The organism is Enterococcus sp. DIV1316a (genome assembly GCF_050536915.1).
Classification (GTDB): domain Bacteria; phylum Bacillota; class Bacilli; order Lactobacillales; family Enterococcaceae; genus Enterococcus; species Enterococcus faecalis.
In genome coordinates this window covers 2,130,657-2,188,327 of sequence record NZ_CP172913.1, presented here as the reverse complement: position 1 = coordinate 2,188,327, position 57,671 = coordinate 2,130,657, and the positions used below count along the sequence as shown (strand labels likewise).

The 57,671-nt window shown below is 37.1% G+C and carries 54 protein-coding genes (2 of these 54 cut by a window edge); 37 read left to right on the top strand and 17 right to left on the bottom strand.

All coding sequences use genetic code 11. The features are described 5' to 3' along the window. Both ebgA and IGL56_RS10395 read left to right on the top strand, forming a co-directional pair. Positions 1–1,300, top strand: the final stretch of a protein-coding gene (gene ebgA, locus IGL56_RS10400; protein ID WP_029655788.1) for a beta-galactosidase subunit alpha. It extends 1,823 nt beyond the left edge of the window; 1,300 of the gene's 3,123 nt are visible here — the last part of the coding sequence; its start codon lies off the left edge, out of view; it ends in the stop codon at positions 1,298–1,300. Between the two features lie 180 nt (positions 1,301–1,480). Then, the gene (locus IGL56_RS10395; RefSeq protein WP_002356434.1) at positions 1,481–1,729 is read left to right on the top strand and encodes a GlsB/YeaQ/YmgE family stress response membrane protein; all 249 of its coding nucleotides are present in this window, start codon (positions 1,481–1,483) and stop codon (positions 1,727–1,729) included. A 421-nt stretch (positions 1,730–2,150) separates the two neighbouring features. Here IGL56_RS10395 and rlmD read toward each other — a convergent pair whose 3' ends face one another. Then, positions 2,151–3,521 (bottom strand): 23S rRNA (uracil(1939)-C(5))-methyltransferase RlmD, encoded by a 1,371-nt coding sequence (gene rlmD, locus IGL56_RS10390; protein WP_002356436.1) that lies wholly within the window; start codon positions 3,519–3,521, stop codon positions 2,151–2,153. A gap of 131 nt (positions 3,522–3,652) precedes the next feature. Here rlmD and recX point away from each other — a divergent pair, with 131 nt between their 5' ends. The 4 genes from recX to IGL56_RS10370 all read left to right on the top strand — a co-directional run bounded on the left by recX (position 3,653) and on the right by IGL56_RS10370 (position 7,555). After that, positions 3,653–4,453 carry a recombination regulator RecX gene (gene recX, locus IGL56_RS10385; RefSeq protein ID WP_002356439.1) on the top strand — a complete coding sequence of 267 codons (801 nt, stop codon included), beginning with the start codon at positions 3,653–3,655 and terminating at the stop codon, positions 4,451–4,453. Next, complete coding sequence (gene mutY / locus IGL56_RS10380) at positions 4,443–5,627, top strand: A/G-specific adenine glycosylase (RefSeq protein ID WP_002356442.1); 1,185 nt, start codon at positions 4,443–4,445, stop codon at positions 5,625–5,627. Before recX ends, mutY begins: the two co-directional genes overlap by 11 nt. 180 nt (positions 5,628–5,807) lie before the next feature. Next, on the top strand, positions 5,808–6,932 hold the full coding sequence (locus IGL56_RS10375; RefSeq protein ID WP_002356443.1) for an LCP family protein: 1,125 nt from the start codon (positions 5,808–5,810) through the stop codon (positions 6,930–6,932). A 137-nt stretch (positions 6,933–7,069) separates the two neighbouring features. Beyond that, a complete protein-coding gene (locus IGL56_RS10370) occupies positions 7,070–7,555 on the top strand; it encodes a hypothetical protein (protein WP_002356444.1) in 486 nt (161 codons plus the stop codon). 44 nt (positions 7,556–7,599) lie between these two features. Here the strand turns inward: IGL56_RS10370 and IGL56_RS10365 are convergent, their stop codons facing one another. From IGL56_RS10365 to IGL56_RS10350, 4 genes are all read right to left on the bottom strand, one after another. Further along, complete coding sequence (locus IGL56_RS10365; RefSeq protein ID WP_002356445.1) at positions 7,600–8,124, bottom strand: GNAT family N-acetyltransferase; 525 nt, start codon at positions 8,122–8,124, stop codon at positions 7,600–7,602. 16 nt (positions 8,125–8,140) lie between these two features. Further along, a complete protein-coding gene (locus IGL56_RS10360) occupies positions 8,141–8,980 on the bottom strand; it encodes an NUDIX domain-containing protein (protein WP_002384084.1) in 840 nt (279 codons plus the stop codon). 144 nt (positions 8,981–9,124) lie between these two features. Then, a complete protein-coding gene (locus IGL56_RS10355; RefSeq protein WP_002356447.1) occupies positions 9,125–10,312 on the bottom strand; it encodes a toxic anion resistance protein in 1,188 nt (395 codons plus the stop codon). A 19-nt stretch (positions 10,313–10,331) separates the two neighbouring features. Further along, complete coding sequence (locus IGL56_RS10350; RefSeq protein WP_002356448.1) at positions 10,332–11,012, bottom strand: 5-bromo-4-chloroindolyl phosphate hydrolysis family protein; 681 nt, start codon at positions 11,010–11,012, stop codon at positions 10,332–10,334. Between the two features lie 402 nt (positions 11,013–11,414). Here IGL56_RS10350 and IGL56_RS10345 point away from each other — a divergent pair, with 402 nt between their 5' ends. Genes IGL56_RS10345 through IGL56_RS10335 form a run of 3 tightly spaced genes read left to right on the top strand, consistent with a single transcriptional unit; the run spans position 11,415 to position 13,003 of the window. Continuing rightward, positions 11,415–11,999: an NUDIX hydrolase gene (locus IGL56_RS10345; RefSeq protein WP_002356449.1), complete on the top strand. Its 585-nt coding sequence runs from the start codon at positions 11,415–11,417 to the stop codon at positions 11,997–11,999. Further along, positions 11,996–12,292, top strand: coding sequence for a cell wall synthase accessory phosphoprotein MacP (gene macP / locus IGL56_RS10340; RefSeq protein ID WP_002356451.1), 297 nt, complete (start codon positions 11,996–11,998; stop codon positions 12,290–12,292). The genes IGL56_RS10345 and macP overlap by 4 nt, the downstream gene beginning before the upstream one ends. Positions 12,293–12,307: 15 nt before the next feature. Beyond that, on the top strand, positions 12,308–13,003 hold the full coding sequence (locus tag IGL56_RS10335) for a 5'-methylthioadenosine/adenosylhomocysteine nucleosidase (protein WP_002356454.1): 696 nt from the start codon (positions 12,308–12,310) through the stop codon (positions 13,001–13,003). 66 nt (positions 13,004–13,069) lie between these two features. On the opposite strand, the gene IGL56_RS10330 is transcribed toward IGL56_RS10335, so the two are convergent. Both IGL56_RS10330 and IGL56_RS10325 read right to left on the bottom strand, forming a co-directional pair. Beyond that, a complete protein-coding gene (locus IGL56_RS10330; RefSeq protein ID WP_002356455.1) occupies positions 13,070–13,336 on the bottom strand; it encodes a GIY-YIG nuclease family protein in 267 nt (88 codons plus the stop codon). Beyond that, entirely contained in the window at positions 13,326–14,060 is a 735-nt protein-coding gene (locus tag IGL56_RS10325) for a tRNA1(Val) (adenine(37)-N6)-methyltransferase (RefSeq protein WP_002356457.1), read from the bottom strand. The genes IGL56_RS10330 and IGL56_RS10325 overlap by 11 nt, the downstream gene beginning before the upstream one ends. 188 nt (positions 14,061–14,248) lie before the next feature. On the opposite strand from IGL56_RS10325, the gene IGL56_RS10320 reads away from it, so the two are divergent. The 10 genes from IGL56_RS10320 to elrE all read left to right on the top strand — a co-directional run bounded on the left by IGL56_RS10320 (position 14,249) and on the right by elrE (position 28,960). Continuing rightward, positions 14,249–14,875 carry a lysophospholipid acyltransferase family protein gene (locus tag IGL56_RS10320; RefSeq protein ID WP_002356461.1) on the top strand — a complete coding sequence of 209 codons (627 nt, stop codon included), beginning with the start codon at positions 14,249–14,251 and terminating at the stop codon, positions 14,873–14,875. Between the two features lie 51 nt (positions 14,876–14,926). Further along, positions 14,927–16,195 carry an exonuclease SbcCD subunit D gene (locus IGL56_RS10315; protein ID WP_430599761.1) on the top strand — a complete coding sequence of 423 codons (1,269 nt, stop codon included), beginning with the start codon at positions 14,927–14,929 and terminating at the stop codon, positions 16,193–16,195. 4 nt (positions 16,196–16,199) lie between these two features. Continuing rightward, positions 16,200–19,337 (top strand): SbcC/MukB-like Walker B domain-containing protein, encoded by a 3,138-nt coding sequence (locus IGL56_RS10310; protein ID WP_263306685.1) that lies wholly within the window; start codon positions 16,200–16,202, stop codon positions 19,335–19,337. A gap of 19 nt (positions 19,338–19,356) precedes the next feature. After that, positions 19,357–22,554: a DEAD/DEAH box helicase gene (locus tag IGL56_RS10305; RefSeq protein WP_002356465.1), complete on the top strand. Its 3,198-nt coding sequence runs from the start codon at positions 19,357–19,359 to the stop codon at positions 22,552–22,554. 67 nt (positions 22,555–22,621) lie between these two features. Beyond that, positions 22,622–23,527 carry an Rgg family transcriptional regulator ElrR gene (elrR, locus tag IGL56_RS10300; RefSeq protein ID WP_065813805.1) on the top strand — a complete coding sequence of 302 codons (906 nt, stop codon included), beginning with the start codon at positions 22,622–22,624 and terminating at the stop codon, positions 23,525–23,527. Positions 23,528–23,716: 189 nt separating this feature from the next. Then, positions 23,717–25,888, top strand: coding sequence for an enterococcal leucine-rich protein ElrA (gene elrA / locus IGL56_RS10295; protein ID WP_226094773.1), 2,172 nt, complete (start codon positions 23,717–23,719; stop codon positions 25,886–25,888). A gap of 3 nt (positions 25,889–25,891) precedes the next feature. Next, on the top strand, positions 25,892–26,260 hold the full coding sequence (elrB, locus tag IGL56_RS10290; protein ID WP_002356469.1) for an LPXTG anchor domain-containing protein ElrB: 369 nt from the start codon (positions 25,892–25,894) through the stop codon (positions 26,258–26,260). Between the two features lies 1 nt (position 26,261). Next, positions 26,262–27,044 (top strand): WxL domain-containing protein ElrC, encoded by a 783-nt coding sequence (gene elrC / locus IGL56_RS10285; protein WP_002385709.1) that lies wholly within the window; start codon positions 26,262–26,264, stop codon positions 27,042–27,044. A 39-nt stretch (positions 27,045–27,083) separates the two neighbouring features. Next, positions 27,084–27,860, top strand: a complete 777-nt coding sequence (elrD, locus tag IGL56_RS10280) for a WxL domain-containing protein ElrD (RefSeq protein ID WP_002362542.1) — start codon at positions 27,084–27,086, stop codon at positions 27,858–27,860. A gap of 74 nt (positions 27,861–27,934) precedes the next feature. Further along, entirely contained in the window at positions 27,935–28,960 is a 1,026-nt protein-coding gene (elrE, locus tag IGL56_RS10275) for a transmembrane protein ElrE (RefSeq protein ID WP_002362291.1), read from the top strand. A 36-nt stretch (positions 28,961–28,996) separates the two neighbouring features. Here the strand turns inward: elrE and IGL56_RS10270 are convergent, their stop codons facing one another. Next, positions 28,997–29,710 carry an HAD family hydrolase gene (locus IGL56_RS10270; protein ID WP_002356474.1) on the bottom strand — a complete coding sequence of 238 codons (714 nt, stop codon included), beginning with the start codon at positions 29,708–29,710 and terminating at the stop codon, positions 28,997–28,999. 327 nt (positions 29,711–30,037) lie between these two features. On the opposite strand from IGL56_RS10270, the gene IGL56_RS10265 reads away from it, so the two are divergent. Further along, complete coding sequence (locus IGL56_RS10265; RefSeq protein WP_174117492.1) at positions 30,038–31,753, top strand: ABC transporter ATP-binding protein; 1,716 nt, start codon at positions 30,038–30,040, stop codon at positions 31,751–31,753. 43 nt (positions 31,754–31,796) lie between these two features. Here the strand turns inward: IGL56_RS10265 and trpS are convergent, their stop codons facing one another. After that, on the bottom strand, positions 31,797–32,807 hold the full coding sequence (trpS, locus tag IGL56_RS10260) for a tryptophan--tRNA ligase (protein ID WP_002356476.1): 1,011 nt from the start codon (positions 32,805–32,807) through the stop codon (positions 31,797–31,799). Positions 32,808–33,166: 359 nt separating this feature from the next. On the opposite strand from trpS, the gene spxA reads away from it, so the two are divergent. The 5 genes from spxA (at position 33,167) to IGL56_RS10235 (ending at position 38,606) form a co-directional block, all read left to right on the top strand. After that, on the top strand, positions 33,167–33,565 hold the full coding sequence (gene spxA / locus IGL56_RS10255) for a transcriptional regulator SpxA (protein WP_002356477.1): 399 nt from the start codon (positions 33,167–33,169) through the stop codon (positions 33,563–33,565). A 342-nt stretch (positions 33,566–33,907) separates the two neighbouring features. Continuing rightward, positions 33,908–34,570 carry an adaptor protein MecA gene (locus tag IGL56_RS10250; protein ID WP_002356478.1) on the top strand — a complete coding sequence of 221 codons (663 nt, stop codon included), beginning with the start codon at positions 33,908–33,910 and terminating at the stop codon, positions 34,568–34,570. Between the two features lie 88 nt (positions 34,571–34,658). Beyond that, the gene (locus IGL56_RS10245) at positions 34,659–35,837 is read left to right on the top strand and encodes a competence protein CoiA (protein WP_002356479.1); all 1,179 of its coding nucleotides are present in this window, start codon (positions 34,659–34,661) and stop codon (positions 35,835–35,837) included. Between the two features lie 47 nt (positions 35,838–35,884). Then, positions 35,885–37,696 carry an oligoendopeptidase F gene (gene pepF, locus IGL56_RS10240; RefSeq protein ID WP_002356480.1) on the top strand — a complete coding sequence of 604 codons (1,812 nt, stop codon included), beginning with the start codon at positions 35,885–35,887 and terminating at the stop codon, positions 37,694–37,696. 190 nt (positions 37,697–37,886) lie between these two features. Next, on the top strand, positions 37,887–38,606 hold the full coding sequence (locus tag IGL56_RS10235) for a helix-turn-helix transcriptional regulator (protein WP_002356481.1): 720 nt from the start codon (positions 37,887–37,889) through the stop codon (positions 38,604–38,606). A 282-nt stretch (positions 38,607–38,888) separates the two neighbouring features. On the opposite strand, the gene IGL56_RS10230 is transcribed toward IGL56_RS10235, so the two are convergent. Together IGL56_RS10230 and IGL56_RS10225 are read right to left on the bottom strand one after the other, a co-directional pair. Next, the gene (locus IGL56_RS10230; RefSeq protein ID WP_002356482.1) at positions 38,889–39,548 is read right to left on the bottom strand and encodes a ClpXP adapter SpxH family protein; all 660 of its coding nucleotides are present in this window, start codon (positions 39,546–39,548) and stop codon (positions 38,889–38,891) included. 63 nt (positions 39,549–39,611) lie between these two features. After that, positions 39,612–40,190, bottom strand: coding sequence for a CYTH domain-containing protein (locus IGL56_RS10225; protein ID WP_430599759.1), 579 nt, complete (start codon positions 40,188–40,190; stop codon positions 39,612–39,614). 196 nt (positions 40,191–40,386) lie between these two features. Between IGL56_RS10225 and IGL56_RS10220 the strand changes: the two genes are divergently transcribed. Genes IGL56_RS10220 through mgtE form a run of 4 tightly spaced genes read left to right on the top strand, consistent with a single transcriptional unit; the run spans position 40,387 to position 44,164 of the window. Further along, on the top strand, positions 40,387–41,061 hold the full coding sequence (locus tag IGL56_RS10220; protein ID WP_002356484.1) for a GTP pyrophosphokinase: 675 nt from the start codon (positions 40,387–40,389) through the stop codon (positions 41,059–41,061). Positions 41,062–41,073: 12 nt separating this feature from the next. After that, on the top strand, positions 41,074–41,871 hold the full coding sequence (locus IGL56_RS10215) for an NAD kinase (protein ID WP_002356486.1): 798 nt from the start codon (positions 41,074–41,076) through the stop codon (positions 41,869–41,871). A 7-nt stretch (positions 41,872–41,878) separates the two neighbouring features. Continuing rightward, entirely contained in the window at positions 41,879–42,772 is an 894-nt protein-coding gene (locus IGL56_RS10210) for an RluA family pseudouridine synthase (protein ID WP_002356487.1), read from the top strand. A gap of 30 nt (positions 42,773–42,802) precedes the next feature. Then, entirely contained in the window at positions 42,803–44,164 is a 1,362-nt protein-coding gene (gene mgtE, locus IGL56_RS10205; RefSeq protein WP_002362548.1) for a magnesium transporter, read from the top strand. 117 nt (positions 44,165–44,281) lie between these two features. Here mgtE and cutC read toward each other — a convergent pair whose 3' ends face one another. Next, the gene (cutC, locus tag IGL56_RS10200) at positions 44,282–44,911 is read right to left on the bottom strand and encodes a copper homeostasis protein CutC (protein WP_002356490.1); all 630 of its coding nucleotides are present in this window, start codon (positions 44,909–44,911) and stop codon (positions 44,282–44,284) included. 129 nt (positions 44,912–45,040) lie between these two features. On the opposite strand from cutC, the gene IGL56_RS10195 reads away from it, so the two are divergent. From IGL56_RS10195 to recD2, 4 genes are all read left to right on the top strand, one after another. Beyond that, positions 45,041–45,886: a methyltransferase domain-containing protein gene (locus IGL56_RS10195; RefSeq protein ID WP_002356491.1), complete on the top strand. Its 846-nt coding sequence runs from the start codon at positions 45,041–45,043 to the stop codon at positions 45,884–45,886. A 312-nt stretch (positions 45,887–46,198) separates the two neighbouring features. Beyond that, complete coding sequence (trmL, locus tag IGL56_RS10190; protein WP_002356493.1) at positions 46,199–46,705, top strand: tRNA (uridine(34)/cytosine(34)/5-carboxymethylaminomethyluridine(34)-2'-O)-methyltransferase TrmL; 507 nt, start codon at positions 46,199–46,201, stop codon at positions 46,703–46,705. A 216-nt stretch (positions 46,706–46,921) separates the two neighbouring features. Further along, a complete protein-coding gene (locus IGL56_RS10185; RefSeq protein ID WP_002356494.1) occupies positions 46,922–47,566 on the top strand; it encodes a histidine phosphatase family protein in 645 nt (214 codons plus the stop codon). A gap of 26 nt (positions 47,567–47,592) precedes the next feature. Further along, positions 47,593–50,202 carry an SF1B family DNA helicase RecD2 gene (gene recD2, locus IGL56_RS10180; RefSeq protein WP_002372267.1) on the top strand — a complete coding sequence of 870 codons (2,610 nt, stop codon included), beginning with the start codon at positions 47,593–47,595 and terminating at the stop codon, positions 50,200–50,202. Between the two features lie 66 nt (positions 50,203–50,268). Here the strand turns inward: recD2 and IGL56_RS10175 are convergent, their stop codons facing one another. Next, the gene (locus tag IGL56_RS10175) at positions 50,269–51,228 is read right to left on the bottom strand and encodes a diacylglycerol/lipid kinase family protein (RefSeq protein ID WP_002356498.1); all 960 of its coding nucleotides are present in this window, start codon (positions 51,226–51,228) and stop codon (positions 50,269–50,271) included. A gap of 262 nt (positions 51,229–51,490) precedes the next feature. Here IGL56_RS10175 and IGL56_RS10170 point away from each other — a divergent pair, with 262 nt between their 5' ends. Together IGL56_RS10170 and IGL56_RS10165 are read left to right on the top strand one after the other, a co-directional pair. Then, the gene (locus IGL56_RS10170) at positions 51,491–51,997 is read left to right on the top strand and encodes a QueT transporter family protein (RefSeq protein WP_002356499.1); all 507 of its coding nucleotides are present in this window, start codon (positions 51,491–51,493) and stop codon (positions 51,995–51,997) included. Positions 51,998–52,234: 237 nt separating this feature from the next. Then, positions 52,235–53,440 carry an aminoacyltransferase gene (locus IGL56_RS10165; RefSeq protein ID WP_002385715.1) on the top strand — a complete coding sequence of 402 codons (1,206 nt, stop codon included), beginning with the start codon at positions 52,235–52,237 and terminating at the stop codon, positions 53,438–53,440. A 55-nt stretch (positions 53,441–53,495) separates the two neighbouring features. Here IGL56_RS10165 and IGL56_RS10160 read toward each other — a convergent pair whose 3' ends face one another. From IGL56_RS10160 to IGL56_RS10145, 4 genes are read right to left on the bottom strand one after another with little or no spacing between them, the layout of a single operon-like run. Beyond that, on the bottom strand, positions 53,496–54,131 hold the full coding sequence (locus IGL56_RS10160; RefSeq protein ID WP_002356501.1) for an ECF transporter S component: 636 nt from the start codon (positions 54,129–54,131) through the stop codon (positions 53,496–53,498). A 3-nt stretch (positions 54,132–54,134) separates the two neighbouring features. Beyond that, positions 54,135–54,689, bottom strand: a complete 555-nt coding sequence (gene coaC / locus IGL56_RS10155; protein WP_002385716.1) for a phosphopantothenoylcysteine decarboxylase — start codon at positions 54,687–54,689, stop codon at positions 54,135–54,137. Next, positions 54,686–55,459 carry a phosphopantothenate--cysteine ligase gene (coaB, locus tag IGL56_RS10150; protein WP_002356505.1) on the bottom strand — a complete coding sequence of 258 codons (774 nt, stop codon included), beginning with the start codon at positions 55,457–55,459 and terminating at the stop codon, positions 54,686–54,688. Before coaB ends, coaC begins: the two co-directional genes overlap by 4 nt. Positions 55,460–55,474: 15 nt before the next feature. Continuing rightward, complete coding sequence (locus IGL56_RS10145) at positions 55,475–56,467, bottom strand: YhdH/YhfP family quinone oxidoreductase (protein ID WP_002356506.1); 993 nt, start codon at positions 56,465–56,467, stop codon at positions 55,475–55,477. Positions 56,468–56,730: 263 nt separating this feature from the next. On the opposite strand from IGL56_RS10145, the gene IGL56_RS10140 reads away from it, so the two are divergent. Further along, a complete protein-coding gene (locus tag IGL56_RS10140; protein WP_002356507.1) occupies positions 56,731–57,273 on the top strand; it encodes a helix-turn-helix domain-containing protein in 543 nt (180 codons plus the stop codon). Between the two features lie 25 nt (positions 57,274–57,298). Beyond that, a protein-coding gene (locus IGL56_RS10135; RefSeq protein ID WP_002356508.1) for an ABC transporter ATP-binding protein crosses the window boundary here: on the top strand, positions 57,299–57,671 show its 5' portion. The gene runs 713 nt beyond the window's last position; 373 of the gene's 1,086 nt are visible here — the first part of the coding sequence; its start codon is at positions 57,299–57,301; its stop codon lies beyond the right edge, outside the window.

The window sequence follows — 57,671 nt, the reverse complement described above, 5'->3', positions numbered from 1 at the left end:
TGAATACAAAAAAGTCATTGAACCCATTACAACTAGCGCTATTGACGTTCTGTCAGGTGAATTCTCATTATTGAGTCGGTTTGACTTTGAAAACTTGGCTATCTTTAATCTGGTTTATACAATTACTGAAGATCAAACAGTGATTCAATCAGGGACAGTATCAGTGCCAGCAATTGCTGCTAGAGAAGAAGGAAGACTGCACTTACCTTATCATTTAGATTTTCCTAAAAAGGCAGGAGCCGCCTATTATTTAACTCTTTCATATCAATTGAAAGAAACGACCGCCTATGCATCTGCTGGTCATGAATTAGCTACCGCACAGTTTGAATTGCCAATTACAACACCAGGGATTGAGATCACACCAGTTGGCTTGCTAATGGCAAAGGAAATTGGCCCTCATTTATACATTGAAGGACCAAACTTTTCAATTAATTTTGATAAAGTGAAGGGTGCCTTAACGAATGTGACACGAGATGGTAAAAAATTATTGCATAAAGGGCCGAAATTTACATTTTGGCGGGCACCGATCAGTAATGATATGGAAATTATTGATGAAATGAAGAAGAAATATTTCTTACATTTAGAGCATGAAATTGTCCGTTCTTTTGAGTGGAAAAAAGTTGATGATTTTATCCAAGTCATCGTAAAAACAATTAACGGAACGACTAACAGTGCTTGGCATTATCAATGTACCTATCAGTATTTAATTGCACCAAATGGCGAAATTTTCTTCGACTTAAAAGGTAGTCCTGCTGGTAAAATTGAAAATGCGCCAGATATGTTACCACGTTTGGGTGTGACTCTCCATTTAGACAAGTCTCTATCAGAAGTAAAATATTTCGGTAAAGGGCCGAGAGAAAACTATGTAGATTCACAAGAAGCTGGTTTACTTGGCGTTTATGAGGCTACAGTGGCGGAAATGTTCACTAATTATGTTGTTCCACAAGCCAATGGTAACCACATGGCGACTAAATGGTCCGCATTCACGGATGATCGCGGCCAAGGGGTAGTAGCAACAGCGGCTGATTCATATAATTTTAGTGTTTCTTATTTTGAAGAACAAACGCTAGATGTTGCTAAGCATACCAATGAATTACAAGAAAGTGAGTATGTTGTTTTAAATATCGATTACAAACAAAACGCCCTAGGTAGCTACTCTTGTGGCCAGTGGCAATTAGAAAAATACCGGACTACGTTTGAAGAATTCCAATTGGCATTCCGCTTAACACCTTTTAATAATAAAGAGATTCAAGCAGCGGATGTCGCACATGAACGAGTAAAACGACCAACAATTTCTTAAATAAAAGCTCAGAACAGTGCACTTCTTTCTCCTGTTCTGAGCTTTTTTAATGAAATTATCAGAAATTATTGCTTTTTTTTCATGGAAACAAGCAAACTATTTTGTTATCTAATAAAAGTAGTCCATAATAGTAACATAGCGAATTATTCGCTAGATAAAGCATTTAGGAGGAATTATTTTATGCATACTTTATGGGTTTTAATCGTTGGTGCTGTTATCGGTGCTATCGCTGGCGCGCTTACAAGCAAAGGTCAATCAATGGGTTGGATTGCGAATATCGTTGCCGGTTTAGTTGGTTCATTTATCGGAGAAAAAATCTTAGGTAGCTGGGGTCCTCACGTAGCAGGTATGGCAATTGTGCCATCAATTATTGGGGCAGTAATTTTAGTTGCTGTGGTTTCATTCTTCTTCGGACGAAAAAATAGCTAATTAAGTAAATAATTGTTTAATTAGTTAAAGGAGGTCGGGACAGAACCGTTTAGCTCCGAGAACCAAGTAGGTACTGTTTAACATCTATTTGCTTTGCAAATAGTGTTTCTCAGCAATAAGAAGAAATTTCCGAAAATTATCATAAAACACAACGAGGAACGAGTTGATGTTGCATGATACCTACCCGGTGCTTTTTAATTTTTGGAGACCAAGTAGGTATTGTTCATCATCGAATCACTACGTTCTTCGTGATTCTCAACAATTTCGGCTTATTTCCGAAGGACCTTCAACTCTTAGAGCTTTAGCTCTTAGAAGTTGTTGAGATCGGAGCAACGCGTAGTGTTGGTTCTGTTCCCGCCGTTTATCAGTTTTTGAGCGTGGAGCAAAAATCCAAAGTGATTTTTGTCCCACGCTCCTTTTTTTATTTTCTCGTTAATTTTACGACAACTTCACAACGAGCGGTTTGTGGAAACATATCAACAGATTGTAAATAGTCTACTTGATATACTTTGGCTAATTGAACTAAATCACGTGCTAACGTGGATACATTACAAGAAATATACACCATTTTCTTAGGTGGTTGTTTCAAAAGGGCCGTTAATAATTTACGATCCAAACCAGTCCGTGGGGGATCAACTACAATGGCATCAGGTTTAAAGCCTTCTTTGAACCATTTAGGTAATAAGTCTTCAGCTGTTCCAACAGCATAATGTGTGTTCGTAACACCAAGTCGTTTTGCATTGAATCTAGCATCGTCAATTGCGGCGGGAATGGTATCCATACCACGAACTTGATGCGCTTGTTTCGCTAAACTTAAGCCAATGGTCCCGACGCCACAATAAGCATCAACAACAGTTTCGTTTGGTTGTAAATCTAAGGCCTTGATTCCTTCATTATATAAAACTTCCGTTTGTTCTGGATTCAATTGGAAAAATGCTCGCGGCGATAAATCAAAGACAACGTCGTTAATGTGTTCTTCAATGCTTTCTTTGCCCCATAAGTGAAGGGTATCATCACCCATTACTAGAGAGGTTTTTTTATTTTGGACATTTTGCATAATAGAAACAACTTCTGGTAATTGTTCATTAATTGCGCGAACCATTTTTTCTTTTTGTGGAAATTTCTGCGATTGTGTAATGAACACTACTTGGACTTCGCCAGTTTGGATGCCCACTCGAACCATTAATGTTCGAAAGATACCACTATTTTTACGTTCATCATAAATTGGCAATTGAAAGTTATTCAATAAATCAACTAATGTATTCATCACCTTGGTTGTCGCAGGCTGTTGGACCAAACAGTTATCAATCGGTACTAATTGATGTGAATCAGCTTGATAGAGACCAGCTTCTACTTGACCATCGATTTGGCGTAATTGGAATTGGGCTTTATTTCGATAATTCCAAGGATTCTCCATCCCAATTGTTTTTCGTAGTTCATAGTTTTGATAATTGGCTGGTTTAAATTTGTTAAGCGCCTGCTTTAATAAATCTTTTTTAAAGTCTAATTGTGCTTTGTAGGCTAAATGTTGTAGTTGGCAGCCGCCACATGTTTCATAGACAGGACAAGGAGGGACCACGCGATCTTTAGCAGCTTTTTTGACAGATTGAAGGGTTCCTTCAGCAAATTTGGGTGTAACATTTGTGATCGTGGCAGTCACTTCTTCTTTCGGTAGCGCCCCAGGAACGAAAATAATTAATTTTTTATAATAGCCGATACCTTCGCCATTAATTCCTAATCGTTTAATTTTTAAAGAAATTTGTTGGCCTTTTTTTACTAGTTGTTGGGTCATATTCTTTCATCCTTTAGTCATCTCACATTTTTCACTTCCTCCCATTTTAGCACATTTTTATTTATTTGGCTTCCAAGGATTCTATGGTATAGTAGAATATATGTTCTGATTTAGAGGGGCAGGAGAATAAGATGACAACAATCACACGAATTAGTAAAGATAAAGGTGAATTTTACCTACTTTGGCTATCTTCAGGCGAAAAACTGCGTGTCTCGGAAGATATTTTAGTACGGCAGCGTCTGCTAAAAGGTCAAGAGTTATCAGATACTTTAATAGAAGAAATAAAAAAAGCCAGTTCTTATGATGTCGGGTTACAAATGGCGATGAATTACTTAAGCTATCAATTACGTTCAAAGAAAGAGATTTTTACTTATTTAAAAGAGAAAGAAATTGTACCTGAAGATCGAGTAAAAATCGTTCAACGCTTAGAAGAGCTGCGGTTGTTGGATGATGCAATTTTTAGTGAAAGTTACGTACGGACAGCTATGCGAACCAGTGATAAAGGACCACGAAATGTGGCACAACAATTAAAGCAAAAAGGCATTAGTGAAGAAGATATTCAGCATGGTTTGACCTTTTATACGTTAGATGAACAACTTAATGTTGCCACAGCAACTGCAGAAAAAGCCATGAAACGCTATCGAACTAAAAGTTTTAAAGATGCACTTCAGAAAACGCGTCTGCATCTGATGCAAAAGGGCTTTACAAATGAAATCATTGATCTAGCTTTGGAATCTTTAGCTTTTGAAAAGGACGAAGAACAAGAACAACAAGCGTTAAACAAGGAAGGCGAACGTTTATGGCGTGCTAATCAGCGATTTGATTTTTCTAAAAAAGTCCAAAAAGTCAAACAAAGCTTATTCCAAAAAGGGTTTGACTATGATTTGATTCAGCAATTTATTAGCGAAAAGGAAGTAGAACATGACGAATAAAGAGCCTTGGGAGGCGTGGAGTCCCGCAAAAGTTAGTTCATTCCAGGAAGATTTTTTAGCTTGGTATGAACGAGAAAAACGCAATTTACCTTGGCGAGCGAATACAGATGCATATCGTATTTGGATTTCTGAAATTATGCTACAACAAACTCGCGTAGATACAGTCATTGATTATTTTTATCGATTTATGGAATGGTTTCCGACGATTCAAGATTTAGCGGAAGCGCCAGATGATAAGTTGTTGAAAGCTTGGGAAGGGTTAGGTTACTATTCACGAGCGCGTAATTTAAAAGTGGCAGCGCAACAGATTGTTTCAGAATTTGGTGGGAAAATGCCTGACACAATCGAAGATATTCGGAGTTTAAAAGGAATCGGCCCCTATACGGCTGGTGCGATTGGCAGTATTGCCTTTAATCTCCCCGAACCAGCAATTGACGGTAACGTCATGCGGGTAGTGAGCCGTTTATTTGAAATTGATGCAGATATTGCAAAAGCGAGTAGTCGTAAAGTATTTGAAGCGGCGATGCTTAAAATCATCGATCGTGAGCGTCCAGGGGATTTTAATCAAGCTTTAATGGATCTAGGCTCAGCCGTCTGCACCCCAACTTCCCCTAAGTGTGAAAGTTGTCCGCTTCAGCAATATTGTGCGGCCTATCAGGCAGATAAAATGACCGCTTATCCAGTCAAATCAAAAAAAGTTAAGCCGAAAGATGTGTATTATGTCGGCACTATTATTGAAAATAAAAAGCAAGAATTTTTATTAGAACAACGACCTGAAACCGGTTTGTTAGCTAATATGTGGCTGTTTCCGATTGAAGAAATTAGCAAAAAACAATTTCAACAATTGCAAAAACTGGCGCAACCAGTAGAAACGGAAAAACAATTAACTTTAGAGTTAGAGCCTGTAACAGAGCCTTTGGTCGCTGAAGAACCTGTCAACTTTTTTACGGACTATGAAACAGTTGTCTGGCAAAAACGTGCCTTAGGCGAAGTCGTTCATATTTTCAGTCATTTAAAATGGCATATCTTAGTCTTTTATGGCCGAAATACAGGCGAATTAGCCACACTAGAGTCGCAGCGATGGGTGGCAGCACAACAATTTTCAGACTATGTTTTTCCAAAACCACAGCAAAAAATGGTGGAATTGTTCAAAAAAGAACACGAAAAAAAATAACAAAAAAGAGAGGCTTTTTAACAAACAAGCCCCTCTTTTTTGTTTCCTCTAGGTTATACCCCTATATAAATTCTGCTATGTTTAGTTTTGAAAGGGACTGGTAAGATAGACTTGTCTCTTGTCTGCTTAGAGGAGTAGTAATGATGGTGGAGACTTTTTAAGAGAGAGGAAGTACAGCCAATGAGTAGGAAGCGAAAAATCAGCTTAATTAGTTTAGTCATCATTTTGGTTTTTGTCACAGTCGGCTCAGCATACTTTGCTGTAGCGGGTAGCTATTTAAAGAAAACAATTGATAAAGGCTATGTTCCCATAAAAAATGATTATAATGAAGCGCAAAATAAAGATAGTCAATCGTTTTTGATTATGGGGCTAGACAATACAATTGAACGGAAATTAGGCACAACTAGGACTGATGCTATGATGGTGATTACCGTGAATAACAAGACGAAGAAAATAACCTATTTAAGTTTGCCACGGGATAGTTTTGTGCAAATTGATGCGAAAAATTACCAAGGGATGCAGCGAATTGAAGCCGCCTATACCTACGATGGACCAACAGCTTCTGTTAACACAGTTGAGAAATTATTGAATATTCCAATCAATCATTACGTTGTGTTTAACTTTTTATCTTTTATTAAGTTAATTGATGCAGTTGGCGGCATAGATGTCAATGTCAAGCAGGCGTTTGATGGTGTCACCAAAGACGGGCCAGGATCCATTCATTTTGATGCAGGGAAACAGCATTTAGATGGTACGAAAGCTTTATCTTATGCCCGTGAAAGACATAGCGATAACGATATTATGCGTGGATTCCGACAACAAGAAATTATTCAAGCAGTTGAAGACAAGTTGAAATCTGGTCAATCAATCATGAAAATAATGGACATTATTGATTCGTTAAATGGAAACATTCAAACTGATGTGGATTCCAATGAATTGACTCATTTAGTCAAAGAAGGTTTGACTTGGACCAATTATGATAAACAACAGCTTTCTTTTGACTGGCGCACTTTTAGTAATGAAGGGCGCAGTATGGTTGAACTATATCCAGATAGTATTGAAAATGTCCGTCATCAATTACGTGTGTCTTTAAATTTAGAAAAGCCAGATGAACGAGATCAAGACGGCTATGTCTTCCATACGAACGGTGAATTTTTATATCAAAGTGATTATACCGTTCAAGATGAAGCAGCTGAGGAAAACGAAATGACTTCCATCAACGGCAATACGTATATTGGTGTTCCTGGCAATACACAGACCGGCCCGTTGCCATCAGTTAAAACGGAAAATGGCTTTATAAAATAATTTATTTTCCAAGTGTAGAAAATCCGAACATAACAGATTAAGTAATCCGCTTACTTATTATTCTTCTAAGGAAAAAACGAAGGATTTTAGCAAGGAAACAGCGTATCATTTGATATAAACCCAACATTCCCTTTATAATGAAAGTAACAAGCAAATTTTTGTTACTTAGAAGGGGAAGGGAGCAAGGAGTTATGTTTAGTTATACAGATACCATTTTGTCAATTATGCAAAGAATTGAAGTATACAACGAAATTTTCAAAGCCATCTCTAAAGAAGTTCAAGAATACGGTTGTAATCAGGCTGCACATCGGAGAGGCCGTGACACTTATATGTTTTGCCGAAATAATGTGAATCGTTTTTTTACAGAAGAAATGATGTTTCGTAAAAATTTAGAGCCGTATTATGATAAAGAAGCAACGAAAATCTTGCTAGAAGGATTAGATACGTATAAAGAAGGAGTATTTTTCTGGTTAGAGGCATTAAGTGAATCTTGCCAAGTGACAGATGAATTGAAATATCAATTAGGAATCCGCCAAAAAGAATCCTCTTATTTATTAATTAATCAAGCTTGTAAAGAAGCCTGTGAGGGCATTCAAAGCGCTCATAGTGTTCATAAGATGTAAAAAGTTAGGGATAGCTGTCAATCTGGCAGTTATCCCTAACTTTTTTATTTCAATATCATCTGATAAGCATAACGTTCGCCATCGTTAACATCTAAAATCACGTCACCTTGATAAACAAAGCCAGCTTTTTTAATCAGGTGCTGCATAGCGAGATTTTGTGGATGTGTATCGATTCGAATATCAGTAGCACCTTGCAAACGAGCGGCTGTAACCAGTGAGCGCAAAAGCACCAAAGCCAGTCCTTGACCTTGAAAGGAACTTTTTAAAGCAACACGATGAATTGCTGTATACGTAGTTTGAGAATGAGGTTGCCAAGAACCATTAAAAATCGCTTCATAAGCAGGATCAATCTCCGAACATAAAACACCAACGCCTGCCAAGGTATCCTCAACCATTAAAATATAGCAAGTTTGCTGGTCGATATCTTTTGCTAAAATTTCTTGATTCGGGCCATCACCGTTTTGCCATTGGGGAATGCCACTTTTTTGTAAGGTTCGGCGTCCATCTTCAATGATAGCAAGGATGTCAGGCAAATCAGAAGGTTCTGCTTTTCTTAAGTAAACAGTCAAAAAATATTCCCTCCTCTTAGAAACCTGTTGTTGTTTTCAATTGGTAAATTTTTGAAGGGCGGCCAATGCCAACGGGACGTTCACCTAACTCTTCAAAATATTGTGTCATGGCTTTTTTAAAATTTGAATGGTCAATGCTACGATAATCAACGCCGAGGAACTTCGCAAAAACTTTACGGGCTTCCGTAATGGTGAAATCTTTTCCTAAGACTTGAAGCACTTGCGGTTCATGTTCCATTTTATCAACAACACGATTAAACGCCTTAATTATAATTTCACTATGGTCGAAGGCTAATGTATCTTTACCAAGAGAGGCCGCTGTTTTCAAGTCTAAAGTAATTTCCACATCTTCATGAGATAACGTGATATGTTGACCATGCCGTTCAAGATTGAACCAGTGGACTTCTTTGGCATCGTCGCCAGCAATTAAAGGTTCTTCACCAATAAAAGCTAAATAGCTGACTGTCACGACCCAGCCACGAGGATCACGATCTGGGCGACTAAAGCTGTGTAATTGTTCAATATTTTCTTGAGAAATCACCACACCAGTTTCCTCTTTTGTTTCTCTTAAAACACTATCTTCAGTAGATTCGTTACGATTAACAAAACCGCCAGGAAGCGCCCATGAGTTTCTAAAGGGGTGACCTTTACGTTGAATCAGTAAGACTTTCAATTGATCGGCTTCCTTGTTGTAACAAAGAAGAACCATATCAACGGTTAAAGAGGGTTTTTCATATTCAGGTAATTCTTGTTGATGATACCAAGTTAAAAACTCTGCTAAGCTAGCTTGGCGTTCATAATAATTTTTTTCTTCGGCTTTAGAAGCAAATTGTGGCACAATTGCTCCTCCTTTCAAAAAGAAACATGGTTTTCTTTTATTGTATCATTAAGTGGCTGAAATACAATATTCAAGCGTAAAAAGAAAAGCAAGCCTGGGACAAAAATCACTTTTGATTTTTGTCCCAGGCTTGTACTATAAGAAGTTTGTTCTAAACGTTGTTTATTGTGTTAATTCTAATAATTTATTTTTCAAATCTTCTTCCATATGGCCAAGTTCGATTTCGGCAGCTTGGCGTTTTTCTTTTCCTTCTTGTTGAATACGTAATGTTTCTTGGATAGTTTCAATTAAATCATTTTGTGTTTTTTGTAATGTTTCAATATCGACTAGGCCACGTTCGTTTTCTTTTGCTGTTTCAATTGCAGAAATTTTTAGCATTTCTGAATTTTTCTTCAGTAAGTCATTGGTGGTTTCAGAGACTTGACGTTGAGCAGTCACAGCATCTTTTTGACGGAGTAAGGTCAAGGCGATGACTACTTGGTTTTTCCATAACGGAATCGCTGTATTCACCGATGATTGAATTTTCTCAGCCAAAGCTTGGTTAGTATTTTGGATTAAACGAATTTGTGGGGCTTGTTGAATCGTAATTTGACGAGCCAAGCGTAAATCATGGGTTCTTTTTTCTAAACGGTCTAGGAATTGGTTATAATCATTAACAATTTGGACATCCATTTGATCCCCAGATTCTTCCGCTTTTTTCATGGCTTCAGGAATAATTTGCGTCCGTAGTTCTTCTGCTTTTAATTCCCCAGCGGCAATATAGATGTTTAAGGCATCAAAATAATCTTTATTTTTTTGATACAATTGATCTAACATGGCATTATCTTTTAAAAGACCATCTTTTTCATGGGTTAATTTGACAGCAATTTTGTCAATTTGCGCACCAATTTTTTGATATTTGGCGGTAATTTCGTAAACGGATTGTTTGACTTTACCTAACATTTTTTGAATAAAGTTGCCTTCGCCAGCACGTAATTCATTGGGATTGGCTTCATTTAAACGAAACATTAGATCGGTCAGTGAATCACCAACAGGACCAATGTCTTGTGCTTGAACGTGGTTTAACATCGCTTGCGAAAATTCGCCAAGTTTGATTTGGGCATTTGAACCATAGGTAATTACTGCTTGTGAATCTTGAACGTCAATTTTTGAAGCTAACTCTTTTGCTTGGGCTTGACGTTCTTGTGGTAATTTATCAATTAAACGAGGAGCTGCTTGCTGTTCTTTTAACTCAGATAGTTCATTTTGTTGCGTTGGTGTTAGTTCATCCATTGATGAAAATGGATTACTTAATAAATCGTCCAATGTATTGGTTACAGATGTTGTTTCTTTGGGTTGTTGCTCAGTCATTTTTTTTCCTCCCTAATGATTATTGCTGGTCTTCGTTTACTTGAGGTGATTCCTCAGTTGCAGCTTTTTGCGACAAGCTGCTTTTAGCGATCGACATTTCGACATCTAAATCGTCTAAGTCATCGGAAACGATTTCCTCATAATCATTTTTAACTAATTTTGACAATTGGTCAATGATTTGTGCGCTTTCTTCTAATTTTTCATACGTTTGTTTGTTTTTTACTTCATGTTGTTCGATTTCTAAATGTTTACTTGTTAAGTCAACGATATTTGGTAAATGTGTGTAGAGAAAGTGATTGGCTAAGTGTAACTTTTTAGGTTCTTTCACTAACTCTTTAAACAGAGCTTTAGAAACCTTCGTTGTATCATTACGTAAGTCAATCGCCCGTAATTTAGTTGAACGATTCATGTTTTCTTGTAATTGTATGATTTGTTTTTTGGCTGTGCTCATTGTACTTCTGAAAAAATCAATTTCTTGTGGAGATAACCCCAACTCACGATAATGGGCTTCTTTATCTTTCGTTAAGTAAGGCATTTGATCGCTCTTGTCGGCGGCATTTTTCTTTTTTCGATAGAGAACGAATACTAAAAAGCCTACCAGAATCACAAAAGCGAAGAAGCCATATTCTCTAGCGACAGCAATGATTAAGGCTCCTAAAAGAATATAGCCAATCAGTAATTTTGTATTTAATTTGTTCATTTATATAGTTCCTCCTATCTATCTAATCCTCGAAAGAGTCAGCTCTCGTTACAATAGTTATTTTAGCATACTCTGTGAGAGAAAAGACATACAGCGGAAGATGTATTTTATGATTTAGTGAAATCCTAAGAAAAAAAGTATAAAACGCAAAAAAAGACCCGTCCTAATTGGGGGTAGGACGGGAAAGGAGTTAAAAATGAAAAAGTGTTTTGTTAGGGTTGTTTGTTGGTATGCTTAAATAATACAAGGAAGTTGTGAATTTTTTATGTCTATTTTTTTTCGAAAATGTAATTTTTTTCTAAAGCAATAAATTTTTTTCTTTGAAAAGGGTTTAACTAGAGAAGAAGGGGTGCGATTTTTATCATTTTAGGGTATGATAAACAAGAAAGGTTGGTGAAAGATATGTTAAATTATGAGGACTTCGAAGAAAAAACACTTCAACGTCGAGAAATTTTTAAAGGAAAGATTATTGATGTTTTTTTGGATGACGTGGCTTTACCGACAGGCGGCACAGCTAAACGCGAATTGGTTTTTCATTCAGGCGCAGTAGCTATGATTCCGTTAACCGCAGAAGGAAAAATAGTCTTAGTTAAACAATTTAGAAAACCCTTGGAACAAGTGATTTTAGAAATTCCAGCGGGAAAAATTGATCCTGGAGAAGAAAATCAACTGGAAACGACGGCTATGCGGGAATTGGAAGAAGAAACTGGGTATCGTGCAGGTCAGCTTACCTACATAAATTCAATGTATCTGTCACCAGGATTTGCTAATGAAAAATTGGCTCTCTATTTGGCAACGGATTTGCAGAAAGTCGAAAATCCGCGTCCTCAAGATGAAGATGAAATCTTGGAACTTTACGAGCTAACAATAGCTGAAGCCAAAGCAGAGGTGGCAAAAGGCACGATTTGTGATGCCAAAACACTTTTTGCTATACAATACTGGGAATTGTATTTACTGCAGAGACAGTTTAAGGAGGACACGCAATGAGCAAAGGTCCGTTAGTCACTCGGACAGAGCTTCGCAAACGCAGAGAAGCAGAAGAAAAAGAAGCGGAACGTCGTCAGCAAGAAGAGCAGAAGCTGGCGGAAAAAGCGTATAAGCGAAAAGAAAAAGAAATTTCGACGTTTTATCGTAAAGAAAAGAAAAAACAAAAACCGATCAACAAGTCACGAGTAGGAGAATACTCGAAGCGTCGAGAACGGAGTACTTGGTTAAACAAGGCAATTATTATTGTAGCGATTTTATTAGCCGTTGTGGCATATATCGTTTTGAATTTATAGAAAAGAGGAATCACTATGAAAATTGGAATTATTGGAGCAATGGATCAAGAGGTCAAAATTCTAAAAGAAAAATTGACAGACACGATGTCATGGGAACGAGCAGGCGCTTTATTTGTTTCTGGTTCGTTAGGAAGACATGAGGTGATTGTGGTTCGTTCAGGAATTGGTAAAGTGGCCTCAGCTGTGACCACGACTTTATTGATTCATCAATATGGCGTAAATATGGTGATTAATACCGGTTCTGCTGGTGGTATCGGTGAAGGACTAAAAGTCGGCGATTTAGTCATTGCAGACAAATTAGCTTACTTTGATGTTGATGTCACTGGTTTTGGTTATGCCTATGGACAATTGCCTGGTGGTGTACCTTTGTATTTTGAAACAAGTGAATACTTGCGGATGGAAATTGCGAAAGCTGCTGAAAAAACTGGTTTAGCTATTCGTAAAGGATTGATTGTTACTGGAGATACTTTTGTGGATAGCGCTGAGAAAATCGCCAAAATTAAGAAAGAGTTTCCTGAAGCCTTAGCTTGCGAAATGGAAGGCGCAGCAATTGGCCAAGCGGCTTCACAGTTCAATATTCCATTCTTAGTTGTACGGGCAATGAGTGATACAGCAGATGGCGAAGCAACTCAAAGCTTTGACGAATTCATCGATGAAGCTGGGAAAAAATCAGCCGAAATGGTTATTCATTTTGTCGAGAACTTAGTTTAAAAAGAGAAAGAAACAGCCATCATTTCATCAATGAAATGATGGCTGTTTCTTTTTGCTTGTTGTCATTTAATGAAAGGTTTTTAAATACTGCTCTTTTTGTTTGCGCGTTAATTTTTTAAAGGCGGCTTCGGCTTTAGTGGCTGCGCTACGTGTTTCAAATTTCTCTGTATGAATCATTTTGACTGGCCGTCGTTTGGCTAACCGTGTATATTTTGCACCAGTTCCGCTATTATGTTCGGTTAATCGACGTTCTGGCTCAGTTGTATAGCCACCGTAAAAGGAACCATCTTGGCAAAGTAAAACATAAAAATAATGGGATTTCTTATTCTCCATACAGCATAGCCTTCATTTCTGCTTCGTATTCGTTCTTCTCATTGTATGTAAAAAGAGGTGGTAACACACGAAAACCGTCTTTTTTGCCTTGCTTAATGCCTTCAATTAGTAAAACATTGGCTTCTTTGCCTGGCTTCGGATAAACAAACCGAGCTTTTTTCGGCGCAATATTGGCGTTTTCCATGGCATGTAAAATATCCAGGAAACGATCAGGACGATGAACCATTGCGAGGCGACCATTTGTTTTTAATAAATCCGCCGACACAGTGACCACTTCTTGAAGAGACGTGTGAATTTCATGACGGGCAATCGCTAAATGCGGGTTTGGATTTTTTTGGCTAGTTGGTCGTTCTTTAAAGTATGGGGGATTACATAGTACTAAATCAACAGAATCTTTTTTGATGACCTCTGTCGCTTGTTTTAAATCACGTTCATACATCGTTACTTGTTTTTCCAATTTATTTAATAGAATACTTCGTTGACCCATATCTGCCAAACGAGGTTGTAATTCGATTTGGTCGATCTTTGCAGCTGTTTTCCGACTAACGAAGAGGCCGACCGCGCCATTGCCAGCACACAAATCGACAATCTTGCCTTTTTTTGGTAGTTGCGGAAAATTAGCCAATAAGACTGCATCAATGGAAAAAGAAAAGACTTCTTTGCTTTGAATAATTTGAATATCATCCGCATATAATTGATCAATCCGTTCGCCGGATAATAACATAGATTAAGAACCTCCAACTTTTCATCTGATTGTTCATGTATTATACTACTTTTAAACCCGTATGACAAAATCTGTTCCCTAGATTAATAGGGACATGTTATTTCTCTGATTGATAGAAGTAAAAAAAGCTTGTCAAAAGGTAGAGCTTTCGGCATACTAGAAAGCGGAGAGAAGAAAGGAAGAAAATTATGTTTTTTACATTTATGCGTGGCGTGGTTCGCGTCATTTTATTTGTGATTAATGGAAATGCACATTATGAAAATAAAGAAAAATTACCAAAAGACCAAAACTATGTCTTAGTTGCGCCGCATCGAACATGGTGGGAACCGCTGTATTTAGCTGTTGCTGGCAGTCCTAAGAAGTTTAGCTTTATGGCAAAAAAAGAGTTGTTTAAAAATCCTGTTTTACGTTTCATTTTAAAACATGCGAATGCGTTTCCGGTGGATCGTGAGAAGCCCGGTCCCAGCGCGATTAAAACACCTGTCAAAATTTTAAAAAATTCTGATTTGAGTTTGATTATGTTCCCCAGTGGCACGCGTCATTCCTCAGAATTAAAAGGTGGGGTAGCCTTGATTGCTAAAATGGGGCGAGTACCTATCGTGCCATCTGTTTATCAAGGTCCGTTAACTTTAAAAGAGTTGTTTAAACGGAAAAAAGTAACGGTTCGTTTTGGGGAGCCAATCGATATTAGCGATATTAAAAAAATGGATAAAGACGGTTTAGCTGAAGTGGAACGTCGGATGCAAGAAGCATTTGATCAGTTAGATAAAGAAATTGATCCAACTTTTAAATATGAATCAACAGAAAAAGAATAAAACAAACCGCTACAAAATAGGAATGTTACTGGCAGGTAGTCTCATCAAAAGATGATGCTCCCTGTCTTTTTTCTTGTGTTAAGAAAAAAGTTTGTTAAAAATCTAATTCTTCTGTCCGATTTTCTTAAAAAATACCAGAAATTTGTTATAATAATAAGAAGGACTTTTTTAGGCGGTGAAAAAATGAAATTTTTACATACAGCAGATTGGCATATTGGCAAAAAATTACATGGTTTTGATTTATTGGCAGAACAAAGGGAAGCCTTTAAACAAATCTTAGCAATTGCGAAAGAAGAGCAAGTGGATGCTGTTGTGATCGCTGGAGATTTGTATGATCGCTCTGTTCCAGCGGTTGAAGCAGTCGAGATTTTTAATGAAATGATGATTCAAATGAATCTCAAAGAGCATTTCCCCGTGTTAGCTATTTCGGGAAACCATGATAGCAGCACTCGTTTAGAAACAGGAGGCCCTTGGTTTAACCAAACGCAATTTCATTTGAATACGCGTTTAGAACAAGCCTTTCAACCAATTGAAATCGACAATACCCAATTTTATTTGTTGCCTTATTTTGAACCGATTGCGGCTCGCTTATATTTTGAAGATGAAACGATTCGAACGATTCAGGCGGCGATGGAAAAAGTTGTCGCGAAAATGCAAGAATCTTTTCTCTCCAATAAAAAACAGGTGTTAGTTAGTCATTTTTTTGTCGCTGGCAGTGAAAAAACTGATTCTGAAACAAAATTAACAGTGGGTGGTTTGGATGTTGTTCCGACGGCTTTGTTAGAGCCTTTTGATTACGTCGCGTTGGGCCACTTACATGGAAAAAATGCGTTGCAGGCACCTAATGCTCGATACAGTGGCTCGCCTGTAAAATTTTCTTTATCAGAAATGACACAAGAAAAGGGTGTTTGGCTTGTTGAAACAGAAGCTGAAGTTCATTTTCAATTCCGTGCTTTGAAACCATTGCGAGACATTCAACAATTGACGGGCTCGTTTCAGCAGTTAACGGATCCCGCTTTTTATCAAGAAGTGAATCGGGAAAATTATTTACATGTCCAATTAACTGACCGAGCGATCATTCCCAACATGATGAATCAATTGCGAAAAATTTATCCCAAAATTATTGGGCTGGAACGTTTGAATGGTCGAGAAACAAGCAACGGAAATCAGAAAAAAGTGGTACAAATAGAACAACGTTCACCAGAAGAACATCTGCATGACTTTTTTAACGATGTGACAGGAGAGGCCTTGACAGAACAACAAGCACAATGGGTCCAAGAAGAACTGAGTACACTTAATCAATTAGAAAGAGGGAAGTAACAGGATGAAACCATTATCTTTAACATTGAAAAACTTCGGACCGTATATTAATGAAACCATTGATTTTACGAAGTTTGAAGATTCTTCACTTTTTCTAATTAGTGGAAAAACAGGGTCTGGGAAAACAACGATTTTTGATGGAATGAGCTATGCTTTGTTTGGTGAAAGTTCTGGGAAATTACGTTTAGGCAAAGAAATGCGTTCCACATTTGCTGACCCCTCAGAAGCCACTGAAGTTACTTTGCTTTTTAAACATAACGAGTATCTCTATGAACTGAACCGCCTTCCCGAACAAGAACTTTTTAAAAAACGTGGCACAGGAGTCCGTAAACAAAGTGCCAAAATTTCTTTAATTGTCAAAGATGCTCAAGGGAAAGAACTACGAGCCTATTCTAAAAGACGCGAAGTGGACGAACTCATTCAAGAATTATTGCATTTGAATGCCAATCAATTTGCTCAAATTGTATTGTTACCACAAGGAGAGTTTCGGACTTTTTTAATTGCTAAAAGTGATGAAAAAGAAAAGGTTTTGCGTAATTTATTCGGAACAGAATTGTATCAGTTGTTCAGCGAAAATTTAAAAGAACGCTTAAAAATTGCCAATCAAGAGATTCAAGAAACCCAGCAAAAAATTGAACTGAAAACAGAACAGTTGCATTGGTCAGAAGAACCTGAACCGACAATGACACTTTTTGAAAAACTTCAATTATTAGAAAGCCAACAACAAGAGGCTCAGCAACAACTATTAGTTGAAAGAGAACAAATTGCAACCTTAAAACAAGCCAAACAAGCAAAAGAGCAAGTTCGTTATGCTATTGAAGAACGACAAAACTTGCAACAGCAAAAAGAAGAATTACTGGAAAAGAAAGCAAAACAAGCTGAACAGGAAACCGTCATTGAGCGGTTAAAGGAACAGATTCAGCAATTAAAATGGAGCCAAAAACAGCAATCTTTAGCTGAAAAAGTCTTTGAAAAACGAAGCGAAAAACAACAAAAAGAGCAAGAAACAAAGTCCAAACAACAAGCTCTTATGGAAACGCAACAAGCATTGACAGATTGGCAAGCAATCATGAGTGAGTTGGAAGAACAACAACCATTGATTGCTGAAAAACAAGAACGTCTTCAAACGATTCAACGTCAATTACCACAATACCAAGAATATGAACAGTTAGCTCAACGAAAAATAGCAGAACAAGCCAATTATCAAGCCATTCAAAAAGAGTATGAATCTTGCCAACAGGAAAAAACAACATTGGCGGATAAAGTGGCGACAGCCAAACAATTTATTGAACAAGAAGGAACACTTGAAAAAGCAAATTTTGAATGTTCTAGTGTAGCAGATCATTGGCAAAATTTTGTAGAACGTTGGCAAAAAAATCAAAAAGCTTGGCAAAAAATTAGTCAAAACCAAGGGGAATTGCACGAGTTGACACAACGGTTTGCTGTTGAACAGCAACAAAAAAGCGTCGAAGAAGCGAAGTTTCAGACAAAGAAAAGTCAATGGGCCTCTTTACAAATCCAACGATTAAGCTTGTTACTTGAAGAGGGGGAACCTTGCCCAGTTTGTGGCTCTTTAGAACATCCAAAACAACAAACTCATCAAGAAGTTTCCTTAGAAGAGATTGATCAAGCGGAACGGGAATTAACGGAAGTTGAAAAAACGGTTCAACGATTTACTGAAACGCTCTCTGCATTAGGGGCGGAAAAGCAACAGAAAGAAAGCCAATTACAAGAACAGGAAGCTGCGTATACTGAGGAACAAGAACAATTAGCAGCGCAGTTTGCTGACTTGCAGTTGCCGTTAACAGGACTAACTTTTTCACAAGTAACACCTGCAGAAATTGCGGAAGTTGAGTCGCAATTAGCTAAAGAAAAACAACAAATAGCACAAAAACTAACGGAAATTTCAGTCGAAAAGGACCGTCTGGCGGAACTAGAAGAACAAGTAGCTGAAAATTCTCAACGCTTTGAAGTGCTCCGACAACAAGTAGAAACAATGCAACAAAGTCTGGAAAGAATCACTATCCAGCAGCAAATGATTGCTAGCCAATTATTGGATGCAACCGTCACATACGAAGAAATGACCAAACAACAAGCTTTGCTTCAAGAAGAACTCTCTGCATTTGAACGTCAAAAAGAAAACGTGACGACACAAGGAGAAACCTTGAAGAAAGAAGAAATGATCCTTGAAAGTACGTTGACTCATTTGGAGAAAGAACAACAAACACTTCAACAAACAGTCGCACAACTTGAGAGTCAGTTAAACGCAGTTTTAACGGAACAAGGAGTGACAGAGGACCAATTGACGGAGTGGTTGAAAGAGGTACCGACACTAGAAAGTCAGCAAGAACAAATTGCTTTATTTGAACAAGAGCAAACCCAACTGACTATCCAACTCGCTGAAATTGAGAAAAAATTATCTAGTGATACGTTCCCAGAATTATCTTTAATCATCACAGAAATTGAACAAATAACACAACAAATTGAAGAACAAGAAAAAAAATACTATCAACTGCATGAAAAAATGCAAAATAACCAACAGTTGGTTCAAGAAATTAATGCGCAAAGAACAACAATTGAAGACAAGTTTGAGGAAGTTGCTGCACTACAGCAGTTGGCAGATACGGTGAATGGCAATAATCCTAAAAAAATTAGTTTTGAACGGTATATGTTACAAACGTATTTAGAAAGAGTGCTGACAGTCGCTAATCAGCGTTTAGACCGCCTGACCAATAGTCGTTATCAATTTGAATTGAATCACGAAGCAGGCAGTTATCGGAATCAAACGGGGCTAGAAATCAATATTTATGATGACAATTCGGGGACGGTGCGCAGTGCTCACACGTTATCAGGCGGGGAAAGTTTTATAGCAGCGTTAGCTTTGGCACTTTCTTTAGCAGAAGTGATTCAAGAACAAGCAGGCGGAGTCTTAATTGATGCGTTGTTTATTGATGAAGGTTTTGGTTCCTTAGATGAAGAAGCATTGGAAATGGCAATGGAGGCGTTAGAAACGATTGAAAATGAAGGCCGCATGATTGGGATTATTAGTCATATTGGCGAATTAAAAGCACGAATTCCACAACAATTACAAATAAAAAGCAATGGGAATGGTCAAAGTACCGTTCACTATCAGCTAGCTTAGTAGAAGAGGAGGTGAGTCGATGAAATGGAGTATTCCAGAGCGAATCGTTGAACAAGGACGCGAATATATGCAAGAAGGCCGGGTCTTATCTATCGTTCAAAATCCAGAAAAAAGGATCTGGTTGTCTGAGGTTTTAGGGGAAGAACTTTATCTTGTTGAATTGGATGGTACCGCCAAAGAACAAGATGTTTGTGAATGTCAATATTGGATGGAACATGGCTATTGCAAGCATACAGTGGCAGTTGAACTGGCACTGAAACAACGAGGCGTGTCAAGAATTATTCAAGCGAATCAAACAGTCAGTTTTGAGAAAACAAATCGATCAACAGCTGAAATGTTTACCAAAGGCTTTGCCAAATTAAGCAAAGCTTCTGCCGAAGTTCCCTTGCAGCCTTTACGTTTAGAATTTCATTTAGATGTGATCGAAACGAATAATTACTATCCAGAATTATCAACGATTGGTCTTTCTTTAAAAATTGGTTTGGAAGGCACCAAACCTAAAACATATATTGTGAAAAATATTGGTGATTTTTTACAAGCATATGAAAAAGAAATGACCTTTATGGTGAATAAACAACACCAATTTACTTTGCTACATGATTCTTTTTCAATGGAGATTCAAGAAATTTTAACAGAACTTGCGGCAATTTATCATACCAGCCAATTATTAGGTGCAAACGGTATTCAAGTTAAAGGGAAAATCGACAAACGTTATCTATTATTACCAATTGATCGCAGTCAATCGTTAGTTGAAAAAATGAATCGAACGGGTCAGTTTATATTGACCAATCAAACTCATAAGTATCGCTATCTAACGTTCAAAGAAACCAGTTTGCCACTTACGTTTACAGTGCAAAAAACCGAGGAACAAAGCTTCAAATTAACTATTCAGAATCCTATTACAACGTTTCTAGCCCACTATCACTGGGCGATTGCGGATCAAACGGTTTATTTACTAACAGAAGAGCAGGAAGCCATCTACACCACGTTACTTCAATTAATGAAACGCTTGGAAGAGCCGTCAATTATTTATGAAAAAGAAACAGTTTCTGATTTATTTAGTGAAGTGTTACCATTATTGGAAAAAATTGGTCGAGTGTCTGTTGAAGAATCAGTTGAAGAATTAGTCGTCCATCATCCTTTAAAAGCAGTCTTTATTTTTAAGAAAATTAAAGGTCGGATTAACGCTCGGATTGACTATCACTATGGAGAAGTCATTTTCTCGACAAACCCGAAATATGCTCAATTACCTGAAGTCAATCAAGAAATCGTTCGAGATAAAGCAAAAGAAACAGCAATTAAGCAACAATTTCAACAGTTTGCCTATCAGCAAACAACCACAGGCTTTGAAAAAGTCTTACCTGCTGGAGAGTCCTTGTATTATTTCTTTAAAGCCGAAGTTCCAGCTTTCCGTCAATTAGGAGAAGTTCGGATGGGACGGAAATTACGGGAATTGTATTTAGATGCCCAGCACCATCAACCAACGATTGAAGTTGCGGAAGGGGATTCTTGGTTAGATATTCGGTTTGATGTCACTGGCATTGATGAAACCGAAATCGATGCAGTATTGACTAGTCTGCTACGTAATGATGCTTTTTATACGTTAAAAAGTGGTGAAATTCTTGCTTTTGACTCAGAGGAATTTTTCCATACAAGTGCAATTTTAACGAAGCTACGAAAAAATATGCATCAAGAAGACAATGTCATTCATGTGCCCAAAAATCAAGGCCTCATGATCGAAAGTTTATTAGAAGACAACGAGCGAGCACATTTTTCAGATTCCTTTAAAAAAATGGTCACGGATTTAACGCATCCAGAAAACTTTGAAGCGCAAGTCCCCAAATCCTTACAAGCAACGTTACGCCATTACCAAGAAACAGGTTATAAATGGCTGAAAATGCTTAGCCATTATCAATTTGGCGGTATTTTAGCTGATGAAATGGGTTTAGGGAAGACACTGCAAACCATTACCTATTTACTTTCGGAAAAAGAAGAAGAGCGCTTGAAAGGGACAGCTTTGATTGTCGCTCCTGCAAGTTTAACCTATAACTGGTTAGCCGAAGTCAAACGTTTTGCGCCAACCTTAAATGTTCAAGTGGTTTCTGGCAATCGCCAAGAACGAGCAGCGCTTTTACAAAATAGCACCGAAGATATTCTGATTACATCTTATGCAAGTATGCGACAAGATGTTCAGCTTTATCAGGAAATGCGTGTCGGCTATTTGATTCTAGATGAGGCCCAAATGGTTAAAAATAGTGGGACTAAAACAGCGCAAGCCTTAAAAAGTTTAAAAGTACCACAACGTTTTGCATTAAGTGGCACACCAATTGAAAATAATTTAGATGAACTGTGGTCAATTTTTCAAATGATCTTACCGGGATTGTTCCCAGGCAAAAAAGCCTTTCGAGAAATTAAGCCGGAAGAAATTGCAAAAATGATTCAACCATTCATTTTACGACGAGACAAGAAAACGGTGCTCGCAGACTTACCAGAAAAAATTGAAAATAATATGTACAGTGTCTTAACAGAAGAACAAAAAACGGTTTATTTGGCCTATCTAAAACAAATGCAAGCAGATGTTAGTCAAATGGATCAGGCGACCTTCAAGAAAAATCGCATGAGTATTTTAGCAGGCTTGACCCGTTTACGACAAATCTGTTGCGATCCGCGTTTGTTTATTGAGGATTACACGGGAGGTTCTGGCAAAGTGGAACAAGTCAAAGACTTTTTAGTGGCTGCCAAAGAAAACAATCGTCGTGTCCTATTATTTTCTCAGTTCACAAGCATGCTTTCTATCTTAGAAAAAGAATTGAATGAATTAGGCTTAGAGACGTTTTATTTACGAGGAAGTACGAAGCCTCAAGATCGGTTAACGATGGCGAATGCCTTCAATGAAGGAGAAAAAGATGTCTTCTTAATTTCATTGAAAGCAGGGGGAACCGGACTAAATTTAACTGGTGCAGATACAGTTATTTTATACGATTTATGGTGGAATCCCGCAGTCGAAGAACAAGCGGCTGGTCGGGCACACCGCATGGGACAAAAAAAGGTTGTTGAAGTGTGGCGGATGATTGCAGAAGGAACGGTTGAAGAAAAAATGAATTCCTTACAGCAAGAGAAACGCGAGCTGTTCCAAAAAGTGATTCAAGGAAATGAAGAGCAATTAGCGAAAATGACGGAAGAAGATATTCGCACAATTTTAAGCATTGGAGAATAGCCGTTCAACTTAGTTGCTATCTTATTTAAAGAGAAATGGAGTAATTCGTTTGAAACAAAAAGAATATATGGAATATCGGCCGCTAGGTGAAGAAATTGAACGGATTCGTAAAGGAAAAAATATTCCTCTGCGTGTCTTTGATGAAAATGGTGTTTCTAGTCGAAGTTATCAACGCTTTGTCCAAGGAAATAGTGAATTGCGTATTTCGGATTTAGCCATTATTGTCGAAATCTTGTCTATTTCGCCGATAGAAATGACAGAAAAATTAACGCCAATGTCCAAAACAGTTTTAGCTAAGGAGCAGTTTAATCAAGCAATCTTTAGTAAAAATTTTCAAGAAAGTAGTCGAATCGTTGCAGATTATCGGGCGTATTATGAGAAATCGTCTTTTGCTTTAGGAAAGCAAGAAGTAATGTATTCGATGTTGGCGTTGGAATATCTTTTTAACCCTCAAACGGTTGTGACAAAAGAGGAAATTATTGCATTAGAAAATCAGATTCTGGAACGATTAATTAATGCCGATGTGTATACTATTTTTAATTTGAAATTTTTAGCATTACAAAAAAACGTTGGCTTGCAGCCGTTTCCAACTTCGTTACTTTTTCGTGTACTACAATCTGTCAATGAGCGGGAAATTATTGATATTCGCTCGCTAGAAATTATCGAGCAAGTAATTATTGATTTTTTATTTGCGGCGATTGTCAGCCAAAATGTTCCCCATATTCTTCATGTATTAAGCATGTTTAAAGAATATGAAGTGGGTGAAAATAACTGGCGAATGATCCTCTGGAAAAAAATAGCAGAAAAAATAGAAATGATTTTAACCAATGAAGAAATATTCGCAGATTGGTCAATCTTTAAAGAACAGATCCTTTTATCTATCACATTGTTTTTACCAAAAGCCAAACAAGAATTTTTTGCTGGGCAATTGGAAAAAATAGAGGATAGTTTAAAAGAAATAAAAGAAAACTAGGCATAATTGAGAATTTGTCATAATACATTCTGGTTGTGTTTAGCGACAAAGAGCGCCAAATAGGGGTAGAAAACCCTATTTGGCGCTCTTTGTCTTGTCTATACAAATTAATTTGGACAGTTTGTCGTAATTGAACCCATTTTCAGTTGATATTCACTATAATTAAGAAAATATCAGGAGGTGAAGTTTATGAAAAAAATGTGCATCTCCGCAGTTAGTGCCTTACTTTTGGCTAATAGTTTATTACTTCCTGTAACAACTTTCGCCGAAATGACCGAAACAATCGCATCCTCCAGTGAAGAAAATGTTTCATCTGTTTCAGAAGAAAAGATTCCAGAAACTTCATCGGCAGAAGAGCAAAATTCAGCAACCAGTAGTTCGGAGATTCCCCAATCAGAAGAGTTAACGACTGTTGAAACAAGTGAAGAGCCGCCAAATGAAGCACTAGCGATAACGGAAGCACAACTGATGATGCCCCAATTATACGCAGGTGCTGTCTTAGATAAAGCGACGCCTATCAGTACACTATTTCCTGATCCAGCCTTTGCGGAAAATATCAGAAAACAGTTAAGCAAATCTCGGACCTCTAATACTGTCACCCAAGCAGAATTGGATAAACTGAATAAAGTTATTTTAGAAAATGTCGTTGTTTCTAATGTGGAAGGAGTTCAATACCTAAGAAACTTAGAAGAATTATCTTTTCAAGATTCACTCAATGTAACAGATTTGAGTCCTTTTGCTAAAGGTGAATTTAAGCTATTACGTTTTTTATATATGAGAAACAATAAAATAGCTGATCTTAGTCCGTTAGGTCAAGCAGGATTAATTAATTTAGAAGGCTTGTATGTTGAGAACAATCAATTAACGACATTAAATGGACTTGAAGGAATGGCTGCTTTAAAAAATTTAAGTATCCAAAATACGACAGATCATCCGTCAAAAATCACGCCGAATAATCGAGTAACTTCCTTCGACCCGCTTCGTTCTCTTCGTAATTTAGAAACCATTTGGGCTGCCAATAATCAGATTGCTACTTTAGATGGGCTTACGGAAGCAAATAACCTACTCCGTCTTTATGTGGAAAATAATCAATTAAAAACAATTGCGCCCTTGGCGAATAAGCCACGTCTAGAAGAGTTGAGTATTATGAATCAAACGATTGCTAGTCTGGAAGCTTTAAGCACTGTTCCTAATCTGCGTGTACTGTATGCAAGAAACAATCAAATTTCTTCCTTGGCACCGTTAGAGAAAACACTCAATCTAACAGTTTTAGATGTGGGAGAAAATCAAATTTCAGATATCAGTCCGTTAAAAGGCTTAACGGCCATTACAGGGCTAGATGTATCTAATCAAATGATTATCTTATCTTCTGTCGATTATATTGCTGGGAAACCACTACAATTAAAAAATAAGGTGGTATCTCGTGATGGTCAACTATTTCCACCGCTGACGATTAGCCCTTATGGAAGTTACGATGCCACAAAAGGACTGTTTGAATGGAATTTACCCAAAGCTCATGAAGGCGTTTCTTATATCTGGGAATCAACAGATAAAGCATACTTAGGTAACTTTTCTGGAACAGTCGTCCAACCTGTCAAAGAAGTTTTCTTAAGTGAAACGAAACTATCTTGGTCAAAAGAGCGTATAGAAAAGTCGATGGAAAAAACAATCGATATTGATGACTTTCAAAAAACAGCCCTGCCTTTTTATTGGCAAGATGTCGATGCTGGGAATAGATTACAATTTATTGTCAAAAAAGAGGGCCAAGAAATCCAGAAATTAGCAGATGAAACAACCACTAATTCTAAAACATTTAAGGAAAAAGCCTTGTTATTACCAGAACTAACTTATGGAAAACAGCAGTTGGTCGTGGAAGTCTATGATAAAGGCTACAAGATTGATGAATTAGCGCTAACAGTCACTGTGGTTGGCTCTGTCAGGTTCAAAACGGTACCCACAGCGATTTCCTTTGGGAATGAGCTGCAAATCGCTAGTAGCACGACCCAATATCCAATTGTTTCCATGGATCAACCATTAGTGATACGGGATACTCGTCAAACAGGGAATAATTGGTCGCTTGCACTAACCGTTACTTCTGATTTCAAATCTGAATCAGGTGCTACGTTGCCGAATATTTTAAAATTTAGAACCAACCATCGCTTACAGGACATTCCAGAAGGCCAATCGATTCTTGTTCACAACCAAGTCAATGGACATCAAGAAACAAATATTTCTGATCAATGGAAAGAAAATGACCAAGAGTTGTTATTATCTGTTCCTGGAGGGACGGCCAAAGCAGAAGAATACGAAGCAAAACTAACTTGGCACTTGATGGACGTACCTGATGGCAGTGCAAAATAGGGGGTGAGTCTTATCAAAAAAATAGTTAGCGGTGTATTGCTATTAGGATTGATTTCATCAGTTGATGTATTTGCTGAAACAAATGCCTATCCGACAAATGCAGAAGTTTCTTTTTATGGCGAGTATGAACCACCAGCCAACAAAGAAAAACCAGATGGTAAGATACCACAGCGTTTCCCCAAGCAATCGGAAGCAATACCAGCAGTGAGTGGAGAATCATTGAAGCATTCAACAAGTAAAACGGTTGATCAAAAAGGCTCAGGCTTCTTACCTCGAACTGGTACTAAACAGCAACAAATGTTTAATTATCTCGGAATAATAGTCATCTTTATGGCTAGTTTTATTTTAAAAAAAAGAAAGAAGGAACAATAAAATGAAAAAAATTATCTTAGCAACAATCCCCGCTATCACTTTAGGCGTGGCTATTGCACCAGAAGTGAATGCAGAAGAAAAAAACTATGAATCAAATGCTATCGTTGAATTTACACCGGATGCCTCTATCAACAAACCAGTCGATCCAGTGAATCCAGATACCGAAAAACCTGTTGAACCCTTTGACCCAACGACACCAGACACAGGCAATAAGCCAAATGAAGGAACAACTGGTCCACTAAGTATCGATTATGCTTCTAGTTTAGACTTTGGCAAAAATAAAATTTCAAATAAAGATGAAAAATATTATGCAAATCCACAATACTTTTTCTTGGCAGACGGTTCTGGTCCTGATTTGACTAATCCTAAACCAAATTATGTACAAATTTCCGACAAACGCGGAACGAATGCCGGTTGGGCCTTAACAGTTAAACAAGAAACACAATTAACAGCGACAAAAGAAACATTAAATAAAGTTTTAGACGGTTCAGAAATTAAATTAAGTCAAAACAAAGCAGTGTCTAATTCCAAAGCAGTCACACCAACTGCGCATGAAGTAACTTTAGTAGCTGGCGATTCATCAAATGTGATGTCTGCCGCTGAAGGTCAAGGTTCTGGAACTTGGCTTAGTGCGTTCGGTGGGATTGAAAAAGTGGAAGTTGACGGTGAAAGCGTAGATAAAAATACAGCGATCACATTAACTGTACCAGGAGCAACACCAAAAGATGCTGTTCAATACAAAACTGTTTTAACATGGACAATCGCTGATTTACCAAGCGTATAATTATTGAAACTATAACAATAGAAGAGAAGGAGCACTAACATGAAAAAAATGACCATCGCAAGCAGCTTAATTTTAGCAACCATCGCGGTAGGCACACTACCAGTTCAAGCAGAGGAAGTGGCTAATCGCGACACAGATGCTATTGTAAAATTTAAAGCACCAGATGAAAAAGATCCCAACAGCAAAAATCCTGTAGTGGATCCAGAAGACAAAGACGGCAAAGATCCTGTGACACCTATCGACCCAGTAAATCCTGACAAACCAGTTGATGAAGGTTCTACAGGTCCCTTAACCTTGGATTATGCTTCAAGTTTAAACTTTGGTGAAAATATCATCAGCACAAAAGATGAAATCTATTTTGCATCAGCACAAGTTTTAAAAGATAAAAATAATGTTGAAAAAACGGGCCCATTATTTGCTCAAATTACAGATAATCGTGGAACTTTAGAAGGCTGGACTTTATCTGCAAAACAAAATTCTGCATTTACTTCTGCTACAAAAGGTCAGACACTTGAAGGAACTGAAATTGTCTTTCAAAATGCTTCAGCTGTGACAGCAGGACAAAGCGCTGCACCAACAAGTTTAGCGAGCGTAACTTTTGGTACAGTGGGTGAAAGTCATAACGTGATGGTAGCCGCAACAGATCAAGGTGCCGGAAAATGGTCATACTTATACGGCAATGCTAGTTCAATTGCTGAAGTTGACGGCCGTCAAGTAATGAAAGATGTTCAATTAAAAGTGCCAGGTAAATCAGTTAAATTAAACGATGCCTACAAAACAACAATTACTTGGACATTAGCTAATACGCCAGTATAAAAAGAACCTTTTTGGAGAAAGGAAGAGGGGAACTCAGCCTTTCTCCTTTACATAGAAATGGAGTGTAGAGCGAAATGAAAAATAGATATTTTATTCTGATGATCCTAAGTTTTTATTTCTTTGCTTTTGGGATTGAAACCTCAGCAGCAGAATTACGATTTAGTGTTGAAACAGAAATTCCAGAAAACCAAATAGATAAAACAAAAACATATTTTGATTTAATGATGAAACCAGACCAAGAACAAATTTTGAAAGTTCGAGCGGCCAATAGTACAGATGAAAATTTAGTGATTGATGTTAGTGTGAAGTCGGCCACAACAAACAGCAACGGAGTGATTGAATATGGTGAGTCGTTGACAGCTTTAGATAAATCTGCACCAGCAGATTTATCAGAAATCATTCAACTGAAAGACGGCGGTGAGAGTGTTGAATTGCCTGCTAAAAGTGAAAAAGTAGTTGAATTGCGAGTGAAGATGCCTAAAGAAGAGTTTTCAGGGCAACTAGCGGGCGGGATCACGTTTAGTGAAAAAGTCGATGAAACGAAAGACAAGCAAAAAGAAAATACAAACGGCTTAGCAATTGAAAATCGCTATGCCTATACAGTAGCTGTTTTACTTCGAGAAAATGAAACAGTTGTACAACCAGAATTGTCTTTAGAGAAAGTTGAACCGACGCAAAGAAATGCGCGCAGTGTTATTTCTGCAACACTGTTAAACCATGAAGCAGCCTATCTTCAATCAATGAAAGTAACGGCAAATGTTAAAAATAAGAAAACAAATAACGTTATTTTAGAGAAAGAACAAGAAGATATGCAAATGGCGCCCAATTCAATTTTTAATTTCCCTATTCCGTATGAAGAAAATGAAATGGAAGCTGGAACGTATGTATTGGCAATGACTGTGGAAGGCTCAGGAAAAAAATGGCAATTTACGAAAGAATTTACAATCTCAAAAGAGGAAGCAAAAACATTTAATGAGAAAGATGTAACCGTCAAAAAAACGGAATCTAAACTTATTTATCTCTTAATCGGTTTATTGCTCCTTTTACTGATAATCTGCCTGTTCATCATTTTACGTCTGAAAAAACAAAAAAATAAATAAAAAAAAGCCGTTCTTCAATTTGAAGAGCGGCTTTTTTTAAAGATTAAATAATTTCTCCACAGTCGGACAAAGTTCGGTGAAACAAGTGACTTCTGCAAGGTGTGATGCAGGTTGGCAACTTGGTAGTTCACGAGAGCGGTGGTTAAACCAAAGAGAATGCCAGCCACCATTACGTGCGCCTACAATATCATTGTCATAACTATCACCAACATATAAAGTATGTTCAGGTTCCATACAAAATTGATTACAGGCTAAATCAAAAATTTCCTTTTCAGGTTTTTGAAAACCCGTACTTTGAGAAATAATGATATTTTGGCTTGGAACCCATTTTTCAAGATTCAATTGTTTAACTTTTTTAAATTGATGGTCTGTTGGACCATTTGTAATAATCCCCATCGGAATTTCTTTCTCTTGTAAAGTATCAAGAAGCTTAGTAACTTCTGGATGCATCGTAATATTATCCAATTCTTCTTCATAAACTTGTTGGAAAATTTTTCCTTCTTCTTGTGAAATTCCTGGATAGTTTAGATCCTTTAATGTTTCATTCATCCGGAAAAACCGCATGAAATCTAGGGACCATTCATTGGCTAAAACTTTCGGAAACGTTTCATCGCTGTGGTGTCTAAAACGAAGATACAATTCATGCATATCCTCTGTCGCAACGTTTGGGAAAATTTTAGTCATCGCATTTCGAAAGGGTTGTTGCTGATCGTACAGCGTGTCATCAACATCAAAAACAATGGTTCTCATTTAACAAGTGCACCTCTTAACTTTTTTACAAAACTTTTCATATGTTATATTGTAGCCGATATTTTCACAAATAAATAGAGTATTTTTCACTGTATTTCAAGGTTTTGTACAGAAATCAAAGCCTTGTGGGAAAAGACAATTATAGTTATTTTTACCGAAAAAATGGAAACGATAAATGAAAAAATATTCTGATAATGAAAAGTTTGTGAAAATGATTTTGAGTCAAAGTTACTTAAATAACACATGTTCTGATATAAGTTAGAATTTTGCAAGAGACAGTCTTTTTCCGTATAATGAATGAGAATGAAGGGGGAGAGTTAGGGAGTTATGTTAAAGCGTTTTTTTGGGTATTATCGGCCGTATCGTCGATTATTTATTTTGGATTTTGGGTGTGCCGTTTTTGCGGGGCTGTTAGAGTTGGCTTTTCCAGTAGCAGTCAACCAAGTAATTGATAAGATTATGCCAAAAGGAGATTTTCGCCTCATTGCATTAGCTAGTGCGGGCTTATTTGCATTTTATATAATCAATACGTTTTTACAATTTATTGTGGTTTATTTTGGTCATATGTTAGGCGTGAATATTGAAACAGATATGCGTGAAGAATTATATCAACATCTGCAAACACAACCGTTTGAGTATTATGATAATCAAAAAACAGGGAAATTAATGAGCCGTTTGACCACTGATCTTTTTGAAATTTCGGAAGTGGCGCATCATGGTCCAGAAGACGTCTTTATTACGATTATGACGTTAGCAGGTTCTTTTTTATTAATGTTAACCATTCACGTGAAATTAGCCATCGCTACGTTTATTTTATTGCCATTTATCACGATTGCGCTAGGCTATTTTAATAAAAAAATGACAAAAGCGAATACGGATATTTACGATAATTTAGGTGAATTTAATGCTGGGATTGAAGCGTCAGTAAGTGGGATACGTGTCACGCAATCTTTTGCAAATGAACCATTTGAACGAAAACAGTTTAATTATTTAAATCAAATGTATCGAAAATCGAAATTATATTTTTATAAGGTGATGGGTTTCAGTTCCGCCTATAATTACTTATTAATTCGTCTGATAAATTTATTTTCATTAATTTTTGGTGCGTACTATACAATTAAAGGAGAAATTACAGAAGGTCAGTTTGTAGGATTTATTTTATTAGCCAATATTTTTATTCGGCCGATTGAAAAAGTCAACAATATGATTGAAAGCTATCCCAAAGGATTTGCTGGCTTTAAACGTTTTACGGAAGAAATGGACAAACAACCGTCCATCAAAGATTTGCCAGGAGCTGTTGCTGTTTCACATTTAGAAGGAACGATTGCCTATAAAGATGTTTCATTTGCTTATGAAGATGGCACAAAAGTTTTAGACCATATCAATTTAAAAATTCAACCTGGTGAAACCGTTGCTTTCGTTGGCCAAAGTGGTTCAGGAAAAACGACCTTGTGCAATCTGTTGCCTCGTTTTTATGAAGTTAGTAGTGGTGAAATTACGATTGACGGTAGAAATATCCAGCAAATGACCTTGGCTTCATTACGTAAGCAGATTGGAATTGTTCAACAAGATGTGTTTTTATTCCCTGGAACATTACGAGAAAATATTGCTTATGGGAATTTAAATGCTACAGAAATAGACATTCAACAAGCGGTGAAATTAGCACATTTAGAACATGTAATTCAGCTAATGCCAGATGGCTTGGACACAATTATTGGCGAACGTGGCGTGAAATTATCGGGCGGTCAAAAGCAGCGAGTGGCAATTGCGCGAATGTTCTTGAAGAACCCGCCGATTTTAATTCTAGATGAAGCGACTTCTGCATTAGATACAGAAACAGAGCAAGTGATTCAAGAGTCATTAAACTCGTTAGCTAACGGGCGAACAACATTAATTATTGCCCACAGACTGGCAACGATTAAACATGCTGATCGAATAATCGTAGTGAGTGACCAAGGAATTTTAGAAGATGGAACACATGAAACTTTGTACGCGCAAAGAGGTCACTATCGTCGGCTGTACGATGCTCAATTTAGAACATAAAAAAACCCGCGAATAAAACTTCGCGGGTTTTTATTATGTTTAGTTAGCGCCGAACTTTTCTTCCCAAACCAACAGCATTTTTCATTCGTTGAAGTGTTTTGTTGGCTACCAGGCGAGCGTTTTCTGCGCCCTCATCTAAAATCATATCTAATTCTTCTGAAGCTAGAAGCTCTTGGTAGCGCACTTGAATAGGTTCTAATAAGGCAACTACTGCTTCTGCTAAATCTGCTTTGAAGTCTCCATAGCCTTTGCCTTCGTATGCTTGAACAAGTTCCTCAACAGTTTGACCTGTCGCAGCAGAATAAATATTTAGTAAGTTAGTAATGCCAGGCTTTTCTTCTTTATTATATTCAATTACACCAGTTGAATCAGTTACAGCAGAGCGGATTTTTTTGCGAATCACTGCTGGCTCATCAAGCATTGAAATAAAGCCCTTCACATTTGTATCGGACTTACTCATCTTTTTCGTTGGTTCCTGTAAGCTCATAATTCGACTACCTTGCTCAGCGATTTTTACTTCAGGCATCGTTAAAATTTCTTGATTTTTTTGGGCATAACGTTTATTGAAGCGTTCCACAAAATCACGTGTTAATTCTAAGTGTTGTTTTTGATCATCTCCGACTGGCACTAAGTCAGCGTTGTACAACACGATATCACCAACCATTAATGGAGGGTATGTTAAAAGACCAGCGCTTACGCCAGCACGACCATTTTTTTGAGATTTATCTTTAAATTGTGTCATTCGCTCTAACTCACCAATAGAAGTATTGCACTGAATGATCCAACCAGCTTCTGCATGGGCACTCACTTCAGACTGTATGAAAATTGTTGCTTTTTGTGGGTCTAAACCAACCGCTAGGTAAAGAGCTGCTAAGCTACGAATTTGCTGGCGTAGCTTTTGCGGTTCTTGGGGAACGGTAATGGCATGTTCATCCACAATACAAAAATAACAATTATATTCATTTTGTAATTCGATAAATTGTTTCATCGCACCAATGTAATTTCCGATTGTCGGAGTACCACTGGGCTGAATACCAGAAAAAATTGTTTTCATTAAATAACCACCTGACTTTAGACTTAAGATAGTGAATAGTTCTATTATACATTTTATTAGAAAAAAATACATGGGAACTTCTTGAAAAATCACCAAGAGAAGTAAATTATAACAGCAACCATAAAAATAGAAAACTGTATTACTTTTTTACAGAATCATAACGAATATCCATAAAATTTCATAAAAATTAACCCTAATTTTACACGGATGTAATGAAGGAAAAATAAACAAAGTTAATAAAAAATGTTTAAAAACCCCTAGTATTTTTATTAGAAATTAGGTATACTGGTTTTAAATAGAGGAACAGTACAGTTCCCTGTTTCAGAAACGCGATGATTCGCGAAAAGGAGTGATGCACAATGTTGACACTTTATACTTCCCCAAGTTGCACGTCATGTCGTAAGGCTAGAGCCTGGTTGCAAGAGCACGAAATTCCTTTTAAAGAAAGAAATATTTTTTCTGAACCTTTAAATATTGAGGAATTAAAAGCAATTTTAATCATGACAGAAGATGGAACAGAAGAGATTATCTCTACTCGCTCTAAAGTTTTCCAAAAATTAAATATGGATTTGGACGAGCTTCCACTTCAAGATTTATTAGAGTTGGTTCAAGAAAACCCTGGATTGTTGCGTCGGCCAATTATGATTGATGAGAAAAGATTACAAGTCGGTTTTAACGAAGATGAAATTCGCCGATTCTTACCAAGAGATGTTCGACAACTGGAATTGCGCCAAGCACAATTAATGGCAGGTTTATAAAAAATATAAAATTTTGTTCTTTATTTGTTAATTGTAATAAAGAACGATTCATATGAATTTAGGGCCAGGGATTTTTATCTCTGGCTTTTTAATACATATTTAGAACTTGTATTCATTTGATTTGGCAGAACGTGGTCAAGGAAAAATAGTATCTTTTTTGGAGAGACTGCGTTAAGATGAAGAGGTAGAAGGAGCGAAAAACCAATCGTTAAAAAAGTTCAAAGTTTATAAAACGTTCGCTAGTTTTCGAGGATTTACAGACTTTCCACTTTACTTTTGTGTAGTTTTCGCTACAATGAACGTAAGAAGTTTCCTGATTGAAGCAAAGAGAGGTGTAGCGCTATGGAAATGGAACATATTAATGAAAATACGATTCGTGTGTTAATTGGCAACGAAGACCTGGCGGATAGAGGGATTACTTTTCTTGACTTACTAGGAAACCACAAAGATGTTGAAAATTTCTTTTATAGTATTTTAGAAGAAGTTGATGTCGAAGATGAATTCCAAGGCAGTGAAGCAGTCACTTTCCAAGTCTTGCCTAAAAATGATGGTTTAGAACTGTTTATTAGTAAAAATGTCGCTATGGACGACTTGTCTTCCTTAGAAGGTCTGAGCGAAGTCAATGCAGATGTTAGCGAATTAATTCGCAAACAAATTGAAGCAGACAAAGCAGCCGCCGATGAACTTGATGAGATGGAAGCCACAGATGAAACAAACAGAAATGTAATCTTTGAATTAGATAATTTTGAAGCGATGATCCAATTATCCAAAGAAGTCTTCATGCAATCTGTTTTGACTAACTTATACACGTACAACGATCGTTATTACTTACAAGTTTTGTTCTTAACCGATGAATTAGAAAAAACAAATGTTGACAATGAAATTGCACAAATTTTAGAATTTGCTCATAAAACAACTGTCACTCAGGATACTTTAGTCGAATATGGCACTTGTATTATGGAACGCAGTGCGTTGGAATTAACACGTTATTACTTTAATGATTAAGCAAAAAAGCAAAAACTTTCGAGTTTTTGCTTTTTTTTTGATGAAAATTAAGAAACTTTGCGTAGTTTATTTATGAGAGGTGAAAATCATGTTAACAGCTTTAACGGCAGACAACCAAGAGTTATTTTCTTTAATCGATTGCTCGATTGATGAATTAACACAGATACGAAGCGAACAAGCTTTTGTGTGTCCAATGTGTCATCAATCGGTCATTTTGAAGGCAGGCCCCATTAAAATACCCCATTTTGCTCATCGTAAAAAGAATAGTTGTTGGTACGAAGCAGAAGCTGAAACAGAAGAACACCTCCGCTTGAAGCAGCTTTTTGCGGAAAAGTGTTTACGCGAAAAGCTGTCTTTTCAAGTTGAGGCATACTTACCCGCCTTGAAGCAACGCCCAGATTTACTCATTGGGAAGATAGCCATTGAAATTCAATGTAGTCCATTGCCAATTAAACGTTTGGTGGAACGGACGGAGACTTATCAAACTCATGGCTATCAAGTTGTTTGGATTTTAGGTGAACGATTAGTGCCTAAAGACAAGCTCACGCAATTAACGAAACAATTCCTTTATTTTTCGGAGTCCTTGGGATTTTATTTATGGTCGGCCAATAAGAAACAAGAACGAATAGAGTTACTTTGTCATATTGAAGAGAGTCAATGTCAACAATTTTATAGAAGAAAACAATCATGGGATTTTTACGAAAAAAAATTACTAGAAATCTTCCGACTCCCGACCGCTAATTTAAATTTACTGCCAGATAGACGGCACACTGGCCAATTGATGCATGATTATTATCAAAAATTGACTCAACAACTTGGTTACAGAAATGCTCAGTTGCTTAGGACACAGAGCTTTTTATATACGAAAGGTTGTCACCTTCTCCAGTTACCTCCTTGGTTTTACTATCCTGGATTGAAGCTATTACCTTCTTCTGAAGAAGATATTCATTTAAAAATGCTTGTTTGGGAAGCACTAAAAACCAAAGAAGGGCGTTTAGTGACCAAACAGGAACTATGGCGTATCTTGGAAGCTGTTTTTTTTAAAGAAGGGAACTTTGTTTGGCAACCGCTACCGAATATTGGCTTAAAAAAGCTTTTTAAAATTGTGGGAAATAACTTATTGAGATGGTTACAAGAATGTTATGTGTTAATTAAAGTAAACAATAAGTACCTAATAACTAGTATTTTCCTAAGAGAAGATCCTGAAAAGCTCATTCATTGGCTAAAAAAAGTGAAAAAACAACATTTTTTTAGTCACACGTGTTAAATTATGATAGTATAATGAGTAAAACGTTTCTTAAAGGAGAGTAAACTATGAGCGAAATTAAACAATTACCAACACGTGATGAAGTTCCAACTCCATTAACTTGGGATTTAACCAAAATTTTTAAAGATGATGCTGCTTTTGATGTTGCGTATAATCAGTTGACAGAAGAGCTAAATCAAGCAGAATCATTTAAAGGAACCTTAGGGAATGGTGCAGAAGCTTTTCTAGCTGCGTTAGAATACGTTTTAGATGTCTATAGAAAAGTGGAAACATTATATGTCTATTCTCATTTAAAAAATGATCAAGACACTACAAATACAGCTTACCAAGCTTTATATGCCAGAGCTAGTTCTTTATATGCACAAGTTAGTGAAGCTGTTTCTTGGTTTGATCCAGAGGTTTTAACATTAAGTGATGAACAAATTTGGGGATATTTTGAAGAGCAGCCGAAATTAGCTGTTTATCGTCACTATATTCAAAATATTTTAGATGAACGTCCCCATGTTTTATCGATGGAACAAGAAGCTTTACTGGCGGGGGCTAGTGAAATTTTTGGTGCCTCAAGTAATACATTTTCAATTTTAAATAATGCAGACTTAGAATTTCCAACTGTGCAAAATGCTGAAGGCGAAACGATTCAACTTTCTCATGGCGTTTATGGTCAATTAATGGAAAGTGTCGATCCATCTGTTCGTGAAGCAGCATTTAAAGGGTTGTACAAAGTGTACAAACAATTTAGAAATACATTAGCCTCAACTTTAGGTGCACATGTTAAAACACATAATTATAAAGCAAAAATTAGAAATTATGATTCTGCTCGGGCAGCCTCTTTAGCAAGTAATCATATCCCTGAAAGTGTTCACGAAACATTAGTAGCTGTAGTAAATAAACATTTACCTTTGCTACATCGTTATGTAAAATTAAGAAAAAAATTATTAAACGTAGAAGAATTACACATGTACGACTTGTATGCGCCTTTGCTAGGTGAAGCACCAATTCGTTACAGCTATGAAGAAGCAAAAGAAAAAGCAATTGAGGCTTTAAAACCACTAGGTGAAGACTATTTATCTATTGTTAAAGAAGCTTTTTCAAGTCGCTGGATTGATGTGATTGAAAATCAAGGAAAACGAAGCGGCGCATATTCTTCAGGAGCTTATGATACAGCCCCATACATTTTAATGAATTGGCATGATAGTTTGGATCAACTATTTACATTAGTCCATGAGATGGGCCATAGTGTTCATAGTTACTATACAAGAAATAATCAGCCGTATGTTTATGGCGACTATTCAATTTTCTTAGCTGAGATTGCTTCAACCACAAATGAAAATATTTTAACAGAATATTTATTACAAACAGAAACAGATCCTAAAGTACGTGCGTATGTCTTAAATCACTATTTAGACGGCTTTAAGGGAACCATTTTCCGTCAAACGCAATTTGCGGAATTTGAACATTTTATTCACACGGAAGATGCTAAAGGCACGCCATTAACGAGTGAATATTTGAGTGAGTATTATGGCGAGCTCAATGCTAAATATTATGGACCAGAAGTAGTTAGAGACGAAGAAATCAGTTACGAATGGGCGAGAATTCCACATTTTTATTACAATTACTATGTTTATCAATATGCAACTGGCTTCTCAGCCGCTTCGGCATTGTCTAAACATATTTTAGCTGGAGAAGAGGGAGCTTTAGAGAACTATCTTAACTACTTGAAAGCAGGAAGTAGTGACTTCCCAATTGAAGTGATGAAAAAAGCGGGCGTGGATATGACACAAGCCGCGTATATCGAAGATGCAATGAAAGTTTTTGAAGAACGTTTAACGGAATTAGAAGCTTTGGTTGAAAAATTATAAGTCGTAACTTCTTAGTAAACATAAAATATAAACCTGGTTTTACACAGAATAGTAAATATATCTGTGTAAAACCAGGTTTAGTTATATAATTAAATAGATTGTTGCTGTTATATAAAAGAAAGCAAAGATTCTTTGCTTTCTTTTATATCAAGCTTCTATTATCTTTAGAGTAATAAAAGGAGGTTTTTTTTTGAACATAGGGAATTCATTAAAAATGAGAAGAAATGAATTAGGATTGACACAATCAGAGGTTGCTGAGAAATTATACGTTACTAGGCAAACAATTTCTAACTGGGAGAATAATAAATCATATCCTAATATTGATTGTTTAATTGAACTAAGTAATCTTTATGAAATGACCTTGGATCGATTATTGAAGGAGGACAATACGATGGTGGAGAAACTTTCGAAAGATATTAGAGAGGGACAGAAGTACAAAAAATTATTTTTAATATTATTAATTATAGTACTATGTATAGGTGGATATTTTACTATTTTACAACTTCGTCTGAATAATTTTTATAGCGGTGTCAAAGAATGGAATCAAAATGGTCAAACTTATAATTTAATAGAAGATAACATTCAATATCATGTGGTTAAAATTGATAATTATAATCTGTTTACAATTCCAGAAGAATTGGAATTAATGAGTTCGTATATCTCTGAAAACGAAAAGTTTAATATGTATTATAGCGGTGATGATTCGAATATAAAAATTTACTGGACAACAGGAGCATTAAATGGGTTAGAGTTATCTTTTGATAAAGAATTCATCTTTGACAATGTAAATCAAAGAAATAAATTTTCTTATGAGATTCAGGAATTAATAAATAAAAATTTAGATAAGGATAAAAAAGAACTAACCATATTATATAAGCAGACTAAAAATAAATGGGAAGAAATAAATTAGCTTGTGTTAAACCGAATAAAATTTCCTCGATTTTTTGAGTTAGTATCGGCGAGTATTGTCTGATAGCGTTCCAAGAGGTTAGTCGATGAACTGAAATAAATATTGGTGGTCGATACAAATTTCGGTGTTAATATTTAAAAGTACATAATATATACATGGCTCCATTCCATAGCTGTCTTTTATAAGAACAAATCATCAAATGTAGCAGTATTAGACTTTATCTATTATTATAGAACATGGTGAAAATAGTAAAAGAAGGGCCAGTAAACTGGTCCTTCTTTTTTATAATAAATGTAAATGTCCATTTGGAAAATGATAATTGGAGCGGCGTTTAAATTCAAAGGTTGCGTCACCTTGGTCCAGCAACGGTTCGTTATGTGGATGGACACGACAAAGTTGTTTAATTTCATCCATGTTTTCAAAATTTTCGACTAAAATGCCGAAATCGTTCTCGCAAGTATAGTTGTAAACGACTGCGGTAGGATGTTGTTTAATCCCCATTTCTCGAGCAACTTTTTGGTCGGTTTGGAAAGATTCTTTGACAAAATCGGATTGTCGGTCTTTACGATACATATCAATATCCCCGCCGGCCGCTAGAAGTAGTTCTTCTGATAACTCAGGAGAGTAAGCTAGACCGTCTTCAGCTACTGCTTTTTGTAAGCCAATCAACAATTGTCGGCCTTTTTTTCGGCCTTGTAACTGTGCTGCTTTATAGTCAAGAGCGGCTGAGTATAAATCTTCAAAAATTCGATTCCGTCGTTTAATGTCATTAATCGGAATATGTTGACGACTCAAAAATTCATTGATCGTTTTCATGTTTAATAAAGGGATAAAGCGCAATTGTATTTTCTTCTTGTCGTTAACAGACAATTGTATAATTTCTTTTTCAATTTCTAAACAGACGCCGCCTAAAGGATTGACGAACAAATAAATTTCAACCATTCATACTTCCTCCAATGCCATGCTTTTTCAAATACAGGTGCCAGAACGTCAGTGCTTCGAATACTAAGGGGCAGTGGTCCGCATCATGCGTTGAATCTTGTTAGGTGCAAGCGTAATGGGAATGTTCAAATCAGCCATTAATGTTTGAAACGCTTGCTTGCCGCTTTCAGCTTCAGTAACTTCTAACTCTAATTCAAAATCGTGCTGTTGGTTATACCAACTTTCGTCTAACGCAAGTAGTCCTTGAGGAATTTGTTTTTCTGCACGTGCTGTTTTTAATGAACCAATTAAATGGATCGAGGCGATTTCAATACCTAATTCTTGTAATTTCTTCGTCACAGCCCCCTCAGTAGGGAGGTGATTCCTTTTGATAAAGTGGTTCGCCGTCTCAAGCGATAAAGGGTCATTGATTTCTAATAATCCTTCTGGCGCAGGAACTTTTAAGGTTAACTCACCACGATCTGCTAATACGCGAATTCTTAAGCCCATTCGTTGTGCTTTTAATTGAAAATCGTCCGTATCAAAATAATGATTTGTTTGCGTAAAAAAGTCCGTTTTTTGAATAGCAAAATGGTCGATTAATCGTTTGAAATCTTGCGGACTAACTAATGTTTTAAATTCAATTTCTAAGTGCTCACTCATGGGGTTCTCTCTCTTTCTTAAATCACTCCAATTTTCACATATTATATAGGTTTCCGTCAAGAAAAGTGGTCTTCTCTGTGAAAAATTTTTCTAATGAAAGGCGTTTGGAAATCAAATAGCGAATAACACCCTATTTTAGGGAGGACTGTGGTAAAATAATCAGTGAATGAAATTCAAGGAAATTGAGGGATCTACCATGGAACGAGAGTGGGAGCTGTTTTTAGCGCCATATGAACAGGCGGTCAGCGAATTAAAAGTAAAACTACGAGGTATTCGTAAACAATTTCGGGAGCAAGATAAACACATACCAATTGAATTCGTTACAGGACGTGTGAAACCAGTAGATAGTATTTTGACAAAGACGGCTATTCGGCATATTCCTTTAAATCGGATTGAAGAAGAAATGCAAGACATTGCTGGTTTGCGGATTATGTGCCAATTTGTGGAAGACATTTACCAGGTAGTCGCACTTTTAAGAAATCGTAAAGACTTAAAAATTGTGGAAGAACGGGACTACATTGAAAATAAAAAAGAAAGTGGCTATCGTTCGTACCATGTGGTAGTGGAATATCCTGTGCAATTAGTCACCGGGGAAAAGATTATTTTGGCCGAAATCCAAATTCGGACACTCTCCATGAATTTTTGGGCAACGATTGAACATTCTTTGAATTATAAATATCAAGGTGTCTTTCCTGAAGAAATGAAAGAACGCCTTCAGCGAGCGGCAGAGGCAGCCTATTTATTAGATGAAGAAATGTCATCTATTCGTGAAGAAATTCAAGAAGCACAACATTACTTCTCTCATGGCCGTGGATTGCTAGAAAACGAATACTATAAGCAAATTAAAAACGAAACACCAGAAAATCAGTAAAGGAGTCTGCTTATGAAAGTGGCGATTGTTCATAACTCGGAAGAAAAATCGAAACAAGTCACAAAACAACTGACAACACTATTAGAGCAAAACCAAATTCAAATAGACAATCGTCAACCTGAACTTGTGATTTCAGTCGGCGGAGATGGTACGCTTCTTTCCGCTTTTCATCGATTTAATCATCTGTTAAACGAAGTAAGTTTCTTAGGTGTACATACCGGACACTTGGGTTTCTATACAGATTGGCGTGATTATGAATTAAAAGAACTAGTTGAGAGTTTGTGTATTCATCGTGAAAAAAGTACGAGTTATCCATTATTAGATGTGCGGATTCGGTTTAGAGATGGGAAACCAGATAAACATTTTTTAGCATTAAATGAATCAACAATTAAACGAGGAAACCGGACGATGGTGGGCGATGTGTTTATTAAAGACGAACTGTTTGAACGATTTCGTGGTGATGGGTTGTCGATTTCGACCCCAACCGGCTCTACTGCGTATAATAAAAGTATTGGTGGAGCTGTTTTGCATCCTAGCATTAATGCGTTTCAGTTAACCGAAATCGCCTCCTTAAACAATCGTGTCTTTCGAACATTGGGGTCACCGATTGTAATCGCACATACGGAGTGGCTGGAGATTAAATTACAGGAAAGTGATGATTATTTTGTCACGGTGGACCAATTAGATATTTATCAAGAAAATATCGCTTCCGTCTGCTATCGAATTGCAGACGAACGGATTCATTTTGCCTCTTATCGGCACATGCATTTTTGGCATCGAGTGAAAGATGCCTTTATTGGTGAGGATTAATTAAACGATGGAATTTCAATGGACATACGACAAAGAAACAACACAACAAGTGAAATATTTTTTAAAGGAACAAGGCGTTTCAAAAGGGTTATTAGCTAAGGTGAAATTTCAGGGTGGTAAAATTCAAGTGAATGGGACCGTTCAAAATGCCATCTATCCTTTACAAACTGGCGATGTCGTTAAAATGACGATTCCAGATGAAGCGGAACATGAGACATTATTAACAGATGATGAACCGATTGAAATTGTGTTTGAAGATGATCATTTTTTAGTAGTTAATAAGCCTGCTGGCATTGCCTCGATACCTGCTCAGTATCATCCTTCAGGAACGATGGCGAATCGTGTTAAGGGCTATTACAAGCGTCAAAATTACGTGAATCAAGTTATTCATGTCGTGACTCGTTTAGATCGAGATACTTCTGGGCTGATGTTATTTGCGAAACACGGCTTTGCTCATGCTTTAATTGACCAAGAATTACGAGAAAAAAAAGTGACAAAAATTTATTATGCCCTTGTTGGTGGAGCGATTGAGCAGTTAAGCGAGCATCAATTGATTGAAAAGCCAATTGGGCGCGACTTGTCCTCTTTATTAAAACGCCAAGTTATCGAAACAGGTCAATTTGCTAGTACAGAATATTGGCTCGCAAAAAGAGGAGCCCAAGCAGCAGCTGTGCGCATTCAGCTCCATACAGGACGAACACATCAAATTCGGGTACATTTTGAAGCAATTGGCTGTTCATTGTTAGGGGATGAGATGTATCATGGAAAGATGGATCAAGGAATTGAGCGGCAAGCGTTGCATTGCATGGAACTAATTTTTACTCATCCTTTTACCAAAGAAACGGTTCATCTGATTTCCCCACTAGCGGAGGATATGAAAAGTGTAGATGATACGTTATAATAATAAAGAGGCAGGAGGGGAAAGTGTAAGATGAATGAAGGCCAAGAAATGGAAGAGCAATTTGCCCTTCTTTTAGAAACGCTAAAAAATCAACAAATGAACGAATTTCGTGAGCTATTTTTAGCGTTACACATTTATGAACAAGGACAATTTTACCAATCGTTAGATGAAAAAGACCGACAACATTTATACAATTACCTATCTCCGAAAGAACTAGCGGATATGTTTGATGTTATCGAAGAAGATAATGAGAATATGAAAGATTATTTAGCTGAAATGCGCCCAAGTTATGCAGCAGATATGTTAGCTGAGATGTATACCGATAATGCGGTGGATTTACTAAATATGTTAGATAAGAGTCAAAAGGCGAAATATCTTAGTTTGTTAAGTAGTGAAGAAGCAGGCGAAATTAAAGAGTTACTTCATTACGAAGATGAAACTGCTGGGGCGATTATGACCACCGAATTTGTTTCGATTGTGGCGAATCAAACAGTGCGTTCTGCGATGTACGTCTTAAAGAATCAAGCGGACATGGCGGAAACAATCTATTACGTTTACGTAGTCGACCAAGAAAATCATTTAGTCGGCGTTATTTCGTTGCGGGATTTAATTGTTAATGATGATGATACCTTGATTGCTGATATTTTGAATGAACGGGTTATTTCAGTTCATGTTGGCGATGACCAAGAAGATGTCGCGCAAACAATTCGTGACTATGACTTCTTAGCTGTGCCAGTTACAGATTATGATGATCATTTGTTGGGGATTGTAACAGTTGATGATATTATTGATGTTATCGATGATGAAGCCGCTAGCGACTACTCTGGTCTAGCCGGGGTCGACGTTGAAGAAGTTAGTGAGAACCCTTTAAAAGCCGCTTCTAAACGATTACCTTGGTTAATTACGCTATTGTTTTTAGGGATGTCTACGGCCTCGTTAATCAGTAATTATGAGTCGTTAGTTAGCGAAGCGAGTATTTTAGCCGTTTTTATTTCTTTAATTACCGGAACAGCCGGCAATGCCGGGACACAATCATTGGCGGTCGCGGTACGCCGTTTGGCTATGAAAGATGAAAAGGATAGTAATTTTGGTCGCTTAATCTTAAGTGAAGTACTCACGGGACTAGTGACGGGGGCTGTGACAGGTTTAACCATTATGATTGTGGTTGGCGTGTGGCAACATAATCTTCCGCTTGGATTTGTGATTGGGATGGCAATGCTCTGTGCAATTACTGTGGCGAATTTAGCAGGGAGTTTAATCCCAATGTTAATGGATAAATTAGGGTTTGATCCAGCAGTTGCCAGTGGCCCGTTTATTACTACCTTAAGTGATTTAACCAGTGTATTAATTTATTTCAATATTGCCAGCATGTTTATGCGTTATTTTGTTTAAAAAATTGCACTTATTTATCATGAGACTGAGGTAAAAGGATTCGTTGGTTTGCTTGAAATCAAAAAAGTGAGGTAGCCGTTAATACGACGGCTACCTCACTTTTTTAGATACAAGAAATTAAACAATTTTTGTGCCATGGACTTCTGTGACTTTTAAAGTGTCCATCACAGTTTGAACGTTTTCTGTGGAAATACCGCCACCTGGTAAAATAAGAATCCGTTGATCTGCGTAGACAATTAATTCTTTTAAATGATCAAAGTTGTCTTCGATAGGGGTACCAGCTGGCCCGCCATGAGTTAAAATACGCGTCACACCACGCTCAGCTAACCAGTCGATCGCCTTAAATTGATTTTCTTTCGACAAGGCATCAAAAGCCATATGGAAAGTGATTTGCAAGCCTTCAGCCGTTTCAATGAATAAGTCCAAAGCTTCTTCATCTAACCAACCGTCCTCAGTTAAACAGCCAATAACAATGCCGTCGGTTCCTAATTTCTTTGCTTCGATTAAATCGGTATGCATAATTTTTAATTCAATATCATTATAGACAAAATTGCCGCCACGAGGACGAATGATTGTCATCACTGGTACAGAATGTTCGCCAGCGTATGCTAAGACTTCTTCAATAACACCAGTACTTGGCGTCGTTCCACCCACGGCTAAGTTATCGCATAATTCGATGCGATTCGCACCTTTTTGAATGGCTTGGGGAATCTTAGTGAAATTTTCGGCACAGAATTCTTTAATCATTTCTTATCGCTCCTTGCTTTTTCTTCACAGGCATTGTACCATAATTCTGCTTACTACCATAGCCCTGAAAAAAAGAGTGCAACTTTTTATAAGAGAAAATGTTCATTTGATGAACGTAAGGAGTTTTAAATGTTAAAGAAAATTGAACGAGCACAACAATTATTAAAAAAAGAAGCAGCCGTTTTTCGCTGTCCAACTTGTCATGAACCAATGCATTTAGAAGGGGTTGGTCTGATTTGTCAACAGAGGCATCAATTTGATTTATCCAAGAAAGGCACGCTATACTTTCTAAATCATAGCGTTCAGACAGAATATAATAAAAAAATGTTTACTTCTCGAGGAAAAATGATTCAAAGTGGCATGTACGCGCCTGTTTTAAACAAAATTATGCACTATCTTCCTCAAAATAAAACAGTAGTCGATGTTGGTTGTGGTGAAGGGAGTTTTCTAGCTGAGTTAAGTCAAGCAGGCTTATCTGGACTGAAAATCGGGTTTGATTTATCAAAGGAAGGAATCTATTTAGCAAGTAATCAGCCAATTGATGCGTTTTGGTGTGTGGCGGATTTAACGAATTTGCCATTTGCGAATGAAGGGCTTGATACGATTTTGAATATTTTTTCTCCTTCACATTATCAAGAATTTCGGCGAGTACTAAAAGCTGACGGGACTGTGATTAAAATTATTCCTGAAGAGAATTACTTAAAGGAATTACGAGCGGCTTTTTATCCCAATGACGAAAAGAAACAAAGTTATTCCAATCAAAAAGTAGTCCAACGTTTTGCCGAGGAATTAGCTGTGGAAGTAGATGAACGAATAACTTATTGCTTTGACATTTCCGAGGAAAGACGGTTGGATTTATTAGAAATGTCGCCATTAGAGTGGCAAGTTTCTCAAGAAGTTAAAGCCGAGCTACAACAGCGACCATTGGAAAAAGTCACGATTGACGTCCGCTTGTTAGTAGGTCGTAAAAGATAGACTTTTTTGTGAAGAAAATCCTAAAAAAGTCTTGCAATAAAGTGACATTGGTGTTATATTACTTACAAGTTGTTTTTTCATTGGTTTTTATCAGGGTCCTGTTCTGATAAAAGTTAGTGAAGAGACCTTCACTAACGTAACGACTCGCCGTGCTAGACACCGAGACGGTACGTTTTTTTTATTGGTTAGAATAGCTGCCGCCTGACATCATCGCGTCATGCGGTTTTTTTTTGAAAATAAGTATTGTGGGCGCTATTTATTTTGAATTTATGCTAAAATGAACACGATTGATATTTGAGGAGCTGAAGATAGTTGACGAACCATATTGTTTTATTTGAACCACAAATTCCAGCAAATACTGGAAATATTGCACGGACATGTGCAGCGACGAATACACCGTTGCATTTAATTGAACCTTTAGGATTTTCAACAGATGATAAACACTTAAAACGTGCCGGATTAGATTATTGGAATGATGTAAATATTACGTATCATAAAGATTTGGCTGCCTTTTTAGCCCATGTGGCAGGCAAACACTTGCATTTAGTAACCAAATTTGCTCACCAAACATACAGCGAGGTCAATTATAATGATGGCGAGGACCATTATTTCCTTTTTGGAAAAGAAACAACGGGCTTACCAGAAACGTTTATGCGAGAAAACGAAGAAAAGTGTATCCGAATTCCTATGAATGATGAACATGTGCGCTCACTGAATCTTTCTAACACTGCCGCACTAATTGTTTATGAAGCCTTACGTCAGCAAAATTTTCCGAACTTAGAACTGACGCATCATTATGAAAATGATAAATTGGATTAAAAAAAGTTAAGACAGTAGCGCTTTTTTCAAAAATGTCAGAAGAAAGTGGTTTTATTTTTACTGTTGCCCAATTTTCAAGCCTAGAACAAAAAACAATTTAGATTTTTGTTCTAGGCTTATTTTGCTTGGATTACTAGAAACTTCCATGGATATTTTCGCAGGGAAGTGATAAACTAGAAAGACATATGAAGAGATAAAGAAGTTTGGAGAAGTTACATGAAATTATATTTTACACGACATGGAAAAACTGAATGGAATCAACAGAAACGATTTCAAGGAATGACAGGAGATTCGCCGTTATTACCAACTAGTTATGACGAAATTAAACAATTAGGCCAATATTTACAAGATATTCCGTTTGAAAAAATTTATTCTAGTCCGCTATTACGTGCCAAAAATACTGCGCGGGGAATTCAACAAGAATTGAATCATCCAGTTGAAATTGTTTATACAGATACCTTAAAAGAATTAGGTTTAGGTCGTCTAGAAGGACAATATATTGAAGAAATGCGTAATTTTTATGGAGAAGAATTAGATCATTTACGGCATCGTTTAGATTTGTATGATCCAACAATTTTTGATGGTGAACCAATCGAGCAAGCGATTCAACGGATTTCAGAAACAGTTGCTGAAGCGGCGAAACAGCACGAAGGTCCAGTTCTATTTGTCGGACACGGAGCAGCGCTGACGGCGGCAATCCAAGCGATGGCTGGTAAACCATTATCAGAATTACGGACAATGGGCGGGCTGTTAAACAATAGCCTCTCAATCCTTGAAACCAAAGAGGCATCAAGGAACATGCCGTACGACTTAACGTTATGGAATGATACGTCTTTTTTAGCTAAAGAAAAAGCACAATAAGCACACAACAGAAAGGAGGGCTTGTAGTGGTAACACTTTTTGGTGAGGACGAAGAAAAAGCCTTTATTGTTGGAACTGTACAAGCAATCTTTTTTGAAAATCCCAGTAATTTTTATAAAGTCGTTCTTGTAAATGTGACCGATACAAATACAGATTATTTAGAAAAAGAAATTGTAGTAACTGGTAGTTTTGGCCAAGTTCAAGAAGAGGAACCCTATCGTTTCTTTGGTCATTTTGTGGACCATCCTCGTTATGGCAGACAGTTTCAGGTGGATAGTTATCAGCAAGAAAGACCGACTTCGGCTAGTGGGGTGGTTAACTATTTATCAAGTGACAAATTTCCTGGCATTGGTAAACGAACTGCTGAAAAAATTGTTGAAGTATTAGGGGAAAGTGCGATTGACCGAATTATTGATGATCCGAGTGTTTTGGAAGAAGTTACTGTTTTAAATGAAAAAAAACGTCAAGTAATCGTCGAAACAATTCGCTTGAATCACGGGATGGAGCAAGTGATTGTGGGACTAAATCGATACGGCTTCGGTAGTCAGTTAGCTTTTTCAATTTATCAAACCTATCAAGAAGAAACCCTTTCTGTGATTCAAGAAAATCCTTATCAGTTAGTTGAAGATATTGAGGGAGTCGGATTTAAACGAGCGGACAATATTGCTGAACAAATCGGCATTCAGGCGGATTCTGCTGTTCGAATTCGAGCGGCGATTTTACATGAAGTGTTTGAGCACTCCATTCGCTCAGGCAATACGTATGTTCAAGCAGATGTTTTGTTAGAAGAAGCGATTCGGACCTTGGAAGCAAGTCGCCCAGTGGAAATCTCACCTGATCAAGTGGCTAATGAAATCATTACGTTAGTCGAACATGGAAAAATCCAACAAGAAGAGACTAAACTTTTTGAGAACAGTCTCTATTTTTCTGAATGGGGCATTGGTACTTCGATTCAGCGTTTACTTTCTCGTAAAAAAGAAATTCATTATGAGGAAGAAGAAGTCCAAAAAAATATCCGAATGATTGAGAAACGTTTAAATATTCAGTATGGCGACTCGCAACAAGCAGCGATTGAAGAAGCGATTAAATCGCCGTTATTTATTTTAACTGGAGGGCCCGGAACAGGGAAAACAACTGTTATTAATGGGATTGTCTCGTTGTTTGCGGAGCTAAATGGTCTTTCATTAGATCTCAAAGACTATACGCAGGAGATGTTTCCAATCTTGCTAGCGGCGCCAACTGGGCGAGCAGCGAAACGTATGAACGAAACGACAGGTTTACCTGCAAGTACCATCCATCGTTTGTTAGGCTTGACAGGTCGTGAAAAAAATCCGAGTTTAACCGCCAAAGAATTAGAAGGTGGTTTGCTAATTGTAGATGAAATGTCCATGGTAGATACTTGGTTAGCCAATACGTTATTAAAAGCTATTCCGACAAACATGCAAGTGATTTTTGTTGGTGATAAGGATCAGCTACCGTCTGTCGGTCCAGGTCAAGTCTTACATGACTTATTGCAAATTAACGAAATTCCCAAATGTGAGTTAAACGAAATTTATCGTCAAGGAGACGGTTCAAGTATTATTCCTCTTGCCCATGAAATTAAAGAAGGAAAGTTGCCTGCTGATTTTCAAAAAAATCAAAAGGATCGCTCGTTCTTTGCAAGTGATATTGGTCATATCGAAGAATACATTCGACAAATCGTCACAAAGGCAAAAGCAAAAGGGTTTACGCCACAAGATATCCAAGTTTTAGCGCCAATGTATCGTGGCGCAGCCGGCATTGATGCCTTGAATAAGATGATGCAAGAAATCTTCAATCCAAATGATGGTAAGAAAAAAGAAGTCAAATGGAATGACACCGTCTATCGGATTGGGGACAAAGTTTTGCAACTAGTCAATACGCCAGAATTAAATGTGTTCAATGGAGATATGGGAGAAATCGTCGGAATTACTTTAGCCAAAGACTCAGAGGACAAAGTGGACGAGTTGGTTTTACAGTTTGATAATAATGAAGTAACGTATAAAAGAAATGAATGGAATAAAATTACGTTATCCTATTGTTGTTCGATTCATAAAGCGCAAGGTAGTGAATTCCGCATGGTGTTACTGCCAATGGTTCATCAGTATAGCCGAATGCTGCAACGAAATTTGCTGTATACAGCAGTGACACGTAGTAAAGAATTATTAATTCTATTAGGTGAGGTTTCTGCTTTTGAAACATGTGTCAAAAACGAATCGGCTAGTCGCATGACGATGCTAAAAGAACGAATCGTGAATGCAGAACAAATGACCTTAACGACTAGAACCCAGTTAGAAGCCTATGAAGAAGGTTTAACGGCAGACCATCCATTTACTGAAAAGGAAACAAAAGCTGTCTCTTATGAAACTGAACAGCAATCAACGAAAGCCAATCAGATAAAAGAAACAGACGAGCAATTAGTTGACACAATGGTACAAGAAGTTTCACTATTTGCTGATGAAGGGGAAGAGTCAACCCCAGAAACAGCAAATAAAGCGACAAAAGTTGTCGAAGAACCATTACCAAAAGAACCACGACTAACAGTCGAAATTATTCAAACAAATGCTGTTGATCCAATGATTGGAATGAAGGATACGACGCCTTATCAATTTATGTGAGAAAAGGAAAGAGTGCCATAAGTCGTTTTGACTTATGGCACTCTTTTTCAACCTTAAGGGACTCAGTTAAAACCAAAACAAACGTTTTTGTGTGGTATAAACCATATCAATACTTCGTTTGCCTAAAATCTCGCCATCTGCGTGAATGGTTTGTGGAATCGTCGAAACAATTCGAATTTTACTTGATTGAAAATGATGAAAATGCTTAGATTTCCCTTGTTTTTGACGAAGCAATAGGAAAATAAGCCACAAAATTTTAAAAATATTGATTCGTTCCACGACAACTAAGTCCACGACTGCTTTGCGAGGATTGGCCGTCGGCATAATTGATACGCCCCCGCCAAAATAAGGATGATTTGTGACCGTACATAGGAAAGCACGATTAAATGTGTATTGTTTACCATTCATTTCAACTAAAATTGGAAAGCCTTTTTGTTTAAAAAAGACATGAATGATTGAAGAAATATAGGAAAGCGAGCCAAGCTTAAATTTATTTAAGGCTTTTTTTGATGACGATTCGTTGGTTTTTTCCACGATTGCCGCATCCAACCCTAAGCCAACATTATTGGTGGCTAAGCCGATTTCTTCTTGGTTGGCTTCTACATAATGAATTGTTTGAATTTCTTTTGGTCGTCTGGTGCGCAGGATTTGATGCAATGCTTTATCAATATTTCTTGATAATCCCACCCCCCGTGCAAAATCATTTCCAGAGCCGCATGGAATATAGCTTAAAGGAATAGCTGAATCATATGGAAGTAATGAATTAATGACATTATGTAGTGTGCCATCGCCGCCTAGCACGACTAGGATTGGAAAAGTTGAAACGTCTAAGTCTTCAGACCAAGGAAGTAAAGTTGTTTCTGCAAGTTCCTTCGTCAATTCTTTTTCATGTCCAGCGTAATCAGTGTAAAGAGCCGTATATTTAAGTTCTTGTTGCTTGAGTTGTTGAATCACTTTTCTAGCGACTTTTCGGCCATTGCCGCTACTTGCCTGCTCGTTGATAATAAGATAGTAGTGAATGTTCATTGAGCTCCTCCTTTGAATCGCTATTGTCCATTATACCAGAGGGAGGAACTTCTGCGAATAAAGATTGCTTAAAAAAGTAAAAAATGACTAGAAAAAGGCACGAAACAATGCATGAGAGGTGAAAACTGCAAATAAGTGCAAAGTAAAACAGGGCTTTCATTGACTATTTTGACTTTCCATATTAGAATGTGAACTGTTGCAATTGTAACCAAGGTTCATCAACCATCCCTTGTAAAAAAACTCGGAGAAAGAAGGAAAAAGTATGCAAAATTCGTTTCAAGCCAATCGAAAGCTAAGAACAGTCTTAGCCAATGGTATCATTATGGGCTTATATATTGTCCTCTCTTTATTGGTTCGGCCAGTTTCTTCTGGTATGATTCAATTTAGAATTTCAGAAAGTTTGAATCACCTAGTCGTTTTCAATCGCAAATTGATGTGGGGTGTTTTAGGCGGCGTTATCTTTTTTAACTTATTTTTTGGTTTCGGTGTAATGGATGCTCTGTTTGGTGGTGCGCAAACATTATTTGCGTTGAGCTTAACAGCTTTTTTACAAAAAAAGGTACCAAGTATTCCTGTTAGAATGTGTCTAAATAGTCTATTTTTCACTGTAAGTATGTTTTTTATTGCCTTTATGCTAGTACCAAGTGGCGGTCAAGCATTTTGGACAACTTATGGTTGGTTAGCATTAAGTGAAGCGATTATTATGACGATTTCAGCACCAATCATGTATTTTATCAACAAGTCATTAAAATTTGAAACACGTATTTAATTGAAAAGATGTGGATAGAAATGATTCATCCTTTGAATGGCAGTGAAGAAAAGTGTCGTTGCTATTAGTGAACTAAGTGATAGAATGAACTGTTTCTACCTCGTCTTTTTTACATAAAGAATAAGATCTACATTTTTTCTAAAAATTTTCATGTAAAACTTTACTAGTCTGTTGGAATACACTATGATAGTGTAAGATAAACGGACTATTGGAAAGTCACAGCAGAGGAGTTTGAACATGTACACATTTAAAATCGGTATTCCGGCAGAAGTACACGATACATTTGTTAAAAATCACCCATTATGTAATTTACTACAGTCATCTTCATGGGCAAAAGTCAAGGATAACTGGGGTTCTGAAATTGTTGGGGTTTATGAAAAGGATACATTAGTCGCATCAAGTTTAGTTTTAATCAAACCATTACCAGCCGGTTTTACGATGTTATATACACCAAGAGGTCCAGTAATGGACTATACAAATGAACGTTTGGTCAGCTACTTTATGGCTGAATTGAAAAAATTTGGCAAGAAAAAACGAGCTTTATTTATAAAAATGGATCCAGCGGTTCACTATCAAGATTTTCATTTGGGAGAAGAACATCAACCGCATGCTGAAGCGACAGCTATTATTGAGACCTTGAAAAAAGCAGGGGCCAAATATCAAGGACTGACAATGGATATGGGGGCCACCATCCAGCCCCGCTTCCAAGCGAATATTTATCGTGAAGATTTTAGTGAAGAACAATTGTCAAAAAGCACCAAGAAAATGATTAAAACAGCTGAAAAAAAAGGGGTCGTTGTGCAGCAAGGGCATGTTGACTTTGTTGATGAATTTGAAAAAGTCATTCAATCAACCATGGAACGCCAACATATTTCTTTACGGAATAGTGATTACTTTAAGAAGCTGTTGAACATTTACCCAGAAGACTCCTTTATTATGCTGGCGCAAGTCAATTTAAAGGAACGCTTAGATAGCACGCGACAACGCTATGACAAAAATCAAAAAGACTTGAGTAATTTGAAAGAAAATCAAGTGAAAAAGCGCCATAATTTAGAAGAATTAGATGCTTCCTTGACTCGGGAACTAAAAGAATTAGAAGAAAATATCGCAGAAGCTGGTGAAATCGTCACGGTTGCTGGCGCTTTGGCTGTGACATTTGGTCCAACAAGTGAAATCCTTTATGCTGGCTTAGATGATCGTTATAAACGCTACATGCCAACATATGTGACTTGGCGAGATGCCATTCAAGAATGTTTTAACCGTGGCTGCGAAAGCTGTAATATGGGCGGCTTAGAAGGTAGTTTAAATGATGGCTTAATTAAGTTTAAAGCGAACTTCAACCCAACGATTAATGAATTTATTGGGGAATTCGATTTACCGGTTAATAAATTATTATTTAAAGCCAGTGAATATGCCTATAAATTACGAAAACAAAAAAAATAAATAAAAAACACAGGGACTAAAAATCAAACTTGATTTTTAGTCCCTGTGTTTTTTTCTATAGTTTTTGCGTTGCATTCCGTTTCATTAAGCGAAGCAAAACGCTAGCAATTGCTGAAGCAGCTACACCAGCAACAAGAGCTTCTGGCACACCAGAACTGAAAATCGTCGCAATAATAGCTAGGTAAACAGCAGTTCCAGCTTTACCAATAATTTCAGCATAAGCTGAATTAAAAAGAAAATAAATCATGTTCATGACTAAAATGGTATTCGTTGCTGAGCCTAAAACACCAGCCACAAATAAGGAGACAGGTTGCGCTTTTTCCTTCGTTAATTTATTTAGCCATTTGTAAGCGAAATAAGGAACGACCCCAATTAAAATCCGCGGAATGAGCACAATTAAAAGTGCCTTCCAACTACCATGATCGGTACCGATCACAGGAATAAATGGAGAAAAAACAAACGACAAAGGTGTTGGTGCTGTCGTATTTTTAATTAAGCTAATGATCCCAAACGTGCCGCCCAACATACTACCGATTTTTGGCCCTAAAACAATGGAACCAATAATTACAGGAATATGCATCGTGGTCGAATTTAAAGGACCTAATGTGATAAATCCTAGCGGGGTTAAAGCCAGTAAAAGTAAGATAGCTAAGAACATTGCTGTTAACGTAAATTTTTTCGTGTTATTCATAAATTACTCCTTGTTATCAGATGCTAAAATTTTCATCACTGTTTGAAGGATATCTTCAACAGTGGCAAGTGCGCCACGACCATAATCGCCACAAGCTAATAGAGCTTCACGTGGGATTATTTCTTGATAGCCGACTTCTTTTAAAATGCCAATATTTCGTTGGACAATGGGGTTTTGGTACATATACGTATTCATCGCGGGCGCAATAATTTTGGGTGTTTCAGGATAAAGTGCCAAAGCAGCTGTTGATAATAAGTCGTCGGCAATCCCATGGGCTAATTTCCCAATTGTATTGGCCGAAGCAGGTGCTACTAAAAATAAATCCGCTTTTTTAGCTAACTCAATGTGATTAATTTTACTGGGATCAATTTCCATCATGACATCCGTATGCACTGGATTCTTAGAAAGTGATTGTAAGGTCAGCGGAGTGATGAACGCTGTGCTGCTTTTAGTCATTAAAATTTCCACATTGTAGCCAAGCTTAGTTAGTTGACTTGTAATATCTGCTGCTTTATATGCAGAAATGCTGCCAGAGACGCCTAATAAAATAGTTTTCATTGTTGTTCTCTCCATTTCTTTTCAACATTTTTAACGATCATTGAACCAATCCCTTGTTTTGAACAAGCTTCTTGGACAATGCCCGTTTCGTTAATTAATAATCCTTCGTGTTCTGTTTCATGAACGTTCATCAAGTCATTGGCTAAGACAAAGTCACACCGATTTTTAATCAAAGCGGCTTGTGCAACCTGGACAAGTTCTTCTTGTGAAACGTCGACAAGTAATTTAAAGCCCACTAAAACAGTTTGGGGTTGTTTGTCACGAATCATTTGGATGACTTTAGGATTTTTCTTTAGAAAAATTAATAATCGGTCCGTATCAGATGAAATTTTTGTTGCTGTTTGAGGAATATCAGCAATCTGATTCAATGTGTTTTGAACGATAGTTACCAAGGCTTCTTTGGTCTTTGGCAATGTTTGTTCGCTTAATTGTTGAGCAAAAGAATCAATAAATTGTTCTTCCGTTTGCGCGGTTTCCGTCGTAAAATCACTGACTGCCATTGCGTGAACAATCGCATCAAATTGCTTTTCAGCAAAGAGTTGTTCTAACGTAGTAGCTAATTCAACCGTTGTTTCTATTTCTTTAATTGATAAGTCCAATTGTTGGGTTGGACGTAATGCATGTTTGGTTGTTACGTAGGTTACGGTGTGTCCAGCAGCTAAAAAACTTTCAGCAATTGCTTTTCCTAGTCCGCCAGAAGAATGATTGGTAATCGAACGAACATTATCAATCGGTTCTGACGTTCCACCAGCAGTAACTAAAACATCCATAATCAAAACGCCTCCTTAAGAAATTCGGACAATGGTCCGTCCAATATGTTGGCCTGCTTGTAATGCTTCAAAAACAGGGGGAAGTTCTTCTAAAGTAATCTCTTGATACACAGCTTTTTCAGTGATGTCTAAATCAGTGGCAAGACGTTGCCAAACTATTTTTCGTTTGTCCATACCAACATTAACCGAATCAATGCCCAATAAATGAACGCCCCGTAAAATAAAGGGTAAAACGGTTGTCTCTAATGTAATTCCAGCAGCGCGGCCACAAATGGCTGAACGGCCATCATAACGAAGTTGTGGTAAAACAGCAGAAGTAATTTCCCCACCAGTGGTATCAATTGCAAAAGCAAAACGCTGTTTCATTAATGCTTTAACAGGAGTTGCTAAGAAATCTTCTACTAATAAGCATTCACTAACACCTAACTCTTTTAAAAGCTCAAAAGAATCTGGCTTTCTAGTTAATGCAGTGATCGAAGTGTAGCCTAATTGATGCAACATCGCAATAGACAATGTCGCAACACCGCCTGTCGCACCAGTTACAATAATGGGGGCTTCTTTGTCGTCGCGTAAGCCATCGTCTTCTAAAGCTGTGACAGATAATCCGGCCGTAAAGCCAGCAGTTCCGAAAATCATTGCTTCTTTGAGACTCATTTTTTCAGGAAGTGGAACTACCCAATCGCCAGGAACACGCACATATTCAGAATAACCACCAGTATGACTAACCCCTAATTGATAGCCTGTTACGATCACTTTATCGCCTTCTTTGAAACGAGGATCTTCCGATGTGACAACAGTGCCACTGACATCAATTCCTGGAATCATTGGATAATTGCGAATCACACCGCCGTCTTTTTTTGAAGCTAAAGAGTCTTTAAAGTTAACTGAGGAGTAGGCTGCTTTGATTACTACAGTGCCTTCTGATAAATCGTCTAAAGTAATGGTTTCTAGTTGACCAATAACAGATGTATCTTGTTCTCTTAACGTAAATGCTTGAAATGAATTCATATAAAAACTCTCCTTCCAATTATGTAAAAAAGCAACTCGTCTTATTTTATCATATTCTGATTTTTTCGTATCATTTTTCTTCTTATAAACAGTAAGTTATACAGAAAAGAAAGATTGTGTGACAATTAGACTAGAAAAATAAAGAAAAATGGTTGAAATTTTTCAAAAAGTTCGTATACTAAAAAAGGTAAAACTAAACTGTAAGTTTAGTATTACAAAACTTTTGTTGAAAAGATTAGCTGAAAATAGAAACGAGGTGTGCCATGGAAATTGGTGAGAAGTTGAGAAATTTACGCATTCAGAAAAATTTAACACAAGAAGAATTAGGCGAAAGAACGGATTTATCCAAAGGCTATATTTCCCAATTGGAGCGGGATTTAAGCTCACCATCAATGGAAACATTTTTCTCAATTTTAGAAGTACTAGGCGTGACGCCAGAGCAGTTTTTTAGTCAGCAACCGCTTGAACAGAAAATTGTCTACAATGAAGAAGAAAGTACCCTCTATTATGATGAAGAACATGGCTATGAACTAAAATGGTTAATTCCAGCCTCAAATGAAAAAGAAATGGAACCTGTCATTATTACTTTTGATAAAAATGGCGAATACAAAACGTTTGAACCTTCTCTATCAGAAACATTTATTTATGTGATTGATGGCTCCATTCGTTTGACATTAGGGGAAGCCACGTATATTGCTAAAAAAGGTCAAACCATGTATTACCAAGCAACAGAACCTCACCAAATTAGCAACAATGGTCGAGGAAAAAGTCGTGCGTTAATTGTGGCGACAGAATCGTATTTATAAAGGACGAAATGGAGGAGTTTATCCAGTGAGAAACCATGTGATTTCATTTGAAAATGTTGTCAAACAATTTGACGATGAACCAGTATTAAAAAATGTCAGCTTTGAAATTGAAGAAGGAAAATTTTATACGTTATTAGGACCTTCAGGATGTGGCAAAACAACGATTTTGCGTATTATTGCGGGATTCAATGACGTGACTTCTGGCGATGTTTATTTTGATGGTAAAAGAATAAATGATGTACCTGCCAATAAACGCCAAGTCAATACCGTGTTTCAGGATTATGCTTTGTTTCCTCACATGAATGTTTTTGATAATGTTGCGTTTGGTTTAAAAATCAAAAAACTATCCAAAGCAGAAATTGAAAAAAAAGTGAAAGAGGCATTACGTTTGGTTCAAT

Excerpts from the sequence above, each read along its gene's own strand:
- IGL56_RS10395 (WP_002356434.1), top strand. The coding sequence starts at position 1,481 with ATGCATACTTTATGGGTTTTAATCGTTGGTGCTGTTATCGGTGCTATC.
- rlmD (WP_002356436.1), bottom strand. The coding sequence starts at position 3,521 with ATGACCCAACAACTAGTAAAAAAAGGCCAACAAATTTCTTTAAAAATT.
- recX (WP_002356439.1), top strand. The coding sequence starts at position 3,653 with ATGACAACAATCACACGAATTAGTAAAGATAAAGGTGAATTTTACCTA.
- mutY (WP_002356442.1), top strand. The coding sequence starts at position 4,443 with ATGACGAATAAAGAGCCTTGGGAGGCGTGGAGTCCCGCAAAAGTTAGT.
- IGL56_RS10375 (WP_002356443.1), top strand. The coding sequence starts at position 5,808 with ATGAGTAGGAAGCGAAAAATCAGCTTAATTAGTTTAGTCATCATTTTG.
- IGL56_RS10370 (WP_002356444.1), top strand. The coding sequence starts at position 7,070 with ATGAAAGTAACAAGCAAATTTTTGTTACTTAGAAGGGGAAGGGAGCAA.
- IGL56_RS10355 (WP_002356447.1), bottom strand. The coding sequence starts at position 10,312 with ATGACTGAGCAACAACCCAAAGAAACAACATCTGTAACCAATACATTG.
- IGL56_RS10350 (WP_002356448.1), bottom strand. The coding sequence starts at position 11,012 with ATGAACAAATTAAATACAAAATTACTGATTGGCTATATTCTTTTAGGA.
- IGL56_RS10345 (WP_002356449.1), top strand. The coding sequence starts at position 11,415 with ATGTTAAATTATGAGGACTTCGAAGAAAAAACACTTCAACGTCGAGAA.
- macP (WP_002356451.1), top strand. The coding sequence starts at position 11,996 with ATGAGCAAAGGTCCGTTAGTCACTCGGACAGAGCTTCGCAAACGCAGA.
- IGL56_RS10335 (WP_002356454.1), top strand. The coding sequence starts at position 12,308 with ATGAAAATTGGAATTATTGGAGCAATGGATCAAGAGGTCAAAATTCTA.
- IGL56_RS10330 (WP_002356455.1), bottom strand. The coding sequence starts at position 13,336 with ATGGAGAATAAGAAATCCCATTATTTTTATGTTTTACTTTGCCAAGAT.
- IGL56_RS10325 (WP_002356457.1), bottom strand. The coding sequence starts at position 14,060 with ATGTTATTATCCGGCGAACGGATTGATCAATTATATGCGGATGATATT.
- IGL56_RS10320 (WP_002356461.1), top strand. The coding sequence starts at position 14,249 with ATGTTTTTTACATTTATGCGTGGCGTGGTTCGCGTCATTTTATTTGTG.
- IGL56_RS10315 (WP_430599761.1), top strand. The coding sequence starts at position 14,927 with ATGATGCTCCCTGTCTTTTTTCTTGTGTTAAGAAAAAAGTTTGTTAAA.
- IGL56_RS10310 (WP_263306685.1), top strand. The coding sequence starts at position 16,200 with ATGAAACCATTATCTTTAACATTGAAAAACTTCGGACCGTATATTAAT.
- IGL56_RS10305 (WP_002356465.1), top strand. The coding sequence starts at position 19,357 with ATGAAATGGAGTATTCCAGAGCGAATCGTTGAACAAGGACGCGAATAT.
- elrR (WP_065813805.1), top strand. The coding sequence starts at position 22,622 with ATGGAATATCGGCCGCTAGGTGAAGAAATTGAACGGATTCGTAAAGGA.
- elrA (WP_226094773.1), top strand. The coding sequence starts at position 23,717 with ATGAAAAAAATGTGCATCTCCGCAGTTAGTGCCTTACTTTTGGCTAAT.
- elrC (WP_002385709.1), top strand. The coding sequence starts at position 26,262 with ATGAAAAAAATTATCTTAGCAACAATCCCCGCTATCACTTTAGGCGTG.
- elrD (WP_002362542.1), top strand. The coding sequence starts at position 27,084 with ATGAAAAAAATGACCATCGCAAGCAGCTTAATTTTAGCAACCATCGCG.
- elrE (WP_002362291.1), top strand. The coding sequence starts at position 27,935 with ATGAAAAATAGATATTTTATTCTGATGATCCTAAGTTTTTATTTCTTT.
- IGL56_RS10270 (WP_002356474.1), bottom strand. The coding sequence starts at position 29,710 with ATGAGAACCATTGTTTTTGATGTTGATGACACGCTGTACGATCAGCAA.
- IGL56_RS10265 (WP_174117492.1), top strand. The coding sequence starts at position 30,038 with ATGTTAAAGCGTTTTTTTGGGTATTATCGGCCGTATCGTCGATTATTT.
- trpS (WP_002356476.1), bottom strand. The coding sequence starts at position 32,807 with ATGAAAACAATTTTTTCTGGTATTCAGCCCAGTGGTACTCCGACAATC.
- spxA (WP_002356477.1), top strand. The coding sequence starts at position 33,167 with ATGTTGACACTTTATACTTCCCCAAGTTGCACGTCATGTCGTAAGGCT.
- IGL56_RS10250 (WP_002356478.1), top strand. The coding sequence starts at position 33,908 with ATGGAAATGGAACATATTAATGAAAATACGATTCGTGTGTTAATTGGC.
- IGL56_RS10245 (WP_002356479.1), top strand. The coding sequence starts at position 34,659 with ATGTTAACAGCTTTAACGGCAGACAACCAAGAGTTATTTTCTTTAATC.
- pepF (WP_002356480.1), top strand. The coding sequence starts at position 35,885 with ATGAGCGAAATTAAACAATTACCAACACGTGATGAAGTTCCAACTCCA.
- IGL56_RS10230 (WP_002356482.1), bottom strand. The coding sequence starts at position 39,548 with ATGGTTGAAATTTATTTGTTCGTCAATCCTTTAGGCGGCGTCTGTTTA.
- IGL56_RS10225 (WP_430599759.1), bottom strand. The coding sequence starts at position 40,190 with ATGAGTGAGCACTTAGAAATTGAATTTAAAACATTAGTTAGTCCGCAA.
- IGL56_RS10220 (WP_002356484.1), top strand. The coding sequence starts at position 40,387 with ATGGAACGAGAGTGGGAGCTGTTTTTAGCGCCATATGAACAGGCGGTC.
- IGL56_RS10215 (WP_002356486.1), top strand. The coding sequence starts at position 41,074 with ATGAAAGTGGCGATTGTTCATAACTCGGAAGAAAAATCGAAACAAGTC.
- IGL56_RS10210 (WP_002356487.1), top strand. The coding sequence starts at position 41,879 with ATGGAATTTCAATGGACATACGACAAAGAAACAACACAACAAGTGAAA.
- mgtE (WP_002362548.1), top strand. The coding sequence starts at position 42,803 with ATGAATGAAGGCCAAGAAATGGAAGAGCAATTTGCCCTTCTTTTAGAA.
- cutC (WP_002356490.1), bottom strand. The coding sequence starts at position 44,911 with ATGATTAAAGAATTCTGTGCCGAAAATTTCACTAAGATTCCCCAAGCC.
- IGL56_RS10195 (WP_002356491.1), top strand. The coding sequence starts at position 45,041 with ATGTTAAAGAAAATTGAACGAGCACAACAATTATTAAAAAAAGAAGCA.
- IGL56_RS10185 (WP_002356494.1), top strand. The coding sequence starts at position 46,922 with ATGAAATTATATTTTACACGACATGGAAAAACTGAATGGAATCAACAG.
- IGL56_RS10175 (WP_002356498.1), bottom strand. The coding sequence starts at position 51,228 with ATGAACATTCACTACTATCTTATTATCAACGAGCAGGCAAGTAGCGGC.
- IGL56_RS10170 (WP_002356499.1), top strand. The coding sequence starts at position 51,491 with ATGCAAAATTCGTTTCAAGCCAATCGAAAGCTAAGAACAGTCTTAGCC.
- IGL56_RS10165 (WP_002385715.1), top strand. The coding sequence starts at position 52,235 with ATGTACACATTTAAAATCGGTATTCCGGCAGAAGTACACGATACATTT.
- IGL56_RS10160 (WP_002356501.1), bottom strand. The coding sequence starts at position 54,131 with ATGAATAACACGAAAAAATTTACGTTAACAGCAATGTTCTTAGCTATC.
- coaC (WP_002385716.1), bottom strand. The coding sequence starts at position 54,689 with ATGAAAACTATTTTATTAGGCGTCTCTGGCAGCATTTCTGCATATAAA.
- coaB (WP_002356505.1), bottom strand. The coding sequence starts at position 55,459 with ATGGATGTTTTAGTTACTGCTGGTGGAACGTCAGAACCGATTGATAAT.
- IGL56_RS10145 (WP_002356506.1), bottom strand. The coding sequence starts at position 56,467 with ATGAATTCATTTCAAGCATTTACGTTAAGAGAACAAGATACATCTGTT.
- IGL56_RS10140 (WP_002356507.1), top strand. The coding sequence starts at position 56,731 with ATGGAAATTGGTGAGAAGTTGAGAAATTTACGCATTCAGAAAAATTTA.